This is a genomic window from Streptosporangium sp. NPDC000563, from assembly GCF_040299985.1.
GTDB lineage: Bacteria > Actinomycetota > Actinomycetes > Streptosporangiales > Streptosporangiaceae > Streptosporangium.
Genome location: NZ_JBEPDA010000001.1, coordinates 368,449 through 426,119 on the forward strand (window position 1 = coordinate 368,449; position 57,671 = coordinate 426,119).

A 57,671-nucleotide genomic window follows, 5' to 3' on the forward strand; every position below is an offset into this window, starting at 1 on the left:
GCGATGTCGAGGTAGCCGGCCACCTTCGTGAAGTGCTCCTGGGAGGACAGCGGGCCGATCTGCGTCGCCTCGTCCTTCGGGTCGCCGAGCACGAGCGCGTCGGCGGCGGCGGTGAACCTGGCCAGGAACTCGTCGTACACCTCGCGCTGCACGTACAGCCGGCTGCCGGCCAGGCAGACCTGCCCGCTGTTACTGAAGATCGCCCGGATGGACCAGTCGACCGCCTGGTCGAGGTCCGCGTCGGCGAAGACGATGTTGGCGCCCTTGCCGCCCAGCTCCAGGCTCACCGGGGTCAGGTTGGCCGCCGCTGCCCTGGAGATCAGCCGGCCGGTGGCGGACTCGCCGGTGAAGGTGATCCGGTCGACCAGCGGCGACTCGGTCAGCGCCTGGCCCACCGAATTCGGCCCGAACCCGTGGACGACGTTGAGCACCCCGGGCGGCAGACCGGCCTCGATCGCCAGCCGGGCCAGGATGGTGGCTGAGGCGGGCGACTGCTCGGCGGGCTTGAGCACGACCGTGTTCCCCCACGCCAGCGCGGGCGCGACCTTCCAGCTCGCCATCATGAGCGGGAAGTTCCACGGCGCGATGGCGGCCACCACGCCCGCGGGATCGTACTGGGTGTAGGCGTGGTGCCCGGTCGGCATCGGGAACGTCTCGGCGGGGGTGATCTGGGCGTGGTCGGCGAAGAACCGGAAGTTCCGCGCCGCGCGGGGGACGTCGTGGCCCGCGGTCTGGGTGATCGGCTTGCCCATGTCCGCGGTGTCGGCCGCCGCCAGCTCGTCGACGTGCTTCTCCACCAGGTCGGCGAGGCGGTGCATGATCGCGCCGCGCTCGGCGAAGCTCATCCGCGGCCACGGGCCCTCGTCGAAGGCCGAGCGCGCGGCGCGTACGGCGCGCTCGGCGTCGCCGGCCGAGCCGAGAGCCACCGTGGCCCACGACTCCCGAGTCCACGGGTCCACGGACTCGAACGTCGTCCCGTCGGCCGAGGCGACCTCCTCACCCGCGATGACGTGCCCGAACGATTCCACTGCCGGTCCTCCTCTTTCTCGCTGTGTCGTAAACTCTCGGCGTGCGACCGGCGCACGCTCAACGGGCGCTTTCCACTCGGTGGGAAGCTTCCGTGGGAAACACGGTCAGCGGCCACGCACCGCGCGCGACCACTCCGCCCACCGCCGCCCGAACTCGGGCGAGCGCACCGCCCTGATCTGCTCGGTGATCTCCCGGTCGACCGCCTCCGCGAACCCGCCGTCGACCGCCGCGGCGATCAGGCGCTTAGTCGCCCTCGCCGCCTCGGGAGGCGCCGCCGCGAGCTGCCCGGCGCGATCGAGCGCCTGCGCGAGCGGGTCGGCCACGACGACGTCGAGCAGGCCGATCCGCACGGCCTCCTCCGCCGCGACCTTCCGCCCGGACAGTGCCAGCTCCGTCGCCCGCGCCGCGCCGACCGCCCGCGCCAGCAGCCACGACACGCCGAAGTCGGGGACCAGCGCCATCTTGATGAACGGGCTGGCGAACACCGCGCCCGGCGAGCCGATCCGCAGGTCACATGCGAGGGCGAGCGCCACCCCCGCACCGACGGCCGCGCCGTCCACGGCGGCGACGGTCGGCGCGTGGAACTCCAGCAGCAGTTCGGCTATCCGGAACTCGCGGGTCATGCGCTCCCGCGCGTCCTGCGACGACTCGTTCCCCAGATCGCCGATCACGTCCAGGTCGCCGCCCGCGCAGAACGCGCCGCCGCGCCCGGTCACCACCAGGACCCGGACGGCGGCGTCGCCGTCCAGCTCGCGCAGCACCTCGGGCAGCCCGTCGAGCAGCGTACGGTCCAGCGCGTTCCGGCGATGCGGCCGGTCTAGCTCCAGCAGCGCGACTCCCTCGGCGGGGAAGGTCACCCGCAGTCCACGTACGTCCATGGCTCAGAGCTGACCGGACGAGGGGCCCGGTGACCAGGACCGGTTCTCATTGAGCGGAACTCCGCAGGTGGCCGGGCACCGTGCCACCACGCATGATCGGAGCGCATGACGCTCCGTGCACACCGGGTGCACATCGAGGTTCTGGAGGAAATTCGTGAACGAGCAGTTGCGCGGCAAGACGGCGATCGTCACCGGGGCGGCGTCGGGTATCGGACGCGCGACCGCCGCGCTGTTCGCCGCCCGTGGCGCGGCGGTGCTCGCCGTGGACCGCGAGGAGAAGGGCCTGCTGGACCTGCGGGACGAGGTGACGGCGGCGGGCGGCGAGGTGGCCGTGCTGGCCATCGACCTCGCCGCGGCGGGCGCGGCGGAGCGGGTCTTCGACTACTGCGCCGAGGCCGTCGGCGCGCCGAACGTGCTCGCCAACATCGCGGGCAAGGCCGGGGACCGCTCGGCGGCCGACACCACGGACGAGGACTTCGAGTTCTTCCTGCGGGCCAACCTCGGCACGACGTTCGCGCTCAGCCGCCGCGCGGTGATCGCGTTCGGTGCCGGGGGCGGAGCGATCGTCAACACGTCCTCGGCGTTCGCGCTGACCGGGGTCGCCGGATCCGCGCCGTACTCGGCGGCCAAGGGCGCGGTCTCCAGCCTCACCCGCCAGATGGCCGCCGAGTACGGCCGGCGCGACATCCGGGTCAACGCGGTGGCGCCGGGCCTGATCGAGACCCCGGCCACCCGCGCGAAGATCGCCGCGGGCGTCTTCGACGACCTGGTGACCCGGTCGCGCCCGCTGCCCAGGGTCGGGCAGCCGATCGACGTCGCACGGGTCGTCGCGTTCCTCGCGTCCGACGAGGCGGCGTTCGTCACCGGCCTCACCGTCCCGGTGGACGGCGGCTGGACCAGCACGCACTTCCGCGACTGACGGCGACAGCGACGACGCGGAACGGGCCGGGGCCGATGTCGGCCCCGGCCCGTTCCGGTTCTCTACGAGCGCGCCCTGCGCTCCGCGATCGTCTCGCCGTCCACGGCCCAGTGGGTCGGCGGCAGCTCGCGTACCAAGACCCGCACCGACTCGGACGGGACCCCGAGACTGCGCACGACCGCGTCGTGGACGGCCGAGATCATCTCGCGCAGTTCGGGCTCGGTACGGCCGGTCAGCAGTGAGATGTCGACGATCGGCATGATGTCTTCCTTTCTGGTCGGGGCGGGACGGTCAGTCCTTCTCGCGTGCGGCTTTGGTCGGGACGGAACGGTCAGCCGCCCTTACGTGCGACTCCGGTCGGAATGAGATGGTCAGCCACCGCTTACGTGCGACTCTGGTTGGGGCGGGACGGTCAGCCCTCCTTATGTGCGACTCCGGTCCGGACGGGACGGTCAGCCCTTCTTACGTGCGACGGGTTCCTCGGCCGTGTCACCGGCCAGTCGCACCTCGGCGAGGTCCACGCCCTTGGTCTCCGGCAGGGTGAACAGCAGGATCAGCAGGCCCAGCGCCATCGCGCCGACCGGATACCACAGGGCGGTGGTGATGCTGCCCACCTCGGCCCCGATCGCGACCATCGTCGCCGGCAGCAGCCCGCCGAACACCCCGACGCCGAGCTGGTAGGGGATCGAGAGGGCGGTGGCGCGCACCCTGGTCGGGAACACCTCCGCCATCGCCGTCGCGGCCGGCCCCTGGGCCATCTGCGCGAACGCGACCAGTGCGAGGAGCAGCAGCGCGACGGTGAGGACGGGCCCGCTGAAGAAGTCCCCAACGCCGTCGATTTTGAGCGTGCCGCCCGATCCGTCGGCCGGGTATCCGGCCGCCTTGAGCGCCGCCGACAGGTCGTCCTTCAGCTGTGGCCCGCCGGAGACCTCGGTGTCGTTCACGAGGACCTTGGTGGGGCCGGTGGTGTCCTGCCGCTCGAAGATGACCGAGTTGCTCTGGAGCACGTTCCGCGCCCGGTCGCAGTCGGAGGTGAAGGTGGCGGTGCCTGCGGGGTTGAACTGGAAGGAACACTCGGCCGGGTCGGCCTGGATGGTGACCGACACGTTCTCCTGCGCCCGGGCGAGATCCGGGTTCGTGGTCGAGACGATGGCACCGGTGATCGGGAACGTGAGCAGCGCGGCCAGCCCGAGCCCGGCGAACAGCACGGGTCGCCGCCCGACCTTGTCGGACACCCAACAGGCGAGGACGCACAGGAAGAACCCGATCAGCATGACCACCATGAAGATCGCGTTGATCGTGAACGAGTCGGCCTTGAGGTAGGTCTTCATCGTGGTCACCATGTACACGGTGGACAGGTAGCCGATGAACGACTGCGTCGCGGCCATCACGAACACGATCGCCACCATGCGCACCCGCGCCCGCGAGCCGAACGCCTCGCGCAGCGGCGCCTTGGTCTGGGTGCCCTCCTCCTTCATCTTCAGGAACAGCGGGCTCTCGTGCAGCTTGGTACGGATCCACACGGAAAGCGCGAGCGGCACGACGGAGATGAGGAACGGCACCCGCCAGCCCCACGCCTCGAAGGCCTCCACGCCCACGATGGCCTGCACCAGCAGTTGCACACCCAGCGACATGCTGAAGGCGAGCGCCGTAGTACCGGTCAGCCAGCCGACGAAGAAACCGCGCTGCCGCGCGGGGGCGTACTCGGAGACGTAGGTGACCGCGGCACCGAACTCGCCACTGACCGCGAGTCCCTGCAGGATGCGGCAGGTCACCAGCAGGATCGGGGCCAGGATGCCGATCTCGTCCGCGGTGGGCAGCAGCCCGACGGCGACCGTCGAGACGCCCATCAGCACCAACGTCATCAAGAACACGATCTTGCGGCCGACCAGGTCGGTGATCCGTGCGAACACCAGCGCGCCGATCGGGCGGACGACGAACCCTGCGGCGAAGGTCAGCAGCGCGAACACGGTCTGCGCCGACGATCCGTAGTCGCTGAAGAACTTGCTGCCGATCACGGGGATGAGTGCGCCGTATAGGAAGAAGTCATACCACTCGAACGCCGTGCCGACGGCCGACGCGCCGACGACCTTGAATTCCTGTTTGTTCATCGACGGTTTCCTCCAGCTGGGATGTTTCCCTCCGCCTCGGGGGCATGACGGCGGGTTGGAGTGACCGTAGGACCAGCGACGACGGAATCGACCACCAGATTTCCGGTGTGTGGGAATACCAGCTGAAAGTCGTACCCGCCAAGATCCGCTACCGCTGCCTCCGCGACCCCGACGAGGACGTGATCGAGCCGATGAGGCGGCCCTACCGCAGTCAGAACGCCCGCGCCGACCGCCAGTCACGGTCTACGCGCGCCGGCAGCCCCGCGCCGGCGCGGATACGCGCCGACGCCGTCGACTGCCGAGGGCACGCGCCGATCAGATCCAGCAGCACCGAGATGCGCAACATCATGCGTCACGTTGCGACCCCTCGCAGAGGATGAGGACTTGTAGTCACTACTCGGCGGTTGTTCCTGCGCCTGCGATTTTCTGTGTTTGCGCGGGCGGAGTTTCCATTGATGGCGCTGAACTTCCGTCGGAAAACAACAAAAGTTCTACGAGTTCGGCCGTAACATCTGGACAGTCGGTACGTAACATTTTAAGCTCACACCAGAATGAGCCGCGAAGTTGGCGAAAGTTCGGGAGGTGCGGCGATTGAGAACGCAGCATCTCGATCTTCGCCCCCCGCCCGGCGAGGGGCACCACCCGAGGCCGAGGTCGGCGGGCGGGTCGAACCGCCGCGCGGGCGCGCGGCCGTCGGGCCGAAATCGGAGTGATCGGGAGCCGGCCCCCTCGCCCACTCACCCCCCTCGAACGGCCTGGAGGTCGTCATGCTGCCACCGCTCTCTCCCACCATGACCCGCTGACGGCCGACGCGGCACCCGAGGGTGCCGTGCCGCCGTCACAGGGGGGATAGCCGGGTCGGCGGGGGCGGACGCCGACCGCTCCTGCCGACCCGGTCCCACCTTCCCGTTTCCCCTCCTGTCGTCCCGCCCCCCTCGTTTCCTCCCCCTGCCGACCCGGTTCCACCTCCCCTTTCCTCGCGCCGTGGTCACCGGCGACGGCCATCTTCGTGATGCTCTCCGACGCGCTCGCCCATGCTCACCGAACGGCGCACCCCGATCACACAGTGCTCGAAAGTGACGTGCCTCACATTTCCTGACAGGAGCTTATTGACTGTTTTACCAATAGCAGTCACAGTTTGTCCGAGCGACGTCGCCGAGGGATTCCCCACCTCTCCAACGTCGTCGGCGTGATCGGCGCACGCCCGCATGGACTCGTACCACAGGAAGCGAGCACCGCCGATCATGCTAAGAAAACTCGTCTCTTGCGTCGCCGTACTGGCGACGGCCCTCAGCCTGGCTCCCCCACCGGCGCAGGCCGCACCGAACACCGCACCGAACATCACCAAGAACACCGCGTCGAACGCGGTGGCGCTCGCGGCGCCCGGCTACACCCAGGTGACGCTCGCCAAGGGTGCGGCGGAGACCGGGGAGCCGATGGGACTCACCGTCCTGCCCAACCGGGGCGTGCTGCACACCTCGCGCGACGGCACGATCCGCTACACCGACGTGCTGGGCAACACCAAGGTGGCGCTCACCATCCCGGTGTACACGCACGACGAGGAGGGCCTGCAGAGCATCAAGGCCGACCCGAACTTCGCGTCGAACCGGTGGGTGTACGTCTACTACGCGCCGCCGCTGTCCACCCCGGCCGGTGACGCGCCGGCCTCAGGGACGGCGGCGCAGTTCGCGCCGTTCAACGGGGTGAACCGGCTCGCCAGGTACACGGTGAACGCCGACCACACCCTCAACGCGGCCTCCGCGGTCACCGTCCTCGACGTCCCCACCAGCAGGGGCATGTGCTGTCACGTCGGCGGCGACATCGACTTCGACGCGGCAGGAAACCTCTACCTGTCCACGGGTGACGACACGAACCCGTTCGACTCCGGCGGTTACACACCGATCGACGAGCGGACCGACCGCAACCCCGCCTACGACGCGCAGCGCACCTCCGCCAACAGCAACGACCTGCGGGGCAAGGTGCTGCGGATCAAGCCGAGCGCGGCCGGCGGCTACACGATCCCCTCGGGCAACATGTTCGCGCCCGGCACCGCGAACACCCGGCCGGAGATCTACGCGATGGGGTTCCGCAATCCGTTCCGGATGAACGTGGACAAGGCCACCGGCATCGTCTACCTGGGCGACTACGGGCCGGACGCGGGCACCGCGAGCGCCACCCGCGGCCCGGCGGCGTCGGTCTCGTTCGAGCGCATCACCCAGCCCGGCTTCTACGGCTGGCCGTACTGCTCGCAGTTCAACGTGCCGTACATCGACTTCACGTTCCCGTCGGGTCCTTCGGGCTCCGCGTTCAACTGCGCCGGCGGGCCGGTGAACACCTCGCGCAACAACACCGGCATCACCCAGCTCCCGGCCTCGCGCGCGGCCTGGCTGCCGTACGGGGTCGGCCAGGACCGGTCGGAGCTGTGCTGCGGAAGCTGGTCGCCGATGAACGCCCCGGTCTACAACTACGACGCCGGGCTCGCCTCCGACGTGAAGTTCCCGGCGTCGATGAACGGCAAGGTGTTCATCGGCGAGTTCGGCCGGCGGTGGATCAAGACGGTCACCCTCGCCTCCGGCGGCGGGGTGGGCGCGATCGAGCCCTTCCCCGCCTGGACCGGCACCCAGGTGATGGACATGGAGTTCGGGCCGGACGGCGCGCTGTACGTGCTCGACTACGGCACCGGCTGGTTCGGCGGCGACGCGAACTCGGCCGTGTACAGGATCGAGTACAACTCAGGCACCGGACAGGCGCCCATCCCGGTGATCAACGCCACCCCGAAGGCCGGCAACGCGCCGCTCACCGTGCAGTTCAGCTCGGCCGGGACGACGGATCCGGACGGCGACCCGATCACCTACGCGTGGGACTTCACGACGAACGGCAGCACCGACTCGACCGCGGCCAACCCGTCGTTCACCTACACGGCCAACGGCACGTACACCGCGACGTTGACGGTGAGCGACAACACCGGCCGCAGCGCCACGGCGAGCACCGTCATCAGCGTCGGGCAGCCGACGGTCACCCTCAACCTGCCGCTCAACGGGCGGGTGTTCAACTTCGGCGACGCGATCCCGTTCCAGATCAGCGTCACCGATCCGAACTCCCCGACCGTCGACTGCTCCCGAGTGAAGATCAACTACATTCTCGGCCACGACAGTCACGGCCACCAGATGACCAGCGCGACCGGCTGCTCGGGCACCATCCAGACTCCCGTGGACGGTGAGCACGACGCCAACGCGAACATCTTCGGCGTCTTCGACGCGGAGTACACCCCGGCCGGCTCGACCACGGCCGTCCACGCGCCGCAGGCCGTCCTGCAGCCGCGGACCCGCCAGGCCGAGCACTACAGCGCCCAGCAGGGTGTGCAGATCGTGGCCAAGCCGTCGGCGAACGGCGGCAACGCGGTCGGGCACGTCGAGAGCGGGGACTGGATCTCGTTCACGCCGTACAACCTGACCGGGGTCACGTCGTTCACCGCCCGGGTCGCGTCGGCGGGTGCCGGTGGCACGCTCACCCTGCGGGCCGGTTCCGCGACCGGGACGGTGATCGGCACGGCCACGGTCGCACCGACCGGCGGCTGGGAGAACTGGGTCAACGTCACCGGCACGGTGACGCCGCCCTCGGGGACGACGAACCTGTTCCTGGTCTTCACCGGGGGGACGGGGTCGCTGTTCGACCTCGACTCCTTCACCTTCAACGGTGGCACCACGTCGACGAACCTCGCGCTGAACAAGCCGGCGACGGCCTCCAGCGTGGAGTCGGCCACCTACCCCGCCTCCGCCGCGGTGGACGCGTCGGCGACGACCCGGTGGTCCAGCGCGTTCTCCGACCCGCAGTGGATCCAGGTCGACCTGGGCGCCACGTACACGATCAACAGGGTGCGTCTGGTGTGGGAGGCGGCCTACGGTTCCGCGTACCAGATCCAGACCTCGACGAACGGAACGACCTGGGCCAATGCCCGATCGGTGACCGGCGGCAACGGCGGTGAGGACGACCACACCGGCCTGAGCGCCTCCGCCAGGTACGTGCGGATCCACGGCACCACCCGGGCCACGGTGTACGGGTACTCCCTGTTCACCTTCGAGGTCTACGGAAGCTGATCAACGGGGCGGGGCCGGTCACCCGGCTCCGCCCCGCCGGAGACGAGGGTCCGGACATGGCGGTGGCCCCGCCTCACCCCCCCAGGGGAAACGGGGCCACCGTTTTCCGACCGGACCCGCCTGAGCCGGGTGAGCGCACATCCGGTCGGAAAATCAGGTACGGCGCTACGCGGCCGTCGTCACGAGGTCAGCCCGCGCTGCAGGAGACCGTCGGCCAGGTCGAGTTACCGTTGCGCTGGATCGTCACACCCCAGTTGTTGCCGTTGCCGTTGGGCCTCGCGGTCAGCACCTGGGCGCTGGGGTAGTTGGCGCTGATGTTCCAGGTGGAGAGGATCTTCGCGGGGGACGGGACGTTCATCGTCACGGTCCAGTTGTTCGAACCGCTGACCGAGACGTTGAGGTTGTAGCGGTCACTCCACTGCTCGCCCGCGGAGAGCGACGCGGTGCAGCCACCGTTGCCGCCGCCGTTGTTGCCACCGCCGTTGTCGCCGCCGGAGGAGCCGCCGATCGTGATGTTGGAGTTTCCGCTGCTCTGGTATCCCTCGGTGGCGAGGATCATGTAGTCGTGGCTGCCCAGGTTCATGCCGTTACGGGCCCACGCGTCGAAGTGGTTGCCGGAGGTTATGGTCCCGCCGGTCTTCTTCGACTGCCGGACGCTCCAGTACTGGTTGAACGTCTTGTTGCCCTCGATGGAGGGGGCGTTGTACCGCGTCGTCTGGTAGATGTCGTACGTGCCGCCGTCGCTGGTGACGGTGCCCTTGTACGTGCCGGTGGGCCGGTAGGTGCCCCAGTTGTCGACGATGTAGTACTCCACGAGCGGGTTTCTCGTCCATCCGTAGAGGGTGAGGTAGGCGTTGCCCGACGGGTTGAAGCTGCCCGAGTAGTTCACGGCCCTGCGCGAGCCGGTGCGCCAGCCCTTGCCGGCGACGAAGTTCCCGGTGTTCCTCCACGAGGTGCTGTAGTTTCCGCCGGACCCCAGTTCCATGGAGACCGTGCCCTGGCTGTCGGTCCAGAACGAATAGAAGTAGCCGCCGTTGTCGCCGGTCTGGTTGGTGGTGACGGCCGCGTGGGCCGGGCCGGGCAGTACCGCCACGGCGATGGCCAGGGCCACGGCGCAGGCACGGCCGACGAGCAGCCTGACGCGACCGCGTCCGCGCCTCTTGCGGGGGGCATCGTTCATGTGCGTGCTTCCTCCTCGTGAGGGCTGGGGCAGGCAGCGTGATACGACCCGGCGGAGCTCGCGGTGGCCGAGGGGACGTCCACCACGCGTTGGGGTCGTACAACGCGGCAGGGCTGGCCGGCCGTCGTACGGTCGACGGCCGGAGGACCAGGCCGCGCGGCGAGTGACCCGGATCGGCAGCGTTTCGGGCTGTCGATGGTGAGAGTGTGGGTTCGCCTCCGCCGAACTGTCAATAAGTTTCAGAAACATATCGGAAATCTGATCTTGCTAGAGCTTTGCCGATAGAACGTTTTGCCTGGTAGCAGAGATTGCGTCATCAAGCGAGGCCGGATTGCTCCATGAAAGCTTCTCCCTGATGATCAAATACAAGACGGCGATTCCGAAACGTTTCGATGCTTCCTTGACAGGTTTCGTAACAATCCACAGAATGACTCACCAAACAGGCCCTGCTCGCCTCACCCGGGGCGAGTGACGACGGAACCGCGGTTCCGTGCGTTCCGTACGTGTTACGCCGCAGCCGTACGGTGTCCGTTCTCACCGATCGATGTTCCAGTGGAGGAACAGAATGATCGAAAACGCGACCATCGGCAGTGGAGGCCGGAGACGCCGCTCGCGCGTCCGGAATTCACTCGTCATGAGTCTCCTCGTGGTTCTCGGAACGGTGTTCGCCGTGACCTCATCACCCGCGGCGCAGGCCGCCGACTGCAGTGCCGGATATGTCGGACTCACCTACGACGACGGTCCCAACCCCGGCAACACCGCCAACCTGCTGAACGCCCTGAAGCAGAACGGCCTGCGGGCCACCATGTTCAACACCGGGCAGAACGCCCAGAACAACCAGGCCCTGGTCCGCGCCCAGCAGGACGCCGGCATGTGGATCGGCAACCACAGCTACACCCACCCCCACCTCGTCAACATGAGCAGCTCCCAGATCCAGTCGGAGCTCCAGCGGACCCAGCAGGCGATCCAGCAGGCCACGGGGACCGCCCCCAAGCTCTTCCGGCCTCCGTACGGGGAGACCAACGCCACCCTGCGATCGGTCGCGCAGCAGCTCGGCCTCACCGAGATCATCTGGGACGTCGACTCCCAGGACTGGAACGGCGCCAGTACGGCCCAGATCGTGCAGGCCGCCGGACGACTGCAGAACGGCCAGATCATCCTGATGCACGACCAGTACGCGACGACGCTCAACGCGATCCCGCAGATCGCCGCGAACCTCAGAAGCCGCAACCTGTGCGCCGGCATGATCTCCCCCTCCACCGGCAGGGCCGTGGCGCCTGACGGCGGCACCACCCCGACCAACCCGCCGACCAACCCGCCGACCGGCAGCTGCACGGCCGGCATCACCGCCGGCCAGCAGTGGAGCGACCGGTTCAACCTGTCGGTCAACGTCTCGGGAAGCAACAACTGGATCGTCACCGTGACCCTGCGGAACGCCCAGCGGATCAGCTCCACCTGGAACGGCAGCCCGACCTGGGACGGCAGCGGCAAGGTCATGACGATGCGTCCCAACGGCAGCGGCAACACCTTCGGCTTCACCGTGATGCACGGCGGCGACTGGACCTGGCCGACGGTCTCCTGCCGGGTGGGCTGACCTTCCCCACGACCTCGGCCTCGCCGGTGACCCCGGACGAGGCCGACGGACGACGGGTGCCGGTGAGCTCACGGAGCCGTCATCCGGCCGTGTCGGTCCCCGCACCGCGGATCCGCGGTGCGGGGACCGACGTCATCACTTTTCTTTGTCGTGTCGAAAATTTTTCGGGGGCCGATTCCGAGGGAGTTCGATGAAGCGTTTACTGATTGTCGGTACCACCACGCTCATGCTGGCCGGTGCGCTGAACACCGTCCCCGTGCAGGCGAAGGAGCGGCCCCCCAAGGTCGCCGAGCAGAGCCTGCGCGCACTCGCCGCCCGCCACAACCTCGCCATCGGCACCGCCGTCGACATGGACGTGCTGCGCGACGCGAGCGATCCGCAGTACCGTGCGCTCACCGCCTCGCAGTTCTCCACCGTCACCGCCGAGAACGCGATGAAGTGGGAGTCGCTGGAACCGACCCGGGGCGTGTACAACTGGGGGCCGGCCGACGAGCTGATCGAATTCGCCCGCAAGAACAAGCAGCAGGTCCGCGGGCACGTGCTGGTCTGGCAGAACCAGCTGCCGACCTGGCTCACCAAGGGCGTCGAGGACGGGACGATCAGCAAGACCCAGCTCCGCGACATCCTGCGCGACCACATCACCACCGTCGTCAAGCGCTACAAGGGCAAGATCTGGCAGTGGGACGTCGTCAACGAGGCGGCCAGCGACCCGTGGGACAGCCCGTCGTCGATCCACCTGAAGGGCTTCTGGGCGCAGCACCTCGGCCCCGGCTACATCGCCGACGCCTTCCGCTGGGCCCGCGCGGCCGACCCGGGCGCGCTGCTGTTCTACAACGACTACAACATCGAGGCGTTCGGCGATCGTGGCGCCTCGGACAAGACCTGGTACGTCTACAACATGGTCAGGCAACTGCGCGCGAGCGGCGTCCCCATCGACGGCGTGGGCAGCCAGGGGCATCTCGGCACCCAGTACGGCAACTTCAACGCCTTCCAGGCGCTGGAGGTGCTCGACGCCTTCTCCGACCTCGGGCTCGCCACGGCGTTCACCGAGGTGGACGTGCGCAGCCAGATGACCGACGGCGTGCGTGCGGGCGACTCCAACGAGGTCAACCCCCGCCTCCAGGCGTCGGCGGCCAACTTCAGCGTGCTCCTGCAGGCATGCCTCGCCAACCGGCACTGTCTGGCCTACACCGTCTGGGGATTCACCGACAGGCACTCCTGGGTGCCCGGCTGGTTCTCCGACCCCCCGGAGGGCCTGGCCACCCTGTACGACGAGTCCTACCGGCCCAAGCTCGCCTACAACGTCGTCAAGGCCGACCTGGCGTTCACCGGACCGCCCAACGTCCTGCCGAGGATCCCGCAGAAGCCCCGGCGATGAGCGAAGGCGGGGTGTCCGTGCTCGGACACCCCGCCGTTTCCCGGCCGAGCCTCCCGTGGAGGACTCGGTGACGAGACGAACGGGCCGGGCCGCGAATAGCGCGGCCCGGCCCGAAATCGGATCAGGGGCTGGTGCAGGTGGCCGTGGGGGTGGCCGCGGTGCCGTTGCCGGTGAAGCCGAAGGTGGTCGACTGACCCGCCGCGATGGAACCGTTGTAGGGGGCGTTGCGGACGGTCACGTTGGAACCGGACACGGTGTGCTGGCCGTTCCACAGGCTGCTGATGCTCTGCCCGCCCGGCCAGGCCCACTGCACGGTCCATCCGTTGACCGGCGAGCTACCCGCGCGAACGGTCACCGTCGTCTGGAACCCTCCCGGCCAGCTGTTGGTCGTCTCGACCGTCGCCGTACACGCCCCCGTACCCGGGGTGGGAGTCGGCGTCGGCGTCGGGGTCGGGGTGGGCGTCGGGGTCGGGGTCACGGTGGGAGTGGGCGACGGGGTGGGGTTCGGGGTCGCGGCGTTGAGCGCGTCCAGGACGGCGTTGTAGGCCGGCTTCTTGTTGCCGCCGCTGAACAGCAGCGGGGTGTCGCCCGAGCGCCAGGAGTCCTGGTCGCGGACGCCCCACACGGTGATGCCGTTGCAGCGGGGCACGGCCAGGCAGTCGTTGACCACCGCGGCGTAGGTCTGCGGGGAGGCGCCCTGGATGTCCAGCTCGGTGATCTGCACGTCCACACCCAGCGCCGCGAAGCTCTGGATGGTGGTGCGGTAGTTGCTGTTGTACGGGCTGCCGCTGTTGAAGTGCGACTGCAGGCCGACGCAGTCGATCGGCACGCCGCGCTGCTTGAAGTCGCGGACCATGTTGTAGACGCCCTGGGTCTTGGCCCAGGTCCAGTTGTCGATGTTGTAGTCGTTGTAGCAGAGCTTGGCGGCCGGGTCGGCGGCGCGCGCGGTGCGGAAGGCGACCTCGATCCAGTCGTTGCCGGTGCGCTGCAGGTTGGAGTCGCGTCGTCCGCCGCCGCTGTCGGAGAAGGCCTCGTTCACCACGTCCCAGGCGTAGATCTTGCCCTTGTAGTAGTTCATCACACCGTTGATGTGGTTGATCATCGCCTGGCGCAGCGCGCTGCCGGACATGTTCTCCATCCAGCGCGGCTGCTGGGCGTGCCAGGCCAGCGTGTGCCCGCGCACCCGCTTGCCGTTCTGCACCGCCCAGTTGTAGATGCGGTCGGCGTTGCCGAAGCTGAACTGGTTCTGGTTCGGCTCGGTGGCGTCGATCTTCATCTCGTTCTCGGCCGTGATCATGTCGAACTCACGGTTCGCGATCGTGGTGTACTGCGAGTCACCGAGCCTGCCGGCGCTGATCGCGGTGCCGAAGTATCGCCCGCTCTGCTGGGCCGCCGCGCCGAGCGTGGTCGCCGCGGCGCTCGCGGAACCGGCGGAAGTGGCACCGGCCGAACCCGGAACCGTCACCGCCGCGATCGTGCCGAGCACGAGGGTGCCGAGGGCACCGGCGACCAGGGTCCGGCGGAGACCACCGAGGGGGCGCCGGGTTCCGGGTGGGGGGATGGCATTTGTGCCCATGCCTGAGCCTCCATAAATGCATCACGGGAAACACGGGGGACATCCCCGTGAGTTCGACGTCACGCCCGTTGCCGGAAAGGCCGGAAAGGCACACCACAGGGCGTCGCAGGCGACGGCCCTGCTGCGCGCGCCACCGACCTGGCCGTAGGAGGACGCCTTGGGGACTCAGTGTGGAAACCTCACCGAAATACGTCAAGACTGCACAGAAAGTTTCGGATCCTCGCTCGGCGTATACGCCCTGGCCATGCTCACAACCTCTGTCCCTGCCTCCTGAAACCTTGCGGTCCCATCGCAGCGAGGCGAGACACGGTGAATGTAAGTTTCAGTGCGACGCCCTCGCGCTCGAAGATCGCGAGGGCGGTAGATCCTCGTTCCCGCCCCCGCGAATCAGGAAGGGCGGCCGGCGGCGAGCAGCCGTTCGCACGCGTCGAGCAGACGTCTCCGCAGCGGCCTCGCCCGCTCGGCGAATCCCCGCTGCTCGGCGGCGTACTCGGCCCGCCCCTCGGACGTCTCGATCCGGATCGCCCGATGGCCGAGCGCGGTGAGGTCGTACGGGGAGGCGCGCATGTCCAGGGTCCTGATCTCTCTGGCCAGTTCGAAGCAGTCGGCCACGAGTTCCGAGGGGACCAGGGGCGAGAGCTTGTAGGAATGCTTGTAAAGGTCCATGTTGGCGTGCAGACAGCCCGGCTGTTCCAGCTCCGGCTGCCGCTCCCTCGTCGGCCACAGCGCGTTGAGCGGACGCGCCTCGGGGGTGAAGAAGCGGAACGCGTCGAAGTGGCCGCACCGCACACCCCGCTCCTCCACGACCTGTGCGATCTCCTCCCCGCTGAGCCGCAGCGGCCAGGAGTCGTGCCGCACCTCCGTGGCCTTGTAGACCATCGCCCACTCGTGCAGACCGAAGCAGCCGAAGTATCCCGGCCGTGACGCGGTGGCGGCCAGTAGCCGCATGATCCACTCGACGGATGGGCCACGCCTGCTCATCAGCGTCGCGGTGTCGAGCGTCGCTCCCTCGGGGGTGTCGAGGTAGCCGCGGCCCACATCGCGCGCCCCCTTCAGCAGCACCCCGGCGCCCGGATGCCACCTGCGCAACCGTGCCGGCCGGTGCCCGTAGTAGGTGAACAGGAAGTCCTCGATGGGATGGGCCTCGCCCCGCGCCCGGCGCGCCAGGTGCGGCTCCGCCCACACCTCGATCCGCCGGCGGTGGGCCTCCGCCCGAGCCCGCCACTCCTCCGCTTCCAGAACCTCCACCGCTGAATGGTACGCGCGGGCGGATGGTGCCCGTCCGTCCCCCCTTCCGGGTGCGGGCGACGGTGAGCGCCCGCCGAACGGCGCATCGGTGAACGGAAGATGAATTGTCAATACAACTCTGGATACCGCGCTTCGCACTGTCGTCATTAATCACATAATTCGATTACAGCCGCTATTAATGGCGATACGGGGCAAGCCTTCGAGGAATCACATGAAGCGTTGGATCGGTGTCGGGCTGGCGCTGCTCCTCGGTGCCGCCGTGGTGGCGGCGATCGTGGCGGGCAACCGTGGCGGCGGCGCGGAGACGCGGGAGCTCACCCTGGTCCAAGGGGTGATCGGGTCGGAGAAGAAGCCGTTCTTCGACGATCCGGAGGTGCGGGCGGTCTTCGCCGGGCACGGCCTCCGGGTGGAGGTCGACACCGCCGGGTCGCGCCAGATCGCGACCTCGGTGGACCTGGGGAAATACGGCTTCGCGTTCCCGTCCAGCGCTCCGGCGGCCGAGAAGATCAGGCGTGACCGGGGCGTCGCGCGCACGTTCGCGCCGTTCTCCTCCCCCATGGCGGTCGCCACCTTCACCCCGATCGTGGACGTCCTGAGCAAGGCGGGCGTCGTACGGGACTCGGGGCAGGGTTACCAGGTGCTCGATATCCAGAAATATCTGGATATGGTGGCTAAAGGCACTCGCTGGGACAAACTACCGGGCAATACTGCTTATCCGGCACGCAAACGCGTGCTGCTCACCACCACCGACATCCGCACCTCCAACTCCGCGGCGATGTATCTCTCGATCGCCGGTTACGTGGCCAACGGCGACGACGTGGTCACCTCCGAGGAGCAGGGCGCCAGGGTCGCCGGGACCGTCGCCCCCCTCTTCCTCGACCAGGGATACTCCGAGACCTCCACCGAGGCGCCGTTCGAGGACTACCTGTCCCTGGGGATGGGGAAGACGCCCATGGTCATGATCTACGAGGCGCAGTACGCCTCGCGGCTGTTCGCCGGGGACGGCTCGATCCGTCCTGACATGCGGCTGCTCTACCCTTCGCCCACGGTCCTGAGCAAGCACACCCTCGTGCCGTTGAGCGCGCAGGGCACCGAGGTCGGCAGGCTCCTGCAGGAGGACCCCGAACTCGGACGCCTCGCGGCCCGGTACGGCTTCCGCACCGCCGCCGCCAAGGCGTTCGACGACCTCGTGGCGAAGGTGAACGCGCCGCTGCCTCCCGGCCTGGTCGACGTGGTGGAACCCCCCGACCACGAGCGGCTGGAGGGCATGATCTCCGCGATCGAGACGCGCTACCGGTCCGGAGCGGTCCCCTCGTCCACCCCCTGACCTCACCTTCCCAGCGCTTCGAGGAGAGACCACCGTGAGCGATCTCGTGCTCAGCCCGCCAGAACCCGTGGCCAAGGTGCCCACGGAGAAGGCCGCCACCATGCTGCCGGTCCCGGAGGGGCGGGAGGCGGAACTCGCGGAGAAGGCCCGCGGTTTCGCCGAGGAGCTGAGCGGCCTGGACCCCAGGTCACCGGAGTTCACCCGGAAGGTGCACGACATCACCTCGATGGGCGACTCGGAGATCCGGGCCTCCTCCCAGGTGGCGAACCGCATGCTGAAACGGCCGGTGGCCGCGCTGGCCTCCGTCAAGGGCGAGGGCCGGGACGCGCAGGCGGCGGTGGCGGGACAGCTGGTCGCGCTGCGCCGGACGATCGTCGACCTCGACCCCAAGCAGACGTCCGCCCCGGCCAGGAAGCTGCTGGGACTGATCCCGTTCGGCGACAGGCTGCGCGACTACTTCGCGAAGTACCGGTCGGCGCAGAAACACCTCGACGACATCATCCGCGCCCTCACGTCCGGACAGGACGAGCTGCGCAAGGACAACGCGGCCATCGAGGGCGAGAAGACCAACCTGTGGGAGTCGATGAAGCGCCTGCAGGAGTACGCCCTGCTCGCCGCCGCCCTCGACGCCGCGGTGGAAGAGAAGATCATGTATGTCGAGGCGGCCGAGCCGGAGAAGGCCACCGCCCTGCGCTCGGACGCGTTGTTCGGCATCCGGCAGAAGCACCAGGACCTGCTGACGCAGCTCGCGGTGTCCGCCCAGGGGTATCTCGCCCTCGACCTGATCCGCAGGAACAACCTCGAACTGATCAAAGGCGTGGACCGGGCGACCACGACGACGATCGCGGCGCTGCGCACGGCGGTGACCGTGGCCCAGGCCCTCGCCAACCAGAAACTCGTGCTCGACCAGATCACCGCGCTGAACGCCACCACCTCCGACCTGATCGTGGCGACGAGCGAGATGCTGCGCACCCAGGCGGCCGACATCCAGACCCAGGCGGCGTCGACCACGGTCGACATGGACGCGCTGCGCAGGGCGTTCGACAACGTCTACGCCACCATGGACACGATCGACACGTTCAAGGCCAAGGCCGTGGAGAACATGGCGATCACCGTGGACAGCCTGACCGTCGAACTCGACCACGCGCGCACGTACCTGGAGCGCTCCCGGCGCGGCGACGAGCAGGAGCTTCCGCGATGAAGGGCTCGGCGCCCGGCCCCCGCACGGCGGGACACGCACCCGGCACCCCACGTACCCCCCACCTGGACGGACCCGCACCCGGCACCCCGCGCGACTCCCGCCCCACCTCGCCGGCGCCGCGCGACTCCCGCCGTGTCATGCGAGCACCCGGCGCGCGGGCGGGTGCCCGCCGGCTCGGGTGGGCGCTCGCCGTGCTCGCCCTGCTGACGGCGTCGGTCGCGTGCGGCGGGGCCGGCACCACAGAAGCCCCCGGCACCTCTGCGGACGGCCCGGACGTGCTGCGCGTCCTCGCGGGAAGCGAGGTCGGCGACCTGGAACCGCTGCTCAGGCGGGCCGGGGAGGCCGTCGGCGTGCGGGTCGCCCTGTCGTACGCCGGAACGCTCGACGGGGCCGACCAGGTGGCGGGCGGCGGCGCGGACGGGCGGTACGACGCGACCTGGTTCTCCTCCAACCGCTACCTGTCGCTGATCGAAGGGGCGTCCGCGCGGCTCTCGACCCAGACCAAGATCATGGTCTCGCCCGTGCTGCTCGGGCTGAAGGCGTCCAAGGCCCGCGAACTCGGCTGGGACGGCAAGACCGTGACCTGGAACGACATCGCCTCGGCCGCACGCGCGGGGAGGTTCACCTTCGGCATGACCAGCCCCGCGGCGTCCAACTCCGGATTCTCGGCGCTGGTCGGCGTGACGGCGGCGCTCTCCGACGCGGGCGAGGCCCTGGAGGAGGCCCAGATCGACGCGGTGACCCCCAGGCTGAAGGAGTTCTTCTCGGCGCAGACGCTCACCTCCGGCTCCTCCGGCTGGCTCGCGGACGCGTACGCCAGGGAGGGCGGGGTGGACGGGCTGGTGAACTACGAGTCCGTGCTGCTCGGCCTCAACGCCTCGGGAAAACTCGCCGAGCCGCTCACGCTGGTCTACCCGGGCGACGGGGTGGTGACGGCCGACTACCCGCTCACGCTCCTGAGCTCCGCACCCCCGGAGAAGAAGGAGCTGTACGGGAAGCTCGCCGCCTGGCTGCGCACGCCGGAGATCCAGCGGGAGATCATGACCACCACCCACCGCAGGCCCATCGTCCCCGAGGTGAGACCGGAAGCGCGCTTCGGGACCGCGTCGCCGGTGGAGCTGCCCTTCCCCAACCGGCGCGACGCCGCCGACAGACTGATCGGCGCCTACCTCAACCAGGTGCGCAGGCCCTCGCGGACCCTGTTCGTGCTGGACACCTCCGGCTCGATGGCAGGAGGGCGGATCGACGCGCTCAAGCAGGCGCTGACCGCGCTGTCGGGCACCGACACCTCCGCCGGCGGATCGTTCTCGCGCTTCCGCGACCGCGAGACGGTGACGATGATCCCGTTCAACACGGCCCCAGGCAGCCCGCGGACCTTCACGCTGCCCGACCGCGACCCAGAACCGGTGCTCCGGCAGATCCGCTCGTACGGCGAGGGACTGCGGGCCGAGGGCGGGACCGCGATCTTCGACAGCCTGCGGGCCGCCTACGAGCAGATCCGGTCGTCGCCGTCGGAGGACTTCACCTCGATCGTGCTGATGACGGACGGCGAGAACACCGACGGCGCCTCCTACGACGACTTCGCCGACTACTACGCCGCACTGCCCGTGAAGTTCCGGACGTTCGTCGTGCTCTTCGGCGACAGCGACGTCGACGAGATGAAACGGATCGCCGAACTCACCGGCGGAGCGACCTTCGACGCCCGGCAGGGGTCGCTGGCCGCGGCCTTCAAGGAGATCCGTGGCTACCAGTAGCCCGCTGAGGCGGATCCTCGCCTACGCCGGGTCGATCAGGAACATCACCGGATGCGTCCTCGCCCTGGTCGGAGTGGTCCTGGTCTTCCTCGGCGTCGCCGGGACGTTCTGGCCCGTCGTGGTCGCCGGGCTGTACGGCGTCGGAGCGCTGCTGGCCCCGGCCGACCGGGTGAGGCTCACCATCTCGCACGCGGAGGTGGAGTCCCGGCAGTTGGAAACCGACCTCGCCGCCCTGTCGGCCAAGGTCGACGGGAACCGGTTCCCCGACGACGTGGTGAGGCGGGTCGGCGCGCTCGCCGAGGTGCTGCGCGACATCCTCCGGCGGGCGGACACGCTCACCTCCTCGCCCGACCACCTGCACATCGTGTCGCAGACGATCAGGGACTACCTGCCGTCCAGCCTGGAGACGTACGCGAACCTGCCCCGCTCCTACGCGCTCACCCGGCGCGGCGAGCGGGAGCGCAGCGCGCACGAGGAACTGCTCGCCCAGCTCGACCTGCTGGACACCCGGCTGCGCGAGGTGGCCGAGTCGGTCTACCGGGGTGACGAGCAGGCGCTGCGCGACCAGGGCAGGTTCCTGCGGGACCGGTTCGGCGGCTCCGGCCTGGACCTCTGACCCGGCCCCCTGCACCTCCGGCCCGAATCTCTGACCCGGCTACCCTGTACCTCCGGCGGCTCGGGCCTGGGTATCCGACCCGGCCCGCCTGCACCTCCCGCCTGGATCTCCGACCCGGCCACCCGGCACCTCCGGCGGAGGGAGGGGGTTCGTCGGATCCGGCCCCCGTCAACCGAGACGTACGACGACCGTGTTCGAGCCGCCGCCCCGGCCCGCCAGGCGCCCGAAGGTGAGCGTGAGCCGCGCGCCGGTCGTCGCGCCCGCCAGCAGGGGATGCCCGCGCGACACCCCGGTCACCGGCCGGTTCCAGGTCACGGTGAGCTCCTCCAGGTCGCGCCGGGGGTCCGACACGGTCAGCGTCGCCGTACCGTCGCCGGTCTCCCTGACCAGCACCGCGCACGGGGCGGAGACGGCGAGGTCCCCGGCGGCCCCGTCGTTCCAGAAGTTGACGGCGGTGATCCCGAGCGACGGGACCCGGACCCCCTGGCAGCGGGCGCTGTTGGCGAGCACCCGCGCCCAGCCGGGGTCGGCGGCGCGGGCCTGTGTCTCCGCCAGGCTCGCGCCCGGCAGGAGGAGGTAGACGTAACCCGCCGAGACGGGATCGACGCCGTGGTCGAGCCAGAGCGTCACGTAACTCCGGGTCGCCCGCTCCCGGCCGCCGGTGCGCTCCTCGCGCAGCGTGCGCAGGCGGGTGCCGCAGGGCAGCACGTAACCGCCGTGCCCCTCCAGGTGCGCCCACCCCTTCCCGTCGTCCACGACGAGAGGCGCGCCGGTCCTGCGGTTGTCCACGACGGTCTCGACCGGCACGCCGTCGCCGGCGGTGATCGCGGCGCCGAGGCAGACCACCGCGTCGTCGAGGAAGAACCACGACTTGAAGGCCTCCAGGGTGCTCTCGAAGCCGTTCAGGTGCTGGCCGACCGTCGCGTACGCACCGTCGGTGGCGCCGCCCACCCAGCGGCCCGGCGGGCAGGTGTCGCCCCACGCCTCGCCGGCGCCGTCGGCCAGCCGCCGGGTGGAGACGGTCGTGCCCGGCAGGCGGTAGGGGTCGACGGTGGTCCAGAAGGAGTCGGAGTACTGGTCGCCGTGGCCGTCGGCCCACCAGTAGAGCATCCCCGAGCCGGTGTGCCAGCCGCGGAGGTTCTCGCCGTTGCCGTGCTCGTAGTGGCCGACGCGGTGGGAGGCCATGCTGAGGCCCGCGCACCAGCCGGGCCCGCGGTGGACGGCGCGGGCGCTCATCGCGAGCAGCCGGTGTCCGGCGGGTTCCTCGGCCGCGGGAACGGCGTCGTCGTCCAGGATCGCGGCGAGGCGGGCGTGGAACCCCAGGTCGTCCTCCTCGGCCGCGTCGAGCATGGGCCGGTGGGTGTTCCGCAGCGCCCACCCCTTCACCATGCCCTGCCAGCGGGACCGCTCGGCGGCGGAGGCCGTCTCTCCCAGCAGCAGGATCGCGGAGGCGATCGCCCGCCCCCTGTCGTGGTCGCCGTACGGCCGCCTGCCGACCGCCCGGCCGCTGACCAGGTCCATGCAGGAGCCGTCGTGGACGACCGGCGCGAACGTCCTCTCGACGCTGTCGAAGACGACCTGCCTTTCCCGGTCGACGACCTCCCACGGCGAGCCGCGCAACACCGCGAACAGCGTCGCGAGGCCGGACAGCAACGACGCTCCGTACGTGCCCTGGTAGGGGACGGTCGTGTGCTGGACGAAGGAGCCGTCCCGGTAGAACCCGTCGCCCTCGGAGACGTAGGGGAAGACCGGGGAGAGCGCGGAGACGGCGAGCGCGACCTTCGCCGGGTCGGAGCCGAGGACGGCCCGCAGCAGCGTCACCAGGCACAGGTCCACCCGGTTGGCCCCGGTGCTGGTCCCCTCGTAGTCGTCCAGGCGGCACTCGGGGACGAAGTGGTCCACCGCCTCCCGCAGCGCCGCGGCCCGCGGGCCGGTCAGGTGCGGGCCGATCAGCAGGGCCGCGTCGAGGAGGTTCCTGGGGGCACCGATCTGCCAGTGCCACCAGTTGCCGACCTGGTCGGCGCCCGCCGCGTACACCCGCCGCCGGTAGTGGTCGACGCCGGTCGCGACGGCCGCGGCCAGGTTCGCGTCGCCGGTCAGGCCGGTCCCCGGCAGGGCGTACGCGCGGGCCATGGCCCGCAGCCGGGCGGTGGTGGCGCCGAGCGAGGGGAACGGCAGGCCGGGCCAGAGCGACGCGTCGGCCGGTGCCATGGCGTCCCGGTATCCGGCCGCCCTCGTCCCCAGCCTCGCCAGCCGGGTCCGGTACGGCTCGGCCGTCGCGTCGAACCCCGACCCTGCCGTCACGTCCCGCCAGCGGTGACGCAGCGCGGTGAGGGGATCGGCCGGCGGGTGCGACGCGCTCTTCGGGGACGCGGTCTCCTCGTGCCTCCCGGTGCCGGTGTGCGCGGCGTACGCCGGGATCATCGCCCCGGTCGCGACGACCCCGCCGAGCCGAAGGAAAGATCTCCGGGAATGTCGGTCCACGCCTAGATTGTCGGCCGGAAATCATCCTCGCCGTGGACACCGCGCCACATTGCCGTCGTTTGCCGTGATGTGGGCGACCCGCCGCAGGCGGGCAGGGGTGAGAGAACCACGTCGCAGGCGGGCGAGGGTCGGAGTGATCCCCCGAGCGGTATCCGACTCGGGTGGGGCCACGTCGCGGGCGGGCGGGGGTCAGAGATCCACGTCGCGGGAGGCGACCACGCGGACCCCCTCGGGTTCGTGGCCCACCGGGGTGACCACGACCCGCCTTCCTCCCTCCTCGTATCCGTGCTCGGTCAGCCACATGAGGGTGTACACGTCGAGTTGACTGAAGTGGATCGGGGAGGCGGGCGAGAAGATGTCGTCGCCGGTGTCGCCTTCGACGATCGACAGGGTGTAGGTGGTCATGGCAGCCTCCGGGCCGTGGTCGTTCTCGGGAGGTCCATACCCCGGGGTTGGCCTTGGGAGGTCCATCTCCCGGTCGAGAAGGCCCCGCGCACAACCTCGGACAGCGGCGAACCCTCGCTCGCCCCGGCGCCCCCGGCCGTGCGTACGGCCGTCGCGCGCGCCTCGCCCAGCGGGCGTCCGAGGGGTGGGGCACCGCCCTCCGAGCGGTCTCGGAAAAGCAGGGTTCCAATTACCCGAACACCGGCCGGGAACCGAACAGCTAAACAGAGGAAACGTATTCATATCAAGTTGCTATGACGGCTTGCACCAATCCGGAGTGGGAAACGCTTGCGCGATCGCCCGTACGCGACGAGAGCTCCGCCTCCCTGCCGGAAAGCCCACCGGGAGGTGAACGACCGGCCTTCCCCAGGGAAATGGCAGTTCACCAAGAAACGTGAGGGATCATCCGAAACCTCCAGATGTCCCCACATCTCTAGAGAACCAGTGGCACGATCCAACCACAGGAGGGCTGCAGGCGGGGGCACTCGCCGTTTCGGACTGTCCATATATCGAGTTAGGTGTTATTTATAACCCAATAACCATAAGTGTCAATTACTGAGCCCTTTACCTTCCAAATAGATCACGGTCAGTCTAATATTTGGACCTATGTCATGGCGTGCATCAGATTTCCCAGATGGACAGGCTGGGCCCTCTCGCCGTGGCGGCGCTTCCTCTCGGCGCGATTCCGAACACGCATCCGACTGGCATCCCGAACGCCTCCTGTCATTCGATTGGCGGAAGGTTATTCTGTTCACGGCGGTTTTGGCGATCATCGCCTTCGCCGTGATCTGGCTCGTGACCAGATCGACCTCCGGTTCGTCCCTCGCGGCGAACCCCACGCCCGACCCTTCCGACACCGGCTGGGAGAAGGCCGACTCCTCGCCTTCACCGACGCCGGAGTCCTCCGGCTCCACCCCCGAACCGACACCGAAGCCCACGCCCACCAAAAGCGGCAAGGAGAAGTCCCCTCGCCCCGAGGCCACTCCCACCCGGAGGCCACGGACCGAGACCAGGACCACCCCGCCACCCGCCGACCCGCCCGCCGGGTCCAGCTCACCCGAGCTCACCGCCAAGGAGGCGTACGGCATCCACGGCCGTTACCAGCGGGGGTTGTCGGCGGCCCAGGCCAGGAAGGACCAGGCGGCCATGGCGAAGCTGGAGCACGGGCTCGCGCTGGAGATGACACGGGCGAGTTTCAAGACCGCCGAGATGCAGGGGACCTCACTCGCGACGGGGATATGGCCCAACCCCCAGGTGTGGATCCCGCGCCACGTGGAGGGCACCGCCGACTGGTTCGTGGCGGTCTCGCACGAGCCGGGTGTCGCGAGGATCGTCGACGTGATGAGCTCGGCCCCCGGAGGCTGGCGGCTCGTCGCCTCGGCGGCCGACACGCGCGACACCCCGGCGCGGTTCCCCAAGATAGCCACCGACGGCGAGGGGTACGCGACGAGCCTGCCGGAGAACGCCACCGGCCTGAGCGCGACCCCTCGGCAGATCGCCCGCGCGCACCTCGCGAGTCTGGAGAACGCGGAGATCGACTCGCGGTTCGAGGAAGGCCCGTGGACCAGTGAGGCCTCGCTGTTCTGGCATCAGGAGCGGGTCCGGCTGGAGCAGGCCGACTGGAAGCTCACGCTGTCGTACCGGCTTGAGGGACCGGTACGCGCACTCAGGACCAGTGACGGGGGCGCCCTGGTCTGGTATGGAGCCCGATCCACCGAGCTCCGCGAGGCGGTGCGGGAAGGGGCGAAGGTCAAGCTGAAGGGCTCGGCCGCCGTCCGCACCCGCGGCAAGTCCTTCGCACGCTCGGTGAGCGCCACATACGGACGCATGTATGTGACCCATGTCCCCCCCGTCGGCTCGAACGAACCCGCTCGCGTGCTGGGCGAGTGGAGCGATGTCCTGGAGAGCCACGGCGACTGACGTTTTTACCGGAAGAAAAGGAACATTCTAATGACACCCTCACGTAAGCCATCGCGCGCGACGGTGATCACTGCGAGTGTCGCGATCGGTGTCTTCGGCGCCGGCGCCGGGCTGGGAACCGTCATCGCCATCCGCCCCGACCCCGGCGAGGGGCAGGTGATGCGACTCGCCGCGGGAACGTACCTCCTCGACGACCAGGCGGGAGCCTGGTCGGCGGGCGCGGCACCCGGCGGTGACCAACCGCTCCCGCTCTCCGGCGCCGACGCGGGCAGCACGATCGCGAAGGGCGCCAAACGGGCCTCCGCCGCCGGGGATCAGCGGGTCTGCCTGACCACCACCACCGACGGGCGCGCGGTCGGCGGCACCGCGGAAGGCTGTGTCGCCCTTCCCGTCCTGGGCGTGGCCGCCGCCGCGGCCGCCCCCCTCCAGCGGCCGGGAAACCCCAAGAGCACTCCGGCCCCGCCGGCCGCCCCCAAGGCGACCACGTCGACGAAACCCACGACGCCCAAGAAGGCCGATCCGCCCGCCAAGCCCGACCCGGCGCCGGTCCAGCCCGCACCCAACCCCGGGCCGGCGCAACCCCCCGCCCAGCCTCCTCCCGCCCAGGTGAACAACCAGCCCGTCAACCCTCCCGCCCCACCGGCTCCGACCCCGACGAAGAAGATCAGCGGCAACATCTCGGAGAGCCAGAACGAGAGCGGCAGCGTCATCGAGCCGCGGCCCGTGGAGCAGGTCGAGGTCGTCTCGCCGCCCAAGCCGGCTCCCGAGTCCGGCGCGACGAGGTCCTCGGCGCCCACCCTGTCGGCACAGCCCCGGCCCAGCGGAGGGAACGGGCAGCAGCCCCCCGCCGACAACGGAAACAGGCAGCCGCAACCCCGGCCCACCGGCGGAAACGGACAGCAGCCCCCCGCCGACAACGGAAACAGGCAGCCACAGCCCCAGCCCACCGGCAGGAACGGACAGCAGCCCCCCGACGGGAAGTGGCAGCAGTCCCCGGACAGGAACGGGCAGCGTCCCGGCGAGGGGAACCGGCAGCAGCAGCCCCAGCCGACCGGTGGCCTCAAGCCCCCGCAGGCCCAGCCCACCGGAGGAAACGGGCAGCAGCAGCCTCGGCCCATCGGCGACGCCAGGAACCCGCAGCCCGGGGACAACGCGAGGAACCCCCGGCCGACGGGCACCCTGAGGCCGGCGATCCGGTCGGGCACCGGCCGGCCGATCGTGCCCTCGGGTGAGGGTCCCGTGTCCACGGCGTCTCCCGAGACCAGGCCGACCGGTGACGCCGGCACGCCCTCGGTGGCACCGCGCGACGGCGACCGCACTCGCTCCCAGGCGCCCGACCCGTCGCGGAAGCTCCCTTCGGCCGGGCCGTCCCAGCCGCAGCCTTCCCTCGGTCCCGCCGAGAACGCGTCGCAGGGTCCCGACGGGACCGTGCTCATGCCGGCCACCCCGCAGCTTCCCGGCGGTGGCCCGGACGGCGGTGTCTCACTGCCGATCTTCGAGAACCCCGAGCTCATGCGGCGCGCCCACGAGGCCCTCGGGCTGGACAGGGGGATGCGCTACACGGACGAGAACGGCGTGTGGGACCTCAACATCGCCCCGCCGGGCACCCCGCCGTGCCGTGACTACACCGCCGAGGAACTCCGGGCGCTCAGCGCGACCCAGGGGCCGGACCAGGCCCAGGGCGGCCAGGCCACGATCCCCCGCGACTCGTGCCTGTGGCCCGCCTTCATCCGCTGGCTCTACGCGGAGCCCGCACCCGGCCAGATCAGCAACTGGACCAAGTTCACCGGACTGCCCCAGCGCAATCTGGAGCTCGTGGTGACCGATCCTCCTCCCGTCCCGCTTCCCAGCCCGATCCCCAGCGAGAGCACCCTCCCGCAGCCTGACCAGGGACAGACCGACCGGCGACAGGGCGAGCAGCGGCAAGGTGAGCAGCGGCAGGGCGACCGGCGACAGGGCGTCCCCGGCCAGGAGGAGCCCTGGCAGCCTGACACTGGCGGGCTGAACCCCGCCCAGCCGGGTCCCGATGACGCGGTGGCACCCAGAGACACCGGAGGCGACGTCTCCGAACAGTGGCCGGGCGAGAACACCGCTCCCGCCCAGTCCGACCGGGGCCGGCCTCCCCGAGACCAGACCGAGCAGAACCCGTTCGAGTACGAGGGCCGATGAGCACACCTACCGGAACCGGGCGTCCCGCGCCCGGCCCCGGCCAGGGGGCGGCCTGGGTACGTGAGCACGGCGCGCACCTGATGGACTACGCCGCCTCCCATCTCGAACCCGGCCGGGCGCACGCGGCGGTCGTCTCCGCGCTGGCGGCCGGCCGGGCCGAGGCCGCTCCCGAGGGCGTCACGGCCCGGGGGCGGCTGCTGGCCGTACTGCGACGTGACTGCCGCACCTCTGCCGCCTACCGGGAGCGGTACGTGCCGGGTTCGGGGCCCGGCATGCCCGACGCCTCGCTGATCGAGCGGGTGTGGACGATCGTCGACCCCCTGGGCACCGAGGCGCTCAGGTTGACGTACCGTCACGCGCTCAGCATGGAGGACCTCTCCCACGTGCTGGCGATGCCCGTCAGCGAGGTCAGCAGGCTCACCACCCGTACCCAGGATCTGATCGAGACCCTGGTGAGCGGGCTGGACGCGCTCACCCACGGGCGGCGTACCTGCCCGGAGCTCGCCCCGCTGGTGGAGAACGTCTTTCCCGACGTCTTTCCCGACGGCCCGCCCGGCGGACGGACGGCGCACTCCGCCGCGGACCCGGTGGAGGCCCAGGCGAGCCTGCTCTCCCACATGATCAGGTGTTCCGTGTGCACGCGGCCGATCAACATCCGCTACACGGCGCCGCAGATGATCGCCTATCCCCCGGTCGCGCCGCTCTCCGCCGAGGAGCGGCGGCGGCTCGTGGACTCACTGCCTCCCGAGACCGCCCGCGAGGCGGCCTCGAAGGCGGCCCCGCCCACACGACCGGCCCGTGGCGGGTCTCCCGTCCTGTCCGCCCCTCCCGCGGGTGGACACTCCCCGGTCCTTCCCGCGCCCCAGCCCGGGGGCCGGACTCCCGCCCCGCCCGGCAGCCGGCACTCCGCCCCACCCGGACGACGGTCCTCCGCATCGCCCGCCTCCCCGCCCGGACGACGTTCCTCCACGCCGCCCGCCTCCCCGGCCGCGGGCGGCACCACCCCGGCACCGCCCTCGCCCAGGGTCGGCACGCCCCCCTACCCGCCGGTGGCGTCGAAACCTCCCACGAAGCCGAAGCCACCCGCCGCGACACCACCCGCCACGACGTCGCCGAGTACGACGTCGGGCGCGGTGTCGCCGGTCACGGCGTCGGGAGAGGGGCCCGCGGCGGGTTCCCGCGCTCCCGCCGCCTCCTCGGGCCTGCCCCCGCTGCCCGCCCTGCCGCCCCGCAGGACCCGGCCGGCCCGCCCGCCGTCCGCGCCTCCCGTACCCGGACACGACACCCCCCTCTACGACGCCCTGCTCACCCAGGCGTGGGCTCGCGAGGTCCTCGCCCAGAGCGAGGAGCTCACCGGCACCATCCCCCGGCAGGAGCCGCCGGCTCCCCAACCGGTCGCCAAGGCCGAACCCGTCGTCATCGCCGGGCAGGCGTCCGTCGAGATGCGCGATACCGGGACACGCGAAACCCGAGCGCGCGACAACAAAACCCGCGAGGCCAGAACCCGCGAGACCGGGACACTCGACGACACCCAGGTTCCCGCGCTGCGCTTCCACACCGAACCCGACGACCGCCCCGACGAGGAGCGGATCGAGATGGGGATCCGCGTACTGGAGGCGCTCAGCTGGGCGGGTGCCCGGATCAGGAACACGACGATCAAGATCGTCATCATCGTCGTGGCGGGCGCGGCGGGCACCCTGACCGGAATGAACTTCCTCGGCCCCGCGATCGGGCCCGAGGAGCCCGCGAGGTCGCTGCAGGCGTCCACCAGCCAGGCCACCCGATCTCCGCCTCCCGCCGCCGACGCGCCGGCGCGGCAGGACGGGCTCGCCTCCCGCCTGCGGGTCCCGCCCGTGGTGACGCTGGACGAGTTCGGCCTGGGAAGCATGGTCATCACCTCCTCCGGAGAGCCGTTGAAATGGCGGATCTCGGCTCCCGGCCTGGCCGTGAGCCCTTCCGGCGGCACGCTGCGGGAGGGGGTCACCCAGGTGATCAACCTGCGTGCGCACCGGGTCCGCAACTGGTGTGGCGCCCCCGCGTCGGCCACCGCTCCGGTGACCGTGCACGCCCTCGACGACTCGATCAGTACGACGGTGCGCTGGCGGACCTGCTGACCGACCCCATCCCCCCACGATCACTTTTCAAGAAAGGACCAGGGAAATGACGGACACATCTCCACATATCCATGCATCACCCCCCAATCCGCCGCTCCCGCCCGACCAGTTCCACGAAACGGTCCCGCTCACCGCGGAGCACCTGCTCACCAACCGCCGCCCGGAACCCGCCGGGGGGTGGCGCCGCCTCGTCTGGCAGCTCTCCGGCAAGCGCATCATCCCCGCGGAGTCGGCGGCGGAGGTGGAACGGCGCACGCTGATCGCGCATGCCCAGACCCCCGTCGCGAGCGGGCACCACCGGATCGCGGTCATGAGCCTCAAGGGCGGGGTCGGCAAGACCACGACGACCGTCGCCCTCGGCAACACGCTGGCCTCGCTGCGCGGTGACCGGGTGATCGCGATCGACGCCAACCCCGACCGCGGGACCCTCGGTCTCAAGGTCAAGTCCGAGACGGCCGCGACCATCCGCACGATGCTGGCCGAGGCCCCGCACATCCTGCGCTACGCCGACGCGCGCGCCTTCACCTCCCAGTCACCCGCCCGGCTCGAGGTCCTCGCCTCCGACACCGACCCGGCGGTGAGCGAGGCGTTCAACGCCGAGGACTACCGCACGGTCGCCGGGCTCATCGAGCGCTACTACTCCATCTGCATCACCGACTGCGGGACCGGCCTGCTGCACGGGGCGATGGGCGCGACGCTGGAACTGGCCGACCAGATCGTGCTGGTCAGCCTGGTCGCGGTGGACGGGGCGAGTTCGGCCGCCGCGACGCTGGACTGGCTGACCGCCCACGGCCACGCCGATCTCGTCAGGAACGCCATCGTCGTGCTGAACGCCGTGGAGCCCAAGTCCGACGTGGACCTGGACCTGCTGGAGCGCCACTTCTCCTCGCGCTGCCGCTCGGTGATCCGCATCCCCTACGACCCGCACCTCAAGGAGGGCGCGGAGGTCGACCTGGTCCGCCTCCGACCCACGACCCGGGGCGCGTACCTCCGCCTGGCCGCCGCGGCCGGGCAGAGCTTCGGGCAGCGCCCCGACCGGAGCCACTAGTGCGACCGGTCGCCGACGATCCCACGCTGGACTGGGATCTGGGCCCGCCGCCAAGCGCCCGGCGGCGGATGCTCATCGTGGTCGTCTCGATCGTGGGGACGATCCTGCTGGCGGCCGGCGCATGGCAGCTCCTCCGACCCGACTCCGCCACCCCCGTGAACGCCTCCGCGCCGAAGGCCCTCGGGGATACCGTTCTCCTCGCCCCACCCTCCGCCTACGAGGGTGCGGCCGGTTACCCCGTCGGGTTCCCCCGCACCGAGCTGGGCGCGGCCTCCGCCGCCGCCGCGGCGTTGGAGGCGGCGTGGACCCTGGACGTCGAACAGGCCGAGCAGGCCGCGGTGCTCTACGCGCGGCCCGAGGAGCACGACGCGGCGCGGGCCGGTGCCCGCGAGGCCGTCGCGGGCTGGAGGGAGATCCTCGGCCTGCCCAAGGACGGGGCACTCCCCGAGGGCGCCGCCATGAGGACACGGACGATCGGCGTCCAGTGGAAACCCCGCGCCCAGGATCAGGTGCAGGTCTCGGTCCTGGTCCAGGTGACCGCGACCAAGGGCGTCGGCGACACCGATCCGACCTATTCGAGCCCATACGCCATGAGCCTGCTCATGGTCTGGCAGCCCGGCATGCGCGGTGCGAACCAGGGGGACTGGGTCAACGTCCCCGACCCCCTCGCCACCTCCGTGCCGCCGGTCGCCCTCCCGGGCACCCCGGAATTCACCGCCGCGGGCTGGAAACCCATCTCCGGCCCAGAGCCCACCCCATAGATCGAGGAAGAGCGATCAATGCCCCCACGCAGCTCATCCCGGCGTGTCACCTTACTCTCCGGCCTTCTGCTGGCCGCGGTATCCGCGACGACGAGCGCGGTCATCGCCCAGCCGTGGGCCGCCATGGCCGATCCCGGCCTGAGCTCCGGCTCACCGTCGCAGGAGTTCGCCGGTTCTCCCCCCGCACGCCAGGAACCCCCCTCCGAGGTCGAGGACTCCTCCCAGCAGGACAGGACTCCCCCGTCGGACGACTCCCGTTCGGCCCCCTCGGACGACTCCCGTTCGACATCCGACAGGAACCCGCCCTCGGGCAGCGACTCCCGTTCCAGGGACGAGAGCCCGCCCGCCGGGACGCGGACGCGTCGCGCCCCCTCGGAGGAGACCTCGTCCCCCGAGACGTTCACCGAGACCGACAGCCCTCCTCCCACGTCCCGTAACCGTTCCGGCGAGAGGAACACCGCACCGCGCGTGGAGGAGGACGCTCCCGTCGAGCGGCGTTCCACGTCCCCCGACGGGACGACGACGCGGGAGGCCACCCGGTCCAGGAACGCGGCGCCGACGAGCTCGCCGTCCAGCAGGTCGCGTCCCGCCGAGGACCCGCCCGTGAGCACCAGGTCCACCGAGAGCTCGCCGAAGAGGTCCGAGCCGACGACCAAGCCGACGACCAGGAGGAACACCGAGCCCACCGACGCCCCCGTGAGGGCCAGGAAGGTCCCCTCGGCGCCGCCCGAGAACACCAGGCCCACCAACGACCCGTCCCCCGAGGCCAAGAAGCCCACCTCGGCGCCGCCGAAGCCGACCGCCACCCCGGCACCGTCGGCGACGTCCACGGCGACCTCCGCCCCCGCCACCCCGGCGCCGTCGCCCAGCACCACCTCCTCACCCACGTCGACCGGGACACCGCCGCCGGCGACGACACCGTCCCCCTCCGGTACGACCACCCAGCCCGCGCCGTCCCCCACACCCACCGCGACGGCGACCGCGACGTCAACGGCGAAACCCACCGCGACGGCGACGGCGACCAAAACCGCGCCGAGCGGCACCCCCGCCCCCAAGCCCACTCGGAAGCCCACCACCTCGCCCAAGGAGACTCCGAAGCCCTCGGCGAGCCCGACCCAGCCCGTCACCCCGGCTCCCACCGCCACCTCGTCGCGCCCCGGCCCGCCGCGCTGGGCGACCCACGCGCCCCGGCCCGTGCCCGCGCGGACCGACGCCCGCGACCCCTCCCTCCTGCTCGAGCCGGTTCAGAGCACCCGATCCCCGATGGCGGCCCCGTCCCCGGCGCCCTCGATCCGTACCGTCCTGCCTCTGCCCCCGCTCAAGCGCTCCACCTCCGACTTCTGTAAGCCGGAGGACCTCGCCTCGTGCTGGAGCCTCGCGCCCTGGCGTGGCCGTACCGCGGCGTCCCCCGGCGTCCGGCTGATCGCGAACCACGAGCCGGCGGGTGCGCCGCGCTGGGTGTTCGCGCCGCCCGCCTCACCCACCCAGCCGTCGGGCCCGGCCGTGTGGGCGATCCCCAGCCCGAGCCCGACGAGCACCGGCTGCTGGAGCTTCAGTCCCTCCACACTCTGCGCAAGATCCTGGGAGGAGTAATCATGATCACCAGATCCCACGTGCGGGTGGCCGTACTCAGCATGGTGGCCGCGCTGACGGTGAGCACCCTCAGCGCGGCCCAGGGAGAGGTGGTCTCCGCGGCCCCCTGCGCCCCCGCCGCCACCGGCGAGGCCAGCGCCGCGCAAGCCCTCAACTGGGGCGCACCGTCCTGGTGCGCGGAGTTCGACGACTACCTCGACGAGTCCGACTGGGTGTTCTACGACTCGGCCGGGCACGCCGGAAACGGCCGCCGATCCCCCCAGCAGCTCTACCTCGGAAACGGGGCGCTCTACCTGTACGGCCGCGAGGACGGGACCACCGCCGGCCTGGCCGCCCGTCACGCCCAGGCGTACGGGCGCTGGGAGACCCGTGTCCGCCTGTACCCGGGAGCCGGGTCGTACCACCCCGTCGCCCTGCTGTGGCCGAAGGACGGCGGCGGCAACGTGCGGAGTTCCACCGGTGAGGAGATCGACTTCCTGGAGGTCATCAACGATCCCGAGCGGCAGCGGCCGAACTTCTTCCTGCACACCCCTCAGGGGCAGGAGCAGGCCCACGCCAACATCGACATGACCGCCTGGCACACCTACGCCGTGGAGGTCACCCCCAGCAGCGTCGTCGGCTACATCGACGGGCAGGAGTGGTTCCGCTCCGGCAACGCCACCCGTAGTTCGATGTCGGTCTGCCTGCAGCTGGACTGGTTCCCCGGCCAGGGCAGCTCCGGTGAGGCGTGGATGGAAGTGGACTGGCTCCGCATCTACCCGGCCTCGGCGGGAACCGCGGGCTGACCCCGCTCCGCACGACAGGAGGGTGCGGGACCCGTCACGGGTCCCGCACCCTTCTCGCGTCCGCGGCCTTCTCACTTATCCGGGCCGCTCCTCCGGGCCGCTCATCCGGCACGGCCCTCTCGGCGCGGGACGCTCGGTGAGCGTCGAACCTCTTCGAGGTGGTGGCCCCTCCACCCGCCGTTCAGCCCGTGACCACGGAGAGCCTCGACTCCAGGACCTGGCCGGGCCAGTCGCCGACCTTGAAGCTCTCCGTCCTGGTGAAGCCCTGGCTCTCGTAGTACGCCACCAGCCGGCCGTCGTCACCGGCGTAGCAGTCGACCCGCACCAGCGCGATCCCCAGCCCCGCGGCCTCCGCACGGGCGCGCTCCAGCAGGGCGGCCCCGACTCCCCGGCCGTGGAACCTCGGGTCGACGACCAGCCCCTGGATGTAGAGCTCCGGCTCGGGAGCGGGGGCGACGTAGGGCATGGCGGGCCCCACGACCAGGCAGCCCGCGGGCCGGCCGTCGAGCTCGGCGACGCGCATCCCGCCGGATGTCGCCCACGAGGTGATCCGCTCGACACGGGCCGCGTCGGCGGAGAACGGCTCGCTGCCCCACTGGCCGGTGCGGCCCAGGGAGGTCAACCACGCCACCGCGCCGTCGAACATCGCCAGAACGGCCGGTACGTCGCCAAGGTGACCGTCACGGATAATCATCGGCGGATCTTAACAGGACACACACCCACACACGATGACATGCCAGCCAAATCTCTACACCTGGCGCCTTACCCCGCATCCGGCACCGCCTGGCCGACGCTCCTCCCGGTCGCGCCGCAGGTGGGAACCGTTACCCTTTCCCGCCGAACAACAACGAGAGCTTGGTCGCGCTTTACTAGCCGATTAACGTTAATCACCTATAAATGCCTTAAAAGGCTGACATTAAATAGGAGGAGCCACTTTTTCGGGGGGTAGCCATAATTCGACGTCCGCGGTCAATCCGAGGGCAGGTGACCCTTATAGCGATCATCGCGTTCGCCCTGGTGCTGGGCATGGGCATGTTCGCCACCTGGCAGGTCGTGAGGGCCAAACTCTCGGCGGACCTCTCCGACCTGGCGGCCGGCGCGGCCGCCAACGCGGCCCTGGCCGTCGAGAAAGGCCCCGCGGACAGCGTCATCTTCCCGCTCAACCGCGTCAACCGCATCCAGGTCGTCGCGAACGACGGCCGGGTGGTCGCCGCCAGCCCTGCCATGAAGGGACAACCGCCTCTGACCCGGACGCGCCCGCCGCCCGGCGAGACACGAGTGGACGAGACGGTGTGCGCGGCCCTGCCACCGACGGGAGAACGGGCGTGTTACGGCGTCGTGGGACTGCGGGTCGAACGTTCCGCCTACGGCGACGTGATGGTCTACGCGATGACACCGGAACCCCCGTTGCTCCGCTCCAGCTTCCTGGTGGTCACGCTGGCGCTCTTCTCCTTGGGGCTTCTCACCCTGCTCGGCTGGGGCGCCTGGCAGCTCGCCGGCCGTACGCTCGCCCCGGTGGAACGGATCCGCGCCGAGATGACCGAGATCACCGCCTCCGACCTCAGCCGCCGGATGCCCGTCCCCACCTCGGGAAACGAGATGGCGCAGCTCACACGGACCATCAACGCGACCCTCGAAAGACTGGAGCGGGCCGTGGAGAACCAGCGCCGCTTCGCCTCCGACGCCTCCCACGAGCTGCGCACCCCCCTGACCGGGCTGCGTACCAAGCTCGAACTGGCGATCTCCGACCCCGAGGCGGAGGACCCGCTCACCACGATGCGCTCGGTGCTGGCCGACGCGGACCGCCTCCAGGCCGTCATCGAGGACCTGCTGCTGCTCGCCTGCCTGGACTCCGGCGTACGAGGCGCACCGGAGGTGATCGACCTCGCCGACCTGGTCACCTCGGAGGTGGAGCGCCGGCCGATCCGGCACGAGGTACTGCTGAAGCTCGAACCCGGCGTCACGGTGCGAGGCAGCAGGGTCCAGCTGGGACGGCTGCTCACCAACCTGCTGGCCAACGCCGACCGGCACGCGGCGAAGGAGGTGCAGGTCCGGGTCGGGAGCCGGTCGGGCGAGGCCGTGGTGGAGGTCATCGACGACGGGCTCGGCATCCCCGAGAAAGAGCGGGAGCGGGTCTTCCAGCGGTTCACCCGCCTGGACTCGGCGCGTAGCCGCGACGCCGGAGGAACCGGCCTGGGCCTGCCGATCGCCAGGGACATCGCCGTGGCACACCGCGGCAGGCTCTACGCCGCCGACACCGCCACCGGCCGCGGCGCCCGCCTCGTCCTCCGCCTGCCGCTGTCGACCGCGGCCGACTCCTGAGCCCACCTCGCGGCGGGGACGGGGCTTCACCTGACACCCCGCGGCGGAAACGGCGTCCCTCGATGAAGGGAGCGGGCTTGGCAGGCGGTGCCACCCTCGGCGAAGGAAACGGGCTTCGCGAGAGGCGGCCTTCGGCAGAGGAAGCGGCGGCCCTCGGCGGGGATGGCCCGTACCTCACCCATGCAAGAATCGGGTCATGCACAGGATCGTCATGCTCGCCATGGACGGTGTGATCCCCTTCGAGCTGGGCATCCCGCCGCGGATCTTCGGCATCGCCAGGGGCGCGGACGGCGAACCGCTCTACGAGGTGCTCACCTGCACCGTCGACGGCACCCCCGTACGCGCCGACGCCGACTTCGCGATCGCGGTGGACCACGGAGCCGAAGTCCTGGCGGACGCGGACACCGTGGTGATCCCGGCCACCCGCGCCCTCGGAGCGATCTCCGCCGAGGGACGACTCCCCGCCCCCGTGGCCGACGCGATCGCGCGCATCCGGCCGGGCACCCGCCTGGTCTCGATCTGCACCGCCGCCTACGTGCTCGCGGCGGCCGGACTGCTCGACGGCCGCCCCGCGACCACCCACTGGAGCCACACCGACCACTTCCAGAAGCTGTTTCCCAAGGTCAAGGTCAACCCGGATGTGCTGTTCGTGGACGACGGGGACGTGCTCACCTCGGCAGGGGTCGCCGCGGGGATCGACCTCTGCCTGCACATCGTCCGGCGCGACCACGGCACCGAGGTGGCGAACCGCGTGGCCAGGCGGTGCGTCGTCCCGCCGTGGCGCGACGGAGGTCAGGCACAGTTCATCGAGCGCCCGATTCCCGCCCCGACCGCGGCGACGACCGCCCCGACCAGGGCCTGGGCGCTGGAGCGGCTGCACGAGCCGCTCTCTCTCGGCGAACTGGCCGCCCACGCCCGGATGAGCCGCCGTACCTTCACCCGGCGCTTCCGCGACGAGATGGGGCTCAGCCCCGGGCAGTGGCTCATCCTGCAGCGGGTCGAACTGGCCCGGCGGCTCCTGGAGACCAGCGACCTGCCGGTGGACGGCGTCGCACTGCGGTCGGGGTTCGGCACCGCCGCCTCGCTCCGCCAGCACCTGCAGGCGGCCATCGGCGTCTCGCCGATGGCCTACCGCCGCACCTTCCGGCCGGTGAACGTGAACGCCTGACCCCGCAGGGACCCCCGGGAGCGCTCAGCGACCGGACGGGGAACCACCGTCGGGGCCCGGACAGCGGGAAACCACCGTCGGGGCCCGACCGGACGGGAAGCCATCGTCGAGGCCCGGACGGCGGAAAAGCATCGAGAGGATCACCGTCCTGCCGACGAGAAGCCGAAGGAGGCGCTCATCCGCAGGACGGCGGAGAAACCCGGGGAAGACCTCACTCGCCGCGCGACCACTCCTCCTGCAGGCGGTCGGCCGCCTTCTTCGGGGTGATCCGGCCATGGGCGACGTCGAGGATGACGTCACCCTCCACCCGCTCCAGGAAGGACTCGTCGGGGACGTTCAGGGAGCCGCCGTCCTTGACGAGCTCCTGGATCGCGGCGTAGCCCTCCTTGCCCTCCGAGTCGGCGAAGACGGAGGAGTCGATCCGGAAGTCCTCGCGCGCGGGAACGAGCGCCAGGTCTCCGACCCAGTCGGAGACCCCCTCGCCCACCGTCAGGAACTCGATCAGCGTGGCCGCCTCGGCCACGTGCTTGGAGCTCTTGGGGATGGCGAGCCCCACCTCGGCCGTACTGCGGACGGCGGGCTTGGAGCCCTGCAGGACGGTCGGGAAAGGTCCGGCGCCGATCTCCTTGACGGAGATCTTCGCGGTCTTGCGGTAGGACGCGGACAGCATCGGGCTCCGGCCCGAGCCGTCCACCAGGAACAGGGCCTTGCCCGAGCGGAAAAGCTCGGCCGGGCGGTCGCCCTTGAGCGCGAGTCCCGACTTCGCCAGTACGCCCCTGTCGAACAGCGACCTGTAGGCGGTCAGGGCCGAGACCACCTCGGGGCCGTTCCACGGCCTGCCGCCGGCCAGCAGTTCGTCGGAGAGGGTGGGGTGGCTCTGGCTCGCGATGGTGAACAGCAGCTCCTCCTGCCGGCGCGGCTCGCCGGAGAAGACGACCGGCCGGAGGTCGGGGATCTCCTTCTTGACCCGCCTCACGACGCTCTCCAGATCGGCGGCCGTCTTCGGGAAGGAGAGTCCGAGCTCGGACAGGAGGCCGGCGTTGTAGTACATGACCGCGCCGCCGTTGGACCCCATCGGGACGGAGTAGAGCGTGCCGCCCTTGGCTGCCTTCTCCGTCTGCTTCACCGCGTTCTTCTCAAGCTCGTCGACCCAGCCGCCGGAGACCTTGTCCTTCCAGTCGTCGACCGGGCGGAGCCGGTTCGCGACCGAGCGGGTCATCGTCGGGATCGGGAGGCCGACGACGTCGAGTTTCTCGTCGTCGGCGAGCGCCTTGGGGAGCCGCTTGCGGTAGTCGGCCTCGGCGAAGGTGCGCAGCTCGACCTTGATGCCGGGGTTCGCCTTTTCGAACGCGGCGACCGCCTTCTTCAGCGCGGCCTCGGGCGGGGTGAAGGTCCAGTACTTCAGCGTGACGGGTCCCGCCGGCTTCTCGGGCTTCTTGGTCTCCTCACCGGCTTTGGGGACGGCCTGCTGCACCGGCCGGGCGTCGGCCGGCCCGCCCGCGCTGCAGCCGGTCAGTCCGAGGGCGAGGGCGGCGGTGGTCAGGGCGAACGCACGAGCTGTACCACGCATGGCATACCTCCAGCAGAATCACGGTGCGGGTGACGGTGTTCAGCCCGGCGAGGTCGATCACGGTCATTCCGGTCGATCACGAAAAAAGATCTTATGGGGTCCTCTGCCGCGACAGGGGTTCGTCAAACTACCCGGCGGAGCCGCGGCTCCCGGTCCGAGGTGGTGCCCGGCGGCCCGGCGGTGTTCGCCTGTCCCCGCCCTCGGCCTTGACCTCGGGGAAAAGATCCACCACCCCTTTGACGATCATGAAACTCATGTCGGCGCGAACGGACGACACGGGAAGGCGGCGCGGAAGGACGGCACGATGTCCGCTTCGCGACAGACTTGTACAGGTATGTGATTTCTCGTCCATGTTTGCCCGTCTTTCTCGGATGACCAGGACAAAACACCGCGTTTTAGATACATTGCGCGAGCGTGTCGAGACTTCACGCTGTTCGGCTCGACGCTGTTCGGCTCGACACTGTTCAGGGATAAAGGGAGATCAATGAAAGCCCGGATCACGGGCGTCGCGACGTATCTGCCGGAGCGGACCGTGTCCAGCGCGGACGTCGAACGGCGGATCGAGGGTTACACGCCCCACAGGGGCGTCGTCGAACGGCTGACGGGAATCCGGCGCCGCCACGTGGCCAGGGACGACCAGCAGGCGTCGGACCTGGCCGTGGAGGCGGCCCGCGAACTCGACCACTCCGACGTCGACCTGCTCGTCTTCGCGTCGGCCTCGCAGGACATGATCGAGCCCGCCACCGCGCACATCGTGGCGGCCAAACTGGGACTCTCGTGCCCGGTGTTCGACGTCAAGAACGCCTGCAACAGCATGCTCAACGGGATCCAGATCGCCGAGGCGCTCATCCTGACCGGGGCGCACCGCAAGGTGCTGGTCTGCTCGGGCGAGATCCCATCGCGGGCGATCCGGTGGCGGGTCAGGGACCGCGCGCAGTTCGTCGACTCCTTCGCCGGCTACACGCTGTCGGACACCGGGGCCGCGGTCACGGTCGCCGCCGATTTGGAACGTGGCATTTTCTACCGCGACTTCGCGGCCGACTCCACGGCCTGGGCGATCGGCACCCTGCCCGGAGGCGGTTCCGCGCACCCCCGCGACCTCGAGTACTCCTACTTCCGTGGCGACGGGCGCAGGCTGAAGGACGCCTTCGAGGCGATCGGCCCGGACATCTTCCTCAACGCCCTCAAGCGCACCGGCCTGACCTGGGACGACTTCGCCGTCGTCGCGGTACACCAGGTGGCGATGCCCTACCTGCGCTTCCTGGCCGAGGTGCTCGACATCCCCGAGGGCAGGCTCGTGGTCAGCCTGCCCGAGCACGGCAACTGCGCCTCGACGACGCTTCCGCTCCAGCTCACCCTGGGCGACTGGCGACCCGGCGACCGGGTGGCGCTGCTCGGGCTGGGCGGCGGGATCAGTACCGGTGTGATGCTGGCGGAGATGTGATGGACCTCTGGGTGATCGTTCCCGCCTACAACGAGGCCCCCGGCATCGAGGCGACACTACGAGCCCTGGCCGAGCAGGACGACCAAGACTTCACGCTGCTCGTGGTGGACAACGCGAGCACCGACGGCACCGCCGAGGTCGTACGGCGGCACGGTGTCCAGGTGGTCGTCGAGACTCGGAAGGGCACCGGCGCCGCCTCCGACACCGGCGTGCGCCACGCCATCGCGCACGGGGCGACCCACCTGGCCAGGACCGACGCGGACTGCCTGCCCCGCCCCGACTGGGTGCGCAACATCCGGCGGGCCTTCGGCGACGGGCTGGAGATGGTCGGCGGGCAGCTGAGACCCAGGACCGACGAGTTCCGGCTGAAGTTCTGGGAGCGCCACCTCATCCCGTTCGTGGTGGAGGTGGCGGCGACCTTCGGACGCTTCCGGCCCGGCAACAGGGACCCGCGCTACCTGGGCCCGTACGTGATGATGCCCGGCGCCACCCTCGCCATCACCGCGGACCTCTACGAGCGCGCGGGCGGCTTCCCCAGGACCGCGATCGAGGAGGTCCACGAGGACCGCGCCCTGGTCAACCGGGTGCGCACGCTCACCCCCGCGTACGCCTCGCGCCGTGACGTGGTGGTCTTCGGCTCCGTACGCAGGCTGCGGGCGTACGGCCTCGCGGGCACCCTCGCCTGGTACGCCGACCACCACTACCGGCCGGAAGTGATCGACGTCCGGTGAACCACGAGACCCGCCTCCACCTGGCCGCCCACCCCTTCGCCTACCCGCTCATGCGGCTGCTGGCCCGGCTCGGGCCCGTGGTGCGCGTCCCCGGTCTGGGAGTGGTGGTCAACGACGCCGCCGTCGCGCGGGCCGTGCTGATGGACGAGCGGTTCCGCAAGGACGGACCGGGTTCGCCCGGCGACCTGTGGACGCCCGTGCTCGGCCCCTCCGTGCTGCTCAACATGGAGGGCCCCGGCCACCTCGCGCTCCGCAGGAAACTGATGCCGCTGTTCACCGCCGGGTACGTGTCCTCGCTGGTGGAAGACGTGCTCCGCGGGCCGCTCGACGATCTCTCCGCCCGCCTGGACAACGGCGAGACGGTCGACCTGGTGGACGCCATGCGGCTGATGGCCGGGGCGGTGATCTGCCGGGTGATCGGGCTGGGCGAGGTCTCCGAAGCACGGGCGAGGGAACTTTTCGCGGACGGGGAGCGGGTCGTCTCGATGGTCTCGCTGCGCTCGCGGCGGCTGTCCGACCGGCAGGTGGCCGTCGCCAGGCGGGTGCTGGACCGGATCGGGGACATCGCGCAGGCCGCCTACGAGGCCGGGGACGAGTCCACGGTGATGGGCCGGATGCGGGCGCAGGGGCTGTCCGTGGCCGAGGCGCGGGGCGCGGCGGGGGCGTTCTTCCTGACCGGTACCGAGACCGTCGCCACGTTCGTCCCCCGGCTCGTCGCCCTCCTGCACGACCACGGCACCCAGGTCGGCGACCTGGACAGGGTGATCGAGGAGGCGATGCGGGTCACCACGCCGACCCCGCTGATGCTGCGCTCGGTGGCCGCCGCCGCGCACGTCGGCGACACGGCGGTACGCCCGGGCGACCGGATCCTGATCGTCACCCACAACTGCGCCAGGGCGTACGGCCCGTTCGACCCCTCCCGCGCCCACCCGCCCGAGCTGCGCAGGCTCTGGTTCGGCGCGGGCCCGCACTTCTGCATCGGCTACCCGCTCGCCCTCGCGGAGATCCGGGCGGTGGCCTCCGTCCTGCTCTCCCACCGGGTGCGCGTCGTGCGGCGACGGGCGGCCAGGCGGGTCCTCATTCCCACGTACGAGCATCTGTGGATCGGCCGGGCGGGAGCCTCGTGAACGACATCGTCAGCGGGATCATGACAATCGCCGGGCGGGAGCCGGGGCGTACCGCGATCGTCGACGGGCGGGGCCGCGAGATCACCTACGGCGAGCTGGCCCGTCGGGTGTCGGCGGTCCGCGACGCGATGGGCGGAGGCCGGCCGGGGAACGACACGCGGCCGGGCGAGCGGGCGCGGGCGGAGAACGGGACACAGCCGGAAGACCAGGCACGAGCGAAGGACCGGGCTCGGCCGGAAGACCAGGCACGAGCGGAAGCCCCGGCCCGGCCCGAAGACGGGATGCGGCCGGGGGACGGGGTGCTGTTCGCGGTGCGGCCGGGGGTGGACGCGGTGGCGCTGGCGCTGGGGGCGGTGGCGGCGGGCGGGACGCTCGTCCTCGCCGACCCCGGCCTGGCCCCCGACGTGCTCGCGGCCCGCATGGCCGCGACCCGGCCCGCCTGGGTGATCAGCGAGTCCCTCCTCTACACCCTGAGCGGCCCGCTCAGGCGCCTCGCCCGCCGCCGAGGGCTGCTGCTGCCCGACCTCGCGGACCCGCTTCCCGGCCACCCCGTCCGTCACCTGTACACGGGCCCGTGGCTGCCGGGAGTGCCCCGCGGAGCGCTGCGGCTCTCCCGCGTCCTGCGACGATCGTCCGCCGTTCCCGGCCCGGAGGGGTACGGGGCGGGTCCTGACCAACCGGCGGCGGTGATCTTCACCTCGGGGACCACCGCGCGTCCGCGAGGGGTGGTGCACACCCGGGGGTCGCTCGCGGCCGGGCTGGAGATGTTCAGGAGCGCGTTCCCGCTCGGTCCCGGTGACGTCGTGCACACCGACCAGCTGATGCTCGGGCTCCCCGCGCTGCTGGCCGGGGCGACCTGGTCCCTGCCCGGGGGCGGTGACCTCGCCGCGGAACTGGCCGCGCGGCGGGCCACCCACACCTTCGCCGTACCGGTGCACCTGGACCGGCTGCTGCGCGAGACCCCCAGGCTCCCCGGGACCCTCCGCTACCTCCTGCTCGGCGCCGCTCCCGCCCCGCCGGGCGTGCTCCGCCGCGCGATCGAGGCCGGGCCCGAGGTCCTCTCGGTCTACGCGATGACCGAGGCGCTCCCCATCGCGATCGCGTCCGCCCACGAGAAACTGGCCCAGGCCGAGGGGGATCTGCTCGGGGAGCCCCTGCCCGGCGTCGGGGTCCGGGTCGCCGAGGACGGCGAGTTGTTCGTCTCCGGCCCGCACCTCGCGCGGCGCTATCTCGGCGAGGAGCCGCTGCGGGAGGTCGCGACCGGCGACCTCGTCAGGCTCGAAGGGGACCGGCTGGTGCTGCTCGGCCGGAAGAAGGACATGATCCTCCGCGACGGGGTCAACATCTACCCGGGCCTGTACGAGTCCGGCATCGCGGCGCTGCCCGGGGTCGCCGAGGCCGCGATCGTCGGACTCTCCGACCCCGAGACCGGGGACGAGGAGGTCGTGCTGGCCGTCGTTCCCTCGGAGGGCTACGACGAGGGTCTGTTGCGCAGGGCGCTTCCCGAGATCGTGGACGCCGGGGCCCTGCCCGACCGTATCGAGCCGCTCGACGCCTTCCCCCGCTCGGGACGGGCCGACAAGCTCGACCGGGCCGCCCTGCGAGACCTGGTCGCCCGCCGTGCCTGAGCACCCCACCCTGCCTGAGCGACCCGCCGTACCTGAGCACCTCGCCGCGGCCGGGCGACCCGTCGGACCGGGTGGGCGGCCGAGGGTCGCGGTGACGGGCGCCTCCGGATTCGTGGGCGGCGCGGTCTGCCGGGCGGCCGTGGCGCGAGGCTGGACGGTGCGGGCCTTCGGCAGGCGACCCGCTGTGGACACCGGGCACCTCGGCGGCGCTCCGTACACGTCGTGGGACCTCCGCACCCCCCGGCCCGCGACACCCCCGATCGAGGTGGACGTGGTGATCCACTGCGCCGGGAGCGTCACGGACTGGGGATCGCCACGCGACATCTGGGCCGCCAACGTGGACGGCACCCGCAACGCCGCCGCGGCCTTCCCGGGCGCCAGGTTCGTGCACCTCAGCACGGCGAGCGTCTACGACCCGTTCCGGCCGACCGTGATGGCCGTCGAGGACACCGCCCCGGTCGGGCGGTACGCCAACGCGTACGGCGCCTCGAAGGCCGCCGCGGAGAGATGCCTGGAACGGGCGGTCATCCTGCGACCGCACGCGATCTACGGCAGGGGGGACACCACGCTGCTTCCCCGGGTCCTCCGCGCGGTCAGCGGCCGCAGGCTGCTCGCGGTGGGCGACGGGCGCCAGCGGATCAGCCTGACCTCGGTGGACAACCTGGTCCAGGCCTGCCTGCTCGCCGCAGAAGGCCCGGTCGACCACGGCGTCTTCAACGTGACCGACGCCGAGCCCGTCGTGCTCGACGACGCCCTGCGCGCGATCCTCGCGGAGCGCGGCATCGACGCCGAACCGCACTATTTGCCGCTCACGCTGGTGGATCCCCTCGCCGCCGTCGCCGAGACCGTGTCACGGCTGCTCCGGCGCCCGCGCCCGCCCCGGCTCACGCGCTACGCCGCGGGCCACCTGGCAGTCGAGCGGACCCTCGACATCACCGCCGCGCGCACCCGGCTCGGCTATCACCCCTCGGAGACGTCCTTCGAGGGGTCCGCGGGCTGGTGACGACGGTCCTCGAGCACCGCGGCCGCGAACCTGGAACGGACGCGCTTTCCCTTGACGACGAAGGCGGTCGCCGCCACGAGCAGGCCCAGCGTGAAGAGCACGCGCAGGCCGTCCCTCAGGAAGGCGGTCAGCGCGTCGAATATCGCGGCCACGGCGGAGTACGACATGCCACCGGTGGCGGAGGCGGGCAGGTAGACGTTGCGGATCACGGACAGGACGACGGCCAGCGCGAGCATGCTCGTGGCCAGGCCGAGCCCGGCGCCGATCAGAGCGGCGCACCGGTCGCGGGGCAGGAGCACCCCCGTGACGATCAGTGCCGGTGACAGCCCCAGCAGGACCCACCTCAGCGAGATCAGCCTGTCGTAGGAATTGTCGATCACGAAAACGGCGGAGGTGGGCAGCAGCAGGGTGACCGGGTGCGTGCTGGGCAGGCGGGACGCCTCTCTCACGCCGACGGCCTTCAACCTCCGCTTGACCAGTTCGTACACCGGGGCGAGGTCGTAGCCGACGCCGTCGTCCGCCATGCCGGCATTCGGGGCGTGGCCCAGGATCGCGAGGAGCCTGCGGTGTGTCTGCCGGTTGACCTCCACCCAGGCGACGGCGAAGTCGTTGTCGACGCCGGACTTCACCGTCTCGCGGACGACCTCCCCGCCGACCGAGACGCCCAGCGCGCGCAGTCGCACGACGACCTCGTCGGTGACACGATCCGTGACGGCGTTCCTGACGTCCGGGTGAGCGGCCAGCGGGGCCACGTTCTCGATGTAACGGTCGGGGTCGGCGATCTCGTTCGCCGCCCAGTAGGCGGTGAGGGCGAAGGGGGCGAGGAGGCATCCGAGCACGATCAAAATCGAGCCGATCACCGTACGCACGGACTTCCCTAACCGCATTACCGGGAAATCCCCGCGTTTGCCAGGCAAAACCGGTTACGACCTATTTTTGACGTGAACTTGGAGATCAATGTCATCCCGACGGCGAAATCTGGTTTACAAACCTTGACCCGCCGCCCTCAGCGCGTCGAACAACCACATAGCCGATTCACCCGAAAACCGTTACTAACCTGCGACGTATTGGTCTGACGGACGGGAGATGTCACGGCTATGGCAGGCAATACGGGGCGAACAGGCGTCGGATCGAGCCTGGCACTGACACTGGGCTCAGCCGTTCTGTGGGGTCTGGCCCACGTCTGGGTGGGCCGCCGCCTGACCGGTGCCATCCTGATGGGCATCGAGTTGATCCTCGCCGCGGCCCTCGCGACCGCCGTGCTGACCGCCGGTCCCTCCCTGCTCTCCCTCGCCGTACAACCCTCCTGGCTCTGGGTCTTCGCCCTCACCGCGATGCTGGTCGCCGGCGTGACGGTCGCCGTGACCATCCGCTCCCACCTGCTGGTACGGCCGAAGACGGTGTCGCCTGCGGCCCGCTACCTCTCCGCCGCGGCCGTCGGGGTGATATGCGCGCTGGTGGTCGCTCCGATGATCTACACGGCCAAACTGGCCTACATCTCGCACGGCGTCGTGACCTCGGTGTTCGCGGAAAGCGTCGCGCCGATCCCGGTGGACCCGTGGAAGGACGTGGACCGGCTCAACATCCTGCTCGTCGGCGCGGACGCGGCGGCCAACCGGATCGGCGTGCGTACCGACAGCATGACCGTGGCCAGCATCGACCCCAGGACCGGAGACACGGTGCTGTTCGGCCTGCCCAGGAACCTGGAGAACGTCCCGATGCCGCCGGGCCCGGCCCGCGAGCGCTTTCCCTACGGTTTCCAGGGCGAGCCACCGTACACACCGGGCATGCTCAACGAGATCTACCAGTACGCCGAGGACTATCCCGAGATGGTTCCCCGGCAGAGCAAGCGGCACCGCGGCCCGACGCTTCTGAAAAGAACGATCGGCGGCATCCTCGGCCTCGACATTCCCTACTACGCGATGGTCGACATGAGGGGCTTCGTGGAAATCGTCAACGCGATGGGCGGCGTACGGGTCCGCATCAAGGATCCCATCGTGTACGGCAGACAGAACGAGGGCCTGATCGAGGCGGGAAAACGGAAACTCTCGGGTGAGGAGGCGCTCTGGTACGGCAGATCCCGCACCTACAGTGACGACTACGTGCGGATGGGCCGCCAGAAGTGTCTGCTGAACGCCGTCGCCAAACAGGCCGACCCGGTGACGGTCTTCAGGAGCTTCGAGAAACTGGCCGCCGCCGCCGTCGACACCATCTCCACCGACATACCTCGGCAGTTGCTGCCCGACCTGGTCGAACTGTCGGAGAAGGTGAAGAACTCCAGGATCAGGAGTCTCCAGTTCGTCCCCCCGCTCATCTACTCGGGTGCGCCCGACTACCACCTGATCAGGCGCGAGGTCACCGCCACCCTGGCGGCGCCGCCCGCTCCGCCCCGCTCCGTATCCGCCGCACAGGCCGGAGACCAGGGGAAGGCGGGCGAATACGCGGAGACAGCCGAGACAAAGGCCGTCGTCCTCGATTCCGCCTGCCACTGACGAACCGGCCGAGACCGGAGAACTCGTTGGGCCCGAACGCTCCGGTGGAGCACAGGACCGGCAGGGCGACGAACCAGAGAACCGGCGAACCAGCGGATCGCGCGCTGAGGGCCGGCGGACCGAGAGGCCGAGGGCCAACGAACTGATACGCCGACGGCCTCACGGATGACAGGCCCAGCGCCGTGTTCGGCGCGTTGAGAGCGCCCACGAGGGCCGGAATGCTGTTATGGAGTGATTACTTAGTGTGACAACGGAGGTTAGAGGATGAAACACCACCTGGCGAGCGTGAGCCTGCTCGCCGCGATCGCCGCACCCGCTGTCGGATGGCCACTCGCCTGGGCCGATCCGGTCCCCTCGGTCTCCATCTCCCTCGACGACGGAGCGAGGGAGACCACGCCCGGCGCGGAGAACACCTACACACTCCGTCTCAGCAACCAGGGAGGCGACCGGTTGAAGCGCGTCCTCCTGGTGCAGTCCCTGCCGCCGTCGATGACCTTCGTGAAGGCCGACGCCGGAGGGCATGTGGAGCAGGGCAAGGTGGCGTGGACGGTGAACGTCCCGCCGGAGAAGGACACGATCGTCCACGTGAGCACCCGGGTGGGCGCGGTGGCCGGCGCGGCGGTGCAGAACCTGGCGACGACGGCCTGCGCTCGCAGGAGCGCCACCGGCCCCGTACTCGCCTGTGCCACGGACATCAACACCGTGGCCCCACCGGAGGAGACGGCCGCCTGGGTCCTGCCCGTCTCGCTGGCCGCCGCCGTCGCCGCCGGGCTGGCGACCGCCGCGCTCCTGTTCCGCCGCGGTCGCCGGGGCCGACCGGTCTGATCCGGCGCGACGAGCGCCCGGCCAAGGTCCGCGCCGGCCTCTACGCCGGCCTCTACGCCGACCAAGGCCCGTACCCGGCTAGGTTCTCCCTGGCCGGGTACGCAGCCGCAGGGCCAGCCCCAGGCAGGAGAGCAGGAGTCCCACCAGGGCCGGCCCGAGCGGCGGACCCGTGAACGGCAACGAGGGGCCGGCCGACACCTCGCGAGGCCCACCGGTGAGACAGGGGACCGAGAAGGATCGCCCCCGGCCCGGCACGCACGACGGGTCGGAGACCGGCTCCGGCACCCGCGCGGGCGCCGGTTTCCGATCCCGGCCGGGAACCGGAACCGGCGCGGACACAGAACCGGGAACGGAATCCGACTCGGGAACCGATGCCGGCCCGGAGTCCGACCCGGGAACCCGCGTCGGCGCGGAATCCGCCCCGGAAAGCGGCACCGGCCCGGAGTCCGACTCGGGCGCAGGTGCCGAGCCGGGAGCCGGAACCGGCGCCGAGTCCGCCTCGCGATCCTCGGGCCCGAGCGTCCCGGTGCCCGTCGTCCTCTGTACGGCGACCCGCTGCGCGCAGCCAAGCCCCGTACCGGGGACGGGCGCGGCACGCCTCGCGGACCACGGCACCGGGTCCGGGCAGTTCGTCCCACCTCCGAGTGCCTGGACGGCGCTGTCCAGCACCCCGTCCCCGGTGGCGGAAGTACCGACGGTCACGCTGTAGGTGACCGTGACCGTCTCGCCCACCCGAATGTCCCCGGCCCAGTTCAGCTTCGGCGCGTCGTACGAGAGGGTGCCGCTCGTGGCCCGCGCGTCGCCGTTGTAGACCGCGTCGTCGAGGACCCTGGAGAGTTCCCCGGTGAGTGTGGCACCGGGATAGGTGGCGTTGCCGACGTTGCCGACGGTGATCGTGTAGGCGACCGTCTGGCCGGGGTCGGCGGTCTCGCTGTCTGCGGTCGTGAGGACGTACAGCAGCGGCAGGCCGATCCCGCCGAGGTTTCCGCAGGCGCGATCGGCCGACCCGGCCTCGCAGTTGGAGCCCTCGGGCCCGACCAGTTCGCCGGAGAGACGTAGGTCCCCCGCCGGGGGGTCGTTCACCGTGACGCCGTAGGTGACCGTCACCGTCTGCCCGGCGGCCACGTCGCCGGTCCAGGCCACCCTGGGCTCGGCGAAGGAGACCGTGCCCGACGTGGCCGACTGGTCGTGGCCGAAGCTCGCGTCGTCGAGCAGCCCCGACAGGTCGTCGGTGAAGGTGAGGCCCGGGTAGGCGATGTCACCGGTGTTGCGCACCTCGACGGTGTAGGTGACCTTCTGGCCGGGTTTCGCGAGGACGGGCGAGGCCGTCTTGGTGATCTTGATCTCCGGCTTTCCCACCCTCGCCGTACGACTCTCGCCGCCGAAGGCCCCTCGCGCGCTTCGCCTCCCCGCCACGGACGCGGGAGCCCGCCTTCCGGTCACGAACACGGGAGTCCGCCTCCCCGTCGTGAACACGGGAGCCCGCCTTCCCGTCACGGACGCGGGCGAAGACACCCCGTTCTCCTTCCCCGCGGATACGGACGAGGGTTCCCTCTTCTTCCTCACGACCCGCACGTTCTTCTCCACGACCCGCACGGCCGAGGACTTCCCGTCCATCGTCGTCCGGGGAACCGGGGCCTCCGCCCGGACGGACGGCGAGGACACCTCCGCCACCCCGGTCCGGGAGGCGGCGAGAGTGAGCGACGGCGTCACGAGCACCGCGAGCGCGACACTCCACGCGGCGAATCCACCGATCCTCCGCGGGGAAGACCTCCCGCGGGGAGACCACCGCTCGGAGAACCGCCGTTCAGGAACCCGCCGTTCGGAAACGCGACGCGACCAGGTACCGGTACGTGCCACCAGAGCCCCTTGCTGATCCTTGTCCACGATCTCGCCGGGGGGTCAAGATCAACCAACTCGGGAGGGGATACCCGGACTGGCCGGATCTCATCGGCGCCGATGGCAAACATCCGCCCCGCCGATCCCCAAGCCGGTTGTCGAGTCCGTACAGGAGACCGCGAAGCGGTAACAGCGGATCTTTGGCACCGGTCATGACATGGAAGGCGTTTCTCCTCACACCTTTCGCCGATATTTGTCATGAAAAATCACCTTTATTGGCATTTACCAGGCGAGCACGCCTCCCCCTCTTCCCCGCGATACGCGCCACGCGCCCCCGCCCGTCGTGGCATGATGGGCCCTCCGAGGTCTTGAAATGATTTTCATAATCAGATTGGATCGTTGCTGTGAGGGTGGCATTCGTCGGTAAGGGCGGCAGCGGCAAAACGACCCTGTCGGCGCTGTTCGCGAGATACGTGGCGAGCCGGGGCGGTCCCGTGGTCGCCGTCGACGCCGACATCAACCAGCACCTGGGCATGGCACTGGGGCTGGCCGAGAGTGCGCTGCCCAGGCCGATGGGCTCGCACCTGACCGAGATCAAGGAATACCTGCGGGGCGACAATCCCCGCATCTCCTCGGCCGCCGCGATGGTCAAGACCACCCCGCCGGGCTTCGGCTCGCGGCTGCTCCGACTCGACGAGGACGACCCGATCCACACCGGATTCTCCGTCGTCACGCCGGAGGGGCCCCGGCTGATGGTCACCGGGCCGTTCAGCGAGGACGACCTGGGGGTGGCGTGTTACCACTCCAAGGTCGGCGCCGTGGAGCTCTACCTCAACCACCTGCTCGACGGTGCGGGCGAGTACGTCGTGGTCGACATGACGGCCGGGGCCGACTCCTTCGCCTCAGGGCTTTTCACCCGTTTCGACATGACCTTCCTGGTGGCCGAGCCGACCCGCCAGGGCGTGAGCGTCTACCGGCAGTACCGCGACTACGCCGCCGACTACGGCGTGCCGATCGCGGTGGTGGGCAACAAGATCCACGGCCCCGGGGACGTGGCGTTCCTCCGCGATCAGGTCGGCGACGACCTGCTGGTCTGCCTGGAGCACTCCTCGGCGATCCGCGCGATGGAGCAGGGCCGCCCCTTCACTCTCCAAGACCTCGAACCGGCCAACTCCCAAGCCCTGGGCACGCTTCTCGACCGTCTCGACAGCCAGGAGAAAGACTGGTTCCGCTTCGGACGCCAGGCGGTGCAGTTCCACCTCCGCAACGCGACGGCCTGGGCGAACAGGGCGACGGGCGAGGATCTGGCGGCCCAGATCGACCCCGGCTTCGTCTTCGGGCCCACACGAGTGTCGCTCTCCCGCTAGGTGGAGCGATCGGTAGGCCCGACCTAGTGTCTGATGAATCCCCTTCTGTGAGGAGAACGCAGCATGTCGCTGACCGTTTCGAACGATCTTCTCGACCAGGCCAAGGCCGGTGAGGTGGACGACGCGGCATTCGTCACCTGTGTCAGAGACTCCCTTCCTTACGCCTGGTCGCTCATCAGCGGCCTGGTCAAGGAGCGCGAGGACACCGGTGCCGAGTTCGCCGACAACACGGTGCCCCCGCCGGACGAGGCCGCTCGCGGCCAACTCCTGCGCGCTCTCGCCAGCGACGCCATGCGCGGCGCCCTGGAGCGCCACTTCGGGGTGAGACTCGCCTTCCAGAACTGCCACCGGGTCGCCGTCTTCGACCCGACCGCCACCGGCGCCCACGCGGAGTTCGTCACCGCCAGGTCGCAGATCCTCAACCAGTCGCCCGAGCTCGTCGACTGCTGACGGCCTCGTTCCGAGGCGGACCGCCTTCCCCGGTCTCGTCCCGGCCTCCGGACCGGTCTCATCGCGTCCGGCCGGCCCCGGCCGGCCGGCCCCGGCCGGACGTCACCGGGCGGGCCGGAGGCCCTCAGACAAAGGGGCGTCTATCCGAAAAGCCCGAGTTGGCCCTCTCCGGCCAGCGGGTTGCGATGCCTCTTGAGGTGGCGCCACCGGGGAAGGTCGTCCAGATAGGACCAGGAAAGGCGGTGATGCTCCGTCGGGCCGAGGGAGGCGAGCGCCGCCTGGTGGACCGGCGAGGGGTATCCCGCGTTGTCGGCGAACCCGTACTCCTCGAAACCGAGTGAGGCCATGTAGGTGTCCCGCCGGACCTTGGCGATCACGGAGGCCGCGGCCACGGAGACGCAGGAGAGGTCGCCCTTGACCTCGCACCTGACCGGCCAGGGCGCTCCCAGATAGTCATGCTTCCCGTCCAGAACGACCACGTCGGGACGGACGGGAAGCCCGGCCAGCGCCCTTCTCGCCGCCCTGCGCAGGGCCTCGGTCATCCCGAGTTCGTCGATCTCCTCGTGGGACGCCTCGCCGTACCCGATACCGGCCGCCCAGGCGGTGATCTCGGAGACCATGGCGGAGCGGCGGGCGGGGGTGAGCAGTTTCGAGTCGGTGAGTCCGGCGGGCGGTTCCGACAGGTCGGTGACCACGGCGCAGACCGCCACCGGACCGGCCCAGGCTCCGCGCCCGACCTCGTCCACCCCGGCGACCAGTTTGGAACCGCCGTCGTTCAGCAACCGCTCAAGGGCGTAGGTGGGAGGCACGTGCCGACGTTACCGGGACGCGAGCCTCCGGGAGCCGTCTCGCTCGAACACCACCCCCACCAGACACCGTCCTGATCGGGACCCACCTTCGAGCGTCACACCAGCCGAGCCCTCGGAGTCCGGTCAGGCATCACCTCCGAACCTCACACCCGCCCGGGCCTTCGAAGCCCGGTCAGGCATCACCTTCGAGCGTCACACCCGCCCGGGCCTTCGAAGCCCGGTCAAGCATCACCTCCAAGCCTCACACCGGACAGACCTTCGGAGTCCGGACCCTCCCTGGACGCCGGCTCGACCCCCTCCAGGTCGGCGGCGAGGAGTCGCGCGGCGACGTGGACGGCCCTGAGGGTGACGGACACCGCGGGGCGGTGGACGCTGGACGATCGAGCCACGGCGTACACGACCCGGCCGACCGGCGGACCGGGAAACCGGCGGACGGCGATGCCGCGGACCCCCGCGGCCAGCGCCAGAGCGGGGACGGCCGCGATGCCGATGCCCTTGGCGACGAGACCGATGATCGTGCCCAGCCCTTCGAACTCCCAGGTCACCGGCCGGTGCCCGCCGACGTCGGCCATCAGCCTGTCCACCGCCAGCCGGGAGGGCTCACCGTCCGGAGTGGCCATCCAGGGCTCGTCGCGCAGATCCCACAGGTCGACGGGGACGTCGGGGGAGGCGAGCCTGTGCCTGCGCGGCACCACGAGCACCAGCGGGTCGCGCAGCAGCGGGAAGACCCGCATCGTGTCGGGCTCGCGCATCCGGCCGTACCAGTCGTCGACCAGGGCGATGTCCACCTCGCCCGACTGCACCTCGCGCATGCCGCGTCCCGAGCGGGCCTGTCCCATCCGCAGGGTGAGCTCGTCGTGCCGTCGCAGCGTCCTGGCGAGCGCGGGCGCGAAGGCCACCGCGGCGGTCGGGAAGGCGGTCACGGTGACCCGCCCCGACGGGGTCGCGGCCTGTGCCGACAGGTCCGACTCCGCGCTCTCCACCATGGCCAGGATGCGCTCGGCGTGCTCGACCAGGCGGCGCCCCGCGTCGGTCAGCTCCGCGCTCCTCGCGGTCCTGTCGATGAGCACGGCTCCCGCCTGGCGCTCCAGCGCCGCGAGTTGCTGCGAGACCGCCGAAGGACTGTAGCCCAGGGAGGCCGCGGTGGCCGCGATGCTGCCACGACGGGCGAACTCACAGATCAGCGCGAGCCTGCGTAAATCAAGCATCAGTTTTCCTTACGCCCACCCACGACAACCGAAGCTTGTCCTGATGCCGTCCATCCCAGCAGGCTTGAAGACGTTCCACAACGTTCCACAGACGACCACGACGTACCGCTGCGTTCTGCCGCGCCCTGTCGCGCTCCGTAGCGTTTTCGTGGTGTTCCGCGACGAGGTAAGGACCCCGCGATGAGCGTCACCCTTTCCGCCACCCTGGCGGCCAACGAGGACATCGAACGAAGACGGCGCGCAGGTGAGCGCGTGCTGCACCTGGCCTTCGGTGAGGCGGGCCTGCCCGTTCATCCGGCCCTGCGCGAGCGGCTGATCGCGGCGTCCGGCCTCAACGGGTACGGACCGGTCGCCGGCGCGCCCGCGCTGCGCGAGGCGGCCGCCGGTTACTGGTCACGGCGTCACCTGCCCACCGATCCCGACCTGGTGGTCTGTGGTCCGGGAAGCAAGCCCCTGCTGTACGGCCTGCTGCTGGCGATCGGCGGCGACATCGTGCTGCCGATGCCGAGCTGGGTCAGCTACGCCGCCCAGACCGAGCTGGTCGGAGCGCGTTCCCTGCTCGTTCCGACGCCCCACGGCGAGGGTGGGGTGCCGGACCCCGAGCGTGTGGCCGCGGCGGTGAGGCGCGCCCGCGCCCAGGGGCGCGACGTGCGCTCACTGCTGGTCACGCTTCCCGACAACCCCGCCGGCACGCTGGCCAAGGCGTCCACGATCCGGCGGATCGCCGAGGTCGCCCGCGAGCTCGATCTGACGATCGTCTCCGACGAGATCTACCGCGACCTGGTCCACTCCCCGGCCACCGCTTTCCTCAGCCCAGCCGACGTCGCCCCCGAGCGGACCGTGATCACCAGTGGGCTCAGCAAGAGCCTCGCCCTGGGCGGTTGGCGGATCGGCGTGGCCCGCCTCCCGTCACCGCTGCTGCGCGACCGGCTCCTCGCGGTGGCGAGCGAGATCTGGTCCAGTCCCGCCGCGCCGGTCCAGCAGGCGGCGGCGTACGCCTACACCGAGCCGCCGGAGCTCGTCGAGCGGGTGGACCGGAGCCGTGAGCTGCACGGCGCGGTGGCGCGGGCGGTGTACGAGCGGTTCGTCCGCGCGGGGGTGCGGGTGGACGCGCCTCAGGGCGGTTTCTACCTCTACCCCGACTTCACCGGGCTCGACTTCGCCTCCTCCGCCGACCTGGCCGCGTACCTGCTCGACCGGCACGGTGTCGGCGTGCTTCCCGGCCACGCCTTCGGTGACGACCCCGAAGCCCTGCGGGTGCGGGTGGCGACGAGCCTTCTGTACGGCGAGACGACGTCGCTGCGGCTCGCCGCGCTCGACGCCGCGGACCCCCTGGAGTTGCCCTGGATCTCGGCCTCGCTGGATGATCTGAGCGAGGCGCTGACCGCCCTGCGCGCGACGCGTCGGGCATCTCGCTCCCCCGTGCGTCTCCCGCTCGTCACGGCTCCCGCGACGGGGTGATCGCACCCCGTCGCGGGAGGGTTCCCGCGACGGGTTCTCCACGGGGTTTCAGCGGCTCCCACCTGCGATTTCTCCGTGGAGGGGCCCACCCGTCACGGACGTCCCCCGATGCTCACCAAGATGTCTCGCACTGTTTGGCATCAGGCGTGGTGAGGAGCCCCCATGATGTGCTCATGCACGCTTTCGTCACCCTGTCCGGGCGCCTCGTGCGCCTGGAACCGCTCAGCCTCGCGGTCGTCGACGACCTCGTCGCCGCGGCGAGTGAAGACCGTTCCACCTATACCTTCACTCGTGTCCCCAATGGCCGGGACGAGATGGTCTCCTATGTGGAGGCCGCTCTGGCTGAGCAGGCGGAGGGCCGCACGATGCCCTTCGCCATCCGGTGGCTTCACACCGATCGCGTGGTCGGTGCCACCCGTCTCATGCACCTGGAGTACTGGCAGGGGCCCATGCCCTGGCCGCCGGGCGCTCGTGGGGCGGTGGGCGATGTCCCGTCCGTGGCGGACATCGGTTACACCTGGCTCTCCGCCTCCGCGCAGGGAACCGGTATCAACCGCGAGAGCAAGTATCTGATGCTCTCCCTCGCCTTCGAGACCTGGCAGGTCCACCGCATAACCCTCAAGGCCGACATACGGAACGTACGCTCCCGGGCCGCCATCGAAGCCCTCGGCGCACACCTCGACGGTGTGCGGCGGGCGGAGAGCCGAGGCGCCGACGACACGGTCCGAGATACCGCGTACTACTCGATCTTGAGCGCGGAATGGCCGGTCGTCCGAGAACGGATGCACGCGCGGATGGGCCTCGCCCAGGCCGCGTGAGACGGACGCCCGACAGGTGCGGGAATACGAGGAGAATGGTTGACCGAAAAGGCCATAGTTATATAGCCAGAGCAAAACATTAAAAATAGCACTTTGAGCACTTAAGGGAACAAAAGGCCCGCCCGAATTTTCGGGCGGGCCTGGTGTTCGTCCGGTGCCGTACGCGAGTCGCGGCTCACGTGATCACCGGGTCGAGCGGAGATCGCGGGCGGGGGAGGACGCTGGTATATGGATACCACCGGTACGGGCTACCGGATGGGTTCGCCGAGGACCTCTGGGTCACTCCTCGTCGTCGGAGTCGACCTCGTAGATGTAGTTCCACTTGCCGCACAGCGTCTTCTTGGCCTGGTGCCTGTCCCAGTAGCAGACCCTGACCTGCAGGTTGTCGACCTCGTCCGCGACGTAGTGGAAGTTCTGGTAGCCGCTGGTGCCGCACTTGCGCGCCCAGGTGTAATCCTCGTCGCCGTCGTGGTTCTCGAACTTGAACTGGGCGTAGCCGCAGAGCCGGCTCGGCGAGTACTTGTCGTAGAGCCTGCCCTGGACGTGGAGGCGGTCGGCCCCGTCGACCCACACGCTCCCCCTCGCCTTGGCGCGGGAGTCGTCGTAGTACTTGGAGTAGTAGTAGCCCCAGGGCTCCGCGTCGTAGCCGCTTGAGGCGGTGAGAGTGGCGGAGGCGGAGGCGGGGGAGGCGAGGGCGGGAACGCCGATCGCGACAACGGCGGTGGCGGCGGCGAGACCGAGAAGTTTGCTGATCGAGCGGCGCATGATGGTTCTCTCCTTGAGGGGTGCGGCTCCTTTCTTTCTTCAGGAGCCATGGCTCATTGATAGGCGCGCATGCCTGCATCGCACTTACAGAGCCTTTATCCATGCCTGCAATCCGCTGACATGTCGGGCACGGCCGCCCCCGTATGGGGCCATGCCCGACAGCGCCAAGCATCCGCCGCAGGGCTCAACGGCCGATTGACGTGCAATCAACGTCCCGGCGAACAACCAACCCTCCGCCTACGAGGGAAGCGACGGAGGATCTATCATTTGGCCATAAAACTTTCCTTTGGGCGGAGATTCGGGAAATGGCTGTTCAGGGCAGCGGAGACGGACTGCGGTTCGCCGTGCTCGGTCCTGTCCAGGCATGGCGCGACGGCTCCGAGCTCGATCTGGGCACCCCACTGCAACGTTCCATCCT

At 70.4% G+C, this 57,671-nt stretch carries 46 protein-coding genes (2 of these 46 only partly in view); 28 read left to right on the forward strand and 18 right to left on the reverse strand.

The window, feature by feature from the left end; all coding sequences use genetic code 11:
* On the reverse strand, positions 1-1,028 hold the 5' portion of the coding sequence (locus ABT352_RS01695) for an aldehyde dehydrogenase (protein ID WP_350941688.1). 403 nt of this gene lie to the left of the window's left edge; only the first 1,028 of its 1,431 coding nucleotides appear in the window; it begins with the start codon at positions 1,026-1,028; its stop codon lies beyond the left edge, outside the window.
* A 105-nt stretch (positions 1,029-1,133) separates the two neighbouring features.
* Entirely contained in the window at positions 1,134-1,907 is a 774-nt protein-coding gene (locus tag ABT352_RS01700; protein WP_350941689.1) for an enoyl-CoA hydratase/isomerase family protein, read from the reverse strand.
* 154 nt (positions 1,908-2,061) lie between these two features.
* On the opposite strand from ABT352_RS01700, the gene ABT352_RS01705 reads away from it, so the two are divergent.
* Positions 2,062-2,826: an SDR family NAD(P)-dependent oxidoreductase gene (locus tag ABT352_RS01705; RefSeq protein WP_350941690.1), complete on the forward strand. Its 765-nt coding sequence runs from the start codon at positions 2,062-2,064 to the stop codon at positions 2,824-2,826.
* Between the two features lie 62 nt (positions 2,827-2,888).
* Here ABT352_RS01705 and ABT352_RS01710 read toward each other — a convergent pair whose 3' ends face one another.
* Both ABT352_RS01710 and ABT352_RS01715 read right to left on the reverse strand, forming a co-directional pair.
* Positions 2,889-3,086 (reverse strand): tautomerase family protein, encoded by a 198-nt coding sequence (locus ABT352_RS01710; protein ID WP_350941691.1) that lies wholly within the window; start codon positions 3,084-3,086, stop codon positions 2,889-2,891.
* Between the two features lie 192 nt (positions 3,087-3,278).
* Positions 3,279-4,937, reverse strand: a complete 1,659-nt coding sequence (locus ABT352_RS01715; RefSeq protein WP_350941693.1) for an MFS transporter — start codon at positions 4,935-4,937, stop codon at positions 3,279-3,281.
* 107 nt (positions 4,938-5,044) lie between these two features.
* On the opposite strand from ABT352_RS01715, the gene ABT352_RS01720 reads away from it, so the two are divergent.
* On the forward strand, positions 5,045-5,317 hold the full coding sequence (locus tag ABT352_RS01720; protein ID WP_350941695.1) for a hypothetical protein: 273 nt from the start codon (positions 5,045-5,047) through the stop codon (positions 5,315-5,317).
* A gap of 864 nt (positions 5,318-6,181) precedes the next feature.
* Positions 6,182-9,034: a carbohydrate-binding protein gene (locus ABT352_RS01725; protein WP_350941696.1), complete on the forward strand. Its 2,853-nt coding sequence runs from the start codon at positions 6,182-6,184 to the stop codon at positions 9,032-9,034.
* A gap of 187 nt (positions 9,035-9,221) precedes the next feature.
* On the opposite strand, the gene xynA is transcribed toward ABT352_RS01725, so the two are convergent.
* Positions 9,222-10,214 carry an endo-1,4-beta-xylanase XynA gene (gene xynA, locus ABT352_RS01730; RefSeq protein ID WP_350941698.1) on the reverse strand — a complete coding sequence of 331 codons (993 nt, stop codon included), beginning with the start codon at positions 10,212-10,214 and terminating at the stop codon, positions 9,222-9,224.
* A gap of 670 nt (positions 10,215-10,884) precedes the next feature.
* On the opposite strand from xynA, the gene ABT352_RS01735 reads away from it, so the two are divergent.
* On the forward strand, positions 10,885-11,808 hold the full coding sequence (locus ABT352_RS01735; protein WP_350941700.1) for a polysaccharide deacetylase family protein: 924 nt from the start codon (positions 10,885-10,887) through the stop codon (positions 11,806-11,808).
* A gap of 190 nt (positions 11,809-11,998) precedes the next feature.
* A complete protein-coding gene (locus tag ABT352_RS01740) occupies positions 11,999-13,186 on the forward strand; it encodes an endo-1,4-beta-xylanase (RefSeq protein ID WP_350941702.1) in 1,188 nt (395 codons plus the stop codon).
* A 121-nt stretch (positions 13,187-13,307) separates the two neighbouring features.
* On the opposite strand, the gene ABT352_RS01745 is transcribed toward ABT352_RS01740, so the two are convergent.
* Both ABT352_RS01745 and ABT352_RS01750 read right to left on the reverse strand, forming a co-directional pair.
* Positions 13,308-14,762: a glycoside hydrolase family 10 protein gene (locus ABT352_RS01745; protein ID WP_350941704.1), complete on the reverse strand. Its 1,455-nt coding sequence runs from the start codon at positions 14,760-14,762 to the stop codon at positions 13,308-13,310.
* 387 nt (positions 14,763-15,149) lie between these two features.
* Complete coding sequence (locus ABT352_RS01750) at positions 15,150-16,010, reverse strand: 3-methyladenine DNA glycosylase (RefSeq protein WP_350941706.1); 861 nt, start codon at positions 16,008-16,010, stop codon at positions 15,150-15,152.
* Positions 16,011-16,221: 211 nt separating this feature from the next.
* On the opposite strand from ABT352_RS01750, the gene ABT352_RS01755 reads away from it, so the two are divergent.
* From ABT352_RS01755 to ABT352_RS01770, 4 genes are read left to right on the forward strand one after another with little or no spacing between them, the layout of a single operon-like run.
* Positions 16,222-17,337 (forward strand): hypothetical protein, encoded by a 1,116-nt coding sequence (locus tag ABT352_RS01755; RefSeq protein WP_350941708.1) that lies wholly within the window; start codon positions 16,222-16,224, stop codon positions 17,335-17,337.
* 34 nt (positions 17,338-17,371) lie between these two features.
* Positions 17,372-18,538, forward strand: coding sequence for a toxic anion resistance protein (locus ABT352_RS01760; RefSeq protein ID WP_350941710.1), 1,167 nt, complete (start codon positions 17,372-17,374; stop codon positions 18,536-18,538).
* Entirely contained in the window at positions 18,535-20,292 is a 1,758-nt protein-coding gene (locus ABT352_RS01765; RefSeq protein ID WP_350941712.1) for a VWA domain-containing protein, read from the forward strand. Before ABT352_RS01760 ends, ABT352_RS01765 begins: the two co-directional genes overlap by 4 nt.
* On the forward strand, positions 20,279-20,908 hold the full coding sequence (locus ABT352_RS01770) for a hypothetical protein (protein ID WP_350941714.1): 630 nt from the start codon (positions 20,279-20,281) through the stop codon (positions 20,906-20,908). The genes ABT352_RS01765 and ABT352_RS01770 overlap by 14 nt, the downstream gene beginning before the upstream one ends.
* A 168-nt stretch (positions 20,909-21,076) precedes the next feature.
* Here the strand turns inward: ABT352_RS01770 and ABT352_RS01775 are convergent, their stop codons facing one another.
* On the reverse strand, positions 21,077-23,392 hold the full coding sequence (locus tag ABT352_RS01775) for a polysaccharide lyase 8 family protein (RefSeq protein ID WP_350941716.1): 2,316 nt from the start codon (positions 23,390-23,392) through the stop codon (positions 21,077-21,079).
* A 189-nt stretch (positions 23,393-23,581) separates the two neighbouring features.
* Positions 23,582-23,797 (reverse strand): hypothetical protein, encoded by a 216-nt coding sequence (locus tag ABT352_RS01780; RefSeq protein WP_350941718.1) that lies wholly within the window; start codon positions 23,795-23,797, stop codon positions 23,582-23,584.
* Between the two features lie 801 nt (positions 23,798-24,598).
* Here ABT352_RS01780 and ABT352_RS01785 point away from each other — a divergent pair.
* The 4 genes from ABT352_RS01785 to ABT352_RS01800 are packed head-to-tail and all read left to right on the forward strand — an operon-like array spanning position 24,599 to position 31,087.
* The gene (locus ABT352_RS01785; RefSeq protein ID WP_350941719.1) at positions 24,599-25,756 is read left to right on the forward strand and encodes a DUF8094 domain-containing protein; all 1,158 of its coding nucleotides are present in this window, start codon (positions 24,599-24,601) and stop codon (positions 25,754-25,756) included.
* Between the two features lie 30 nt (positions 25,757-25,786).
* The gene (locus ABT352_RS01790; protein WP_350941720.1) at positions 25,787-27,925 is read left to right on the forward strand and encodes a hypothetical protein; all 2,139 of its coding nucleotides are present in this window, start codon (positions 25,787-25,789) and stop codon (positions 27,923-27,925) included.
* Positions 27,922-30,039, forward strand: a complete 2,118-nt coding sequence (locus tag ABT352_RS01795) for a hypothetical protein (RefSeq protein ID WP_350941721.1) — start codon at positions 27,922-27,924, stop codon at positions 30,037-30,039. The genes ABT352_RS01790 and ABT352_RS01795 overlap by 4 nt, the downstream gene beginning before the upstream one ends.
* 46 nt (positions 30,040-30,085) lie before the next feature.
* On the forward strand, positions 30,086-31,087 hold the full coding sequence (locus ABT352_RS01800) for a MinD/ParA family ATP-binding protein (protein ID WP_350941723.1): 1,002 nt from the start codon (positions 30,086-30,088) through the stop codon (positions 31,085-31,087).
* Positions 31,088-31,658: 571 nt separating this feature from the next.
* On the opposite strand, the gene ABT352_RS01805 is transcribed toward ABT352_RS01800, so the two are convergent.
* Both ABT352_RS01805 and ABT352_RS01810 read right to left on the reverse strand, forming a co-directional pair.
* Entirely contained in the window at positions 31,659-32,975 is a 1,317-nt protein-coding gene (locus tag ABT352_RS01805; RefSeq protein ID WP_350941724.1) for a hypothetical protein, read from the reverse strand.
* A gap of 117 nt (positions 32,976-33,092) precedes the next feature.
* The gene (locus ABT352_RS01810) at positions 33,093-33,413 is read right to left on the reverse strand and encodes a hypothetical protein (RefSeq protein WP_350941725.1); all 321 of its coding nucleotides are present in this window, start codon (positions 33,411-33,413) and stop codon (positions 33,093-33,095) included.
* A 30-nt stretch (positions 33,414-33,443) separates the two neighbouring features.
* Between ABT352_RS01810 and ABT352_RS01815 the strand changes: the two genes are divergently transcribed.
* Complete coding sequence (locus ABT352_RS01815) at positions 33,444-34,226, forward strand: glycoside hydrolase family 16 protein (protein WP_350941726.1); 783 nt, start codon at positions 33,444-33,446, stop codon at positions 34,224-34,226.
* 181 nt (positions 34,227-34,407) lie between these two features.
* Here the strand turns inward: ABT352_RS01815 and ABT352_RS01820 are convergent, their stop codons facing one another.
* Positions 34,408-34,920, reverse strand: a complete 513-nt coding sequence (locus ABT352_RS01820) for a GNAT family N-acetyltransferase (protein WP_350941728.1) — start codon at positions 34,918-34,920, stop codon at positions 34,408-34,410.
* Between the two features lie 290 nt (positions 34,921-35,210).
* On the opposite strand from ABT352_RS01820, the gene ABT352_RS01825 reads away from it, so the two are divergent.
* Both ABT352_RS01825 and ABT352_RS01830 read left to right on the forward strand, forming a co-directional pair.
* Positions 35,211-36,548, forward strand: a complete 1,338-nt coding sequence (locus ABT352_RS01825; RefSeq protein WP_350941729.1) for a sensor histidine kinase — start codon at positions 35,211-35,213, stop codon at positions 36,546-36,548.
* A 196-nt stretch (positions 36,549-36,744) separates the two neighbouring features.
* Entirely contained in the window at positions 36,745-37,716 is a 972-nt protein-coding gene (locus ABT352_RS01830; protein WP_350941730.1) for a GlxA family transcriptional regulator, read from the forward strand.
* Between the two features lie 211 nt (positions 37,717-37,927).
* Here ABT352_RS01830 and ABT352_RS01835 read toward each other — a convergent pair whose 3' ends face one another.
* The gene (locus ABT352_RS01835) at positions 37,928-39,286 is read right to left on the reverse strand and encodes an ABC transporter substrate-binding protein (protein ID WP_350941732.1); all 1,359 of its coding nucleotides are present in this window, start codon (positions 39,284-39,286) and stop codon (positions 37,928-37,930) included.
* Between the two features lie 484 nt (positions 39,287-39,770).
* On the opposite strand from ABT352_RS01835, the gene ABT352_RS01840 reads away from it, so the two are divergent.
* Genes ABT352_RS01840 through ABT352_RS01860 form a run of 5 tightly spaced genes read left to right on the forward strand, consistent with a single transcriptional unit; the run spans position 39,771 to position 45,219 of the window.
* Positions 39,771-40,730 carry a 3-oxoacyl-ACP synthase III family protein gene (locus ABT352_RS01840; RefSeq protein WP_350941734.1) on the forward strand — a complete coding sequence of 320 codons (960 nt, stop codon included), beginning with the start codon at positions 39,771-39,773 and terminating at the stop codon, positions 40,728-40,730.
* Positions 40,730-41,461: a glycosyltransferase gene (locus ABT352_RS01845; RefSeq protein WP_350941736.1), complete on the forward strand. Its 732-nt coding sequence runs from the start codon at positions 40,730-40,732 to the stop codon at positions 41,459-41,461. The genes ABT352_RS01840 and ABT352_RS01845 overlap by 1 nt, the downstream gene beginning before the upstream one ends.
* Positions 41,458-42,588: a cytochrome P450 gene (locus ABT352_RS01850; protein WP_350941738.1), complete on the forward strand. Its 1,131-nt coding sequence runs from the start codon at positions 41,458-41,460 to the stop codon at positions 42,586-42,588. Before ABT352_RS01845 ends, ABT352_RS01850 begins: the two co-directional genes overlap by 4 nt.
* Entirely contained in the window at positions 42,585-44,216 is a 1,632-nt protein-coding gene (locus ABT352_RS01855) for an AMP-binding protein (protein ID WP_350941740.1), read from the forward strand. Before ABT352_RS01850 ends, ABT352_RS01855 begins: the two co-directional genes overlap by 4 nt.
* Positions 44,209-45,219, forward strand: coding sequence for an NAD-dependent epimerase/dehydratase family protein (locus tag ABT352_RS01860; protein WP_350941742.1), 1,011 nt, complete (start codon positions 44,209-44,211; stop codon positions 45,217-45,219). The genes ABT352_RS01855 and ABT352_RS01860 overlap by 8 nt, the downstream gene beginning before the upstream one ends.
* On the opposite strand, the gene ABT352_RS01865 is transcribed toward ABT352_RS01860, so the two are convergent.
* Entirely contained in the window at positions 45,177-46,088 is a 912-nt protein-coding gene (locus ABT352_RS01865; protein ID WP_350941744.1) for a hypothetical protein, read from the reverse strand. The genes ABT352_RS01860 and ABT352_RS01865 overlap by 43 nt on opposite strands.
* Before the next feature lie 228 nt (positions 46,089-46,316).
* On the opposite strand from ABT352_RS01865, the gene ABT352_RS01870 reads away from it, so the two are divergent.
* Positions 46,317-47,711, forward strand: coding sequence for an LCP family protein (locus ABT352_RS01870; protein WP_350941746.1), 1,395 nt, complete (start codon positions 46,317-46,319; stop codon positions 47,709-47,711).
* 264 nt (positions 47,712-47,975) lie between these two features.
* Positions 47,976-48,536: a COG1361 family protein gene (locus ABT352_RS01875; RefSeq protein WP_350941748.1), complete on the forward strand. Its 561-nt coding sequence runs from the start codon at positions 47,976-47,978 to the stop codon at positions 48,534-48,536.
* A gap of 78 nt (positions 48,537-48,614) precedes the next feature.
* Here ABT352_RS01875 and ABT352_RS01880 read toward each other — a convergent pair whose 3' ends face one another.
* Complete coding sequence (locus ABT352_RS01880; RefSeq protein WP_350941750.1) at positions 48,615-49,985, reverse strand: DUF7927 domain-containing protein; 1,371 nt, start codon at positions 49,983-49,985, stop codon at positions 48,615-48,617.
* A gap of 794 nt (positions 49,986-50,779) precedes the next feature.
* On the opposite strand from ABT352_RS01880, the gene ABT352_RS01885 reads away from it, so the two are divergent.
* The gene (locus ABT352_RS01885) at positions 50,780-51,742 is read left to right on the forward strand and encodes an ATP-binding protein (protein ID WP_350941752.1); all 963 of its coding nucleotides are present in this window, start codon (positions 50,780-50,782) and stop codon (positions 51,740-51,742) included.
* A 63-nt stretch (positions 51,743-51,805) separates the two neighbouring features.
* Positions 51,806-52,192: an SCO5389 family protein gene (locus tag ABT352_RS01890; RefSeq protein WP_350941753.1), complete on the forward strand. Its 387-nt coding sequence runs from the start codon at positions 51,806-51,808 to the stop codon at positions 52,190-52,192.
* 140 nt (positions 52,193-52,332) lie between these two features.
* Here ABT352_RS01890 and rnhB read toward each other — a convergent pair whose 3' ends face one another.
* A complete protein-coding gene (rnhB, locus tag ABT352_RS01895) occupies positions 52,333-53,001 on the reverse strand; it encodes a ribonuclease HII (protein WP_350941754.1) in 669 nt (222 codons plus the stop codon).
* A gap of 221 nt (positions 53,002-53,222) precedes the next feature.
* On the reverse strand, positions 53,223-54,209 hold the full coding sequence (locus ABT352_RS01900) for a LysR family transcriptional regulator (protein ID WP_350941755.1): 987 nt from the start codon (positions 54,207-54,209) through the stop codon (positions 53,223-53,225).
* 180 nt (positions 54,210-54,389) lie between these two features.
* Between ABT352_RS01900 and ABT352_RS01905 the strand changes: the two genes are divergently transcribed.
* Positions 54,390-55,670, forward strand: a complete 1,281-nt coding sequence (locus tag ABT352_RS01905) for a pyridoxal phosphate-dependent aminotransferase (RefSeq protein ID WP_350941756.1) — start codon at positions 54,390-54,392, stop codon at positions 55,668-55,670.
* A gap of 173 nt (positions 55,671-55,843) precedes the next feature.
* Positions 55,844-56,488: a GNAT family N-acetyltransferase gene (locus tag ABT352_RS01910; protein ID WP_350941757.1), complete on the forward strand. Its 645-nt coding sequence runs from the start codon at positions 55,844-55,846 to the stop codon at positions 56,486-56,488.
* Positions 56,489-56,767: 279 nt separating this feature from the next.
* On the opposite strand, the gene ABT352_RS01915 is transcribed toward ABT352_RS01910, so the two are convergent.
* Positions 56,768-57,253, reverse strand: coding sequence for a hypothetical protein (locus ABT352_RS01915; protein ID WP_350941758.1), 486 nt, complete (start codon positions 57,251-57,253; stop codon positions 56,768-56,770).
* A gap of 305 nt (positions 57,254-57,558) precedes the next feature.
* On the opposite strand from ABT352_RS01915, the gene ABT352_RS01920 reads away from it, so the two are divergent.
* Positions 57,559-57,671: the 5' portion of an AfsR/SARP family transcriptional regulator gene (locus tag ABT352_RS01920; protein WP_350941759.1), read on the forward strand. 2,977 nt of this gene lie beyond the right edge of the window; only the first 113 of its 3,090 coding nucleotides appear in the window; its start codon is at positions 57,559-57,561; its stop codon lies beyond the right edge, outside the window.

Excerpts from the sequence above, each read along its gene's own strand:
- ABT352_RS01700 (WP_350941689.1), bottom strand. The coding sequence starts at position 1,907 with ATGGACGTACGTGGACTGCGGGTGACCTTCCCCGCCGAGGGAGTCGCG.
- ABT352_RS01710 (WP_350941691.1), bottom strand. The coding sequence starts at position 3,086 with ATGCCGATCGTCGACATCTCACTGCTGACCGGCCGTACCGAGCCCGAA.
- ABT352_RS01715 (WP_350941693.1), bottom strand. The coding sequence starts at position 4,937 with ATGAACAAACAGGAATTCAAGGTCGTCGGCGCGTCGGCCGTCGGCACG.
- ABT352_RS01725 (WP_350941696.1), top strand. The coding sequence starts at position 6,182 with ATGCTAAGAAAACTCGTCTCTTGCGTCGCCGTACTGGCGACGGCCCTC.
- xynA (WP_350941698.1), bottom strand. The coding sequence starts at position 10,214 with ATGAACGATGCCCCCCGCAAGAGGCGCGGACGCGGTCGCGTCAGGCTG.
- ABT352_RS01740 (WP_350941702.1), top strand. The coding sequence starts at position 11,999 with ATGAAGCGTTTACTGATTGTCGGTACCACCACGCTCATGCTGGCCGGT.
- ABT352_RS01745 (WP_350941704.1), bottom strand. The coding sequence starts at position 14,762 with ATGGGCACAAATGCCATCCCCCCACCCGGAACCCGGCGCCCCCTCGGT.
- ABT352_RS01755 (WP_350941708.1), top strand. The coding sequence starts at position 16,222 with ATGAAGCGTTGGATCGGTGTCGGGCTGGCGCTGCTCCTCGGTGCCGCC.
- ABT352_RS01765 (WP_350941712.1), top strand. The coding sequence starts at position 18,535 with ATGAAGGGCTCGGCGCCCGGCCCCCGCACGGCGGGACACGCACCCGGC.
- ABT352_RS01780 (WP_350941718.1), bottom strand. The coding sequence starts at position 23,797 with ATGACCACCTACACCCTGTCGATCGTCGAAGGCGACACCGGCGACGAC.
- ABT352_RS01790 (WP_350941720.1), top strand. The coding sequence starts at position 25,787 with ATGACACCCTCACGTAAGCCATCGCGCGCGACGGTGATCACTGCGAGT.
- ABT352_RS01795 (WP_350941721.1), top strand. The coding sequence starts at position 27,922 with ATGAGCACACCTACCGGAACCGGGCGTCCCGCGCCCGGCCCCGGCCAG.
- ABT352_RS01800 (WP_350941723.1), top strand. The coding sequence starts at position 30,086 with ATGACGGACACATCTCCACATATCCATGCATCACCCCCCAATCCGCCG.
- ABT352_RS01815 (WP_350941726.1), top strand. The coding sequence starts at position 33,444 with ATGATCACCAGATCCCACGTGCGGGTGGCCGTACTCAGCATGGTGGCC.
- ABT352_RS01820 (WP_350941728.1), bottom strand. The coding sequence starts at position 34,920 with ATGATTATCCGTGACGGTCACCTTGGCGACGTACCGGCCGTTCTGGCG.
- ABT352_RS01830 (WP_350941730.1), top strand. The coding sequence starts at position 36,745 with ATGCACAGGATCGTCATGCTCGCCATGGACGGTGTGATCCCCTTCGAG.
- ABT352_RS01835 (WP_350941732.1), bottom strand. The coding sequence starts at position 39,286 with ATGCGTGGTACAGCTCGTGCGTTCGCCCTGACCACCGCCGCCCTCGCC.
- ABT352_RS01840 (WP_350941734.1), top strand. The coding sequence starts at position 39,771 with ATGAAAGCCCGGATCACGGGCGTCGCGACGTATCTGCCGGAGCGGACC.
- ABT352_RS01845 (WP_350941736.1), top strand. The coding sequence starts at position 40,730 with ATGGACCTCTGGGTGATCGTTCCCGCCTACAACGAGGCCCCCGGCATC.
- ABT352_RS01870 (WP_350941746.1), top strand. The coding sequence starts at position 46,317 with ATGGCAGGCAATACGGGGCGAACAGGCGTCGGATCGAGCCTGGCACTG.
- ABT352_RS01875 (WP_350941748.1), top strand. The coding sequence starts at position 47,976 with ATGAAACACCACCTGGCGAGCGTGAGCCTGCTCGCCGCGATCGCCGCA.
- ABT352_RS01890 (WP_350941753.1), top strand. The coding sequence starts at position 51,806 with ATGTCGCTGACCGTTTCGAACGATCTTCTCGACCAGGCCAAGGCCGGT.
- ABT352_RS01900 (WP_350941755.1), bottom strand. The coding sequence starts at position 54,209 with ATGCTTGATTTACGCAGGCTCGCGCTGATCTGTGAGTTCGCCCGTCGT.
- ABT352_RS01905 (WP_350941756.1), top strand. The coding sequence starts at position 54,390 with ATGAGCGTCACCCTTTCCGCCACCCTGGCGGCCAACGAGGACATCGAA.
- ABT352_RS01910 (WP_350941757.1), top strand. The coding sequence starts at position 55,844 with ATGCACGCTTTCGTCACCCTGTCCGGGCGCCTCGTGCGCCTGGAACCG.
- ABT352_RS01915 (WP_350941758.1), bottom strand. The coding sequence starts at position 57,253 with ATGCGCCGCTCGATCAGCAAACTTCTCGGTCTCGCCGCCGCCACCGCC.